This window comes from Planctomycetaceae bacterium (assembly GCA_041398825.1).
Lineage (GTDB): Bacteria > Planctomycetota > Planctomycetia > Planctomycetales > Planctomycetaceae > F1-80-MAGs062.
Window position 1 is genome coordinate 288,356 of the sequence record JAWKTX010000006.1, and the last position, 57,671, is coordinate 346,026.

The 57,671-nt window shown below is 53.5% G+C and carries 47 protein-coding genes and 1 tRNA gene (2 of these 48 running past the window's edge); 28 read left to right on the forward strand and 20 right to left on the reverse strand.

Features of this window, described 5'->3' with window-relative positions:
• Positions 1–849, forward strand: the 3' portion of a protein-coding gene (locus R3C20_13110; GenBank protein MEZ6041439.1) for a sodium:solute symporter. It extends 624 nt beyond the left edge of the window; only the last 849 of its 1,473 coding nucleotides appear in the window; its start codon lies beyond the left edge, outside the window; its stop codon occupies positions 847–849.
• Between the two features lie 55 nt (positions 850–904).
• On the opposite strand, the gene R3C20_13115 is transcribed toward R3C20_13110, so the two are convergent.
• Genes R3C20_13115 through R3C20_13125 form a run of 3 tightly spaced genes read right to left on the reverse strand, consistent with a single transcriptional unit; the run spans position 905 to position 3,600 of the window.
• A complete protein-coding gene (locus R3C20_13115) occupies positions 905–1,951 on the reverse strand; it encodes a BadF/BadG/BcrA/BcrD ATPase family protein (GenBank protein ID MEZ6041440.1) in 1,047 nt (348 codons plus the stop codon).
• On the reverse strand, positions 1,944–2,897 hold the full coding sequence (locus tag R3C20_13120) for an alcohol dehydrogenase catalytic domain-containing protein (protein ID MEZ6041441.1): 954 nt from the start codon (positions 2,895–2,897) through the stop codon (positions 1,944–1,946). The genes R3C20_13115 and R3C20_13120 overlap by 8 nt, the downstream gene beginning before the upstream one ends.
• Before the next feature lies 1 nt (position 2,898).
• The gene (locus tag R3C20_13125) at positions 2,899–3,600 is read right to left on the reverse strand and encodes a hypothetical protein (GenBank protein MEZ6041442.1); all 702 of its coding nucleotides are present in this window, start codon (positions 3,598–3,600) and stop codon (positions 2,899–2,901) included.
• A gap of 268 nt (positions 3,601–3,868) precedes the next feature.
• On the opposite strand from R3C20_13125, the gene hemW reads away from it, so the two are divergent.
• Positions 3,869–5,017: a radical SAM family heme chaperone HemW gene (gene hemW, locus R3C20_13130; protein ID MEZ6041443.1), complete on the forward strand. Its 1,149-nt coding sequence runs from the start codon at positions 3,869–3,871 to the stop codon at positions 5,015–5,017.
• Between the two features lie 98 nt (positions 5,018–5,115).
• Here hemW and R3C20_13135 read toward each other — a convergent pair whose 3' ends face one another.
• From R3C20_13135 to R3C20_13150, 4 genes are all read right to left on the reverse strand, one after another.
• Complete coding sequence (locus tag R3C20_13135) at positions 5,116–5,301, reverse strand: hypothetical protein (GenBank protein MEZ6041444.1); 186 nt, start codon at positions 5,299–5,301, stop codon at positions 5,116–5,118.
• A 1,265-nt stretch (positions 5,302–6,566) separates the two neighbouring features.
• A complete protein-coding gene (locus R3C20_13140; protein ID MEZ6041445.1) occupies positions 6,567–8,765 on the reverse strand; it encodes a biotin/lipoyl-binding protein in 2,199 nt (732 codons plus the stop codon).
• A 3-nt stretch (positions 8,766–8,768) separates the two neighbouring features.
• Positions 8,769–10,673: an efflux RND transporter periplasmic adaptor subunit gene (locus R3C20_13145; GenBank protein ID MEZ6041446.1), complete on the reverse strand. Its 1,905-nt coding sequence runs from the start codon at positions 10,671–10,673 to the stop codon at positions 8,769–8,771.
• Complete coding sequence (locus R3C20_13150) at positions 10,670–11,695, reverse strand: efflux RND transporter periplasmic adaptor subunit (protein ID MEZ6041447.1); 1,026 nt, start codon at positions 11,693–11,695, stop codon at positions 10,670–10,672. Before R3C20_13150 ends, R3C20_13145 begins: the two co-directional genes overlap by 4 nt.
• 417 nt (positions 11,696–12,112) lie before the next feature.
• Between R3C20_13150 and R3C20_13155 the strand changes: the two genes are divergently transcribed.
• The 11 genes from R3C20_13155 (at position 12,113) to mqnE (ending at position 24,112) form a co-directional block, all read left to right on the forward strand.
• Positions 12,113–13,462, forward strand: coding sequence for a hypothetical protein (locus tag R3C20_13155; protein ID MEZ6041448.1), 1,350 nt, complete (start codon positions 12,113–12,115; stop codon positions 13,460–13,462).
• 20 nt (positions 13,463–13,482) lie between these two features.
• Positions 13,483–15,111: an ABC transporter permease gene (locus tag R3C20_13160; protein ID MEZ6041449.1), complete on the forward strand. Its 1,629-nt coding sequence runs from the start codon at positions 13,483–13,485 to the stop codon at positions 15,109–15,111.
• 130 nt (positions 15,112–15,241) lie between these two features.
• Positions 15,242–15,508, forward strand: coding sequence for a hypothetical protein (locus R3C20_13165; GenBank protein MEZ6041450.1), 267 nt, complete (start codon positions 15,242–15,244; stop codon positions 15,506–15,508).
• Positions 15,505–15,756, forward strand: coding sequence for a hypothetical protein (locus R3C20_13170; GenBank protein MEZ6041451.1), 252 nt, complete (start codon positions 15,505–15,507; stop codon positions 15,754–15,756). The genes R3C20_13165 and R3C20_13170 overlap by 4 nt, the downstream gene beginning before the upstream one ends.
• Before the next feature lie 144 nt (positions 15,757–15,900).
• Positions 15,901–15,971, forward strand: a tRNA-Gly gene (locus tag R3C20_13175).
• Between the two features lie 452 nt (positions 15,972–16,423).
• Positions 16,424–17,101: a thermonuclease family protein gene (locus R3C20_13180; GenBank protein ID MEZ6041452.1), complete on the forward strand. Its 678-nt coding sequence runs from the start codon at positions 16,424–16,426 to the stop codon at positions 17,099–17,101.
• Positions 17,102–17,317: 216 nt separating this feature from the next.
• Entirely contained in the window at positions 17,318–17,563 is a 246-nt protein-coding gene (locus R3C20_13185; GenBank protein ID MEZ6041453.1) for a hypothetical protein, read from the forward strand.
• 417 nt (positions 17,564–17,980) lie between these two features.
• Positions 17,981–19,921 carry a prenyltransferase/squalene oxidase repeat-containing protein gene (locus R3C20_13190; protein ID MEZ6041454.1) on the forward strand — a complete coding sequence of 647 codons (1,941 nt, stop codon included), beginning with the start codon at positions 17,981–17,983 and terminating at the stop codon, positions 19,919–19,921.
• Positions 19,922–20,047: 126 nt separating this feature from the next.
• Positions 20,048–22,054 carry a polyprenyl synthetase family protein gene (locus R3C20_13195; GenBank protein ID MEZ6041455.1) on the forward strand — a complete coding sequence of 669 codons (2,007 nt, stop codon included), beginning with the start codon at positions 20,048–20,050 and terminating at the stop codon, positions 22,052–22,054.
• A gap of 45 nt (positions 22,055–22,099) precedes the next feature.
• The gene (locus tag R3C20_13200) at positions 22,100–22,972 is read left to right on the forward strand and encodes a UbiA-like polyprenyltransferase (GenBank protein ID MEZ6041456.1); all 873 of its coding nucleotides are present in this window, start codon (positions 22,100–22,102) and stop codon (positions 22,970–22,972) included.
• A gap of 3 nt (positions 22,973–22,975) precedes the next feature.
• Complete coding sequence (gene mqnE / locus R3C20_13205; protein ID MEZ6041457.1) at positions 22,976–24,112, forward strand: aminofutalosine synthase MqnE; 1,137 nt, start codon at positions 22,976–22,978, stop codon at positions 24,110–24,112.
• 110 nt (positions 24,113–24,222) lie between these two features.
• Here the strand turns inward: mqnE and R3C20_13210 are convergent, their stop codons facing one another.
• The 3 genes from R3C20_13210 to R3C20_13220 form a co-directional block, all read right to left on the reverse strand.
• Complete coding sequence (locus R3C20_13210; GenBank protein MEZ6041458.1) at positions 24,223–25,686, reverse strand: DUF1501 domain-containing protein; 1,464 nt, start codon at positions 25,684–25,686, stop codon at positions 24,223–24,225.
• 61 nt (positions 25,687–25,747) lie between these two features.
• Entirely contained in the window at positions 25,748–27,037 is a 1,290-nt protein-coding gene (locus tag R3C20_13215; protein MEZ6041459.1) for a DUF1501 domain-containing protein, read from the reverse strand.
• 49 nt (positions 27,038–27,086) lie between these two features.
• A complete protein-coding gene (locus R3C20_13220; GenBank protein MEZ6041460.1) occupies positions 27,087–29,018 on the reverse strand; it encodes a DUF1549 and DUF1553 domain-containing protein in 1,932 nt (643 codons plus the stop codon).
• 474 nt (positions 29,019–29,492) lie between these two features.
• Between R3C20_13220 and R3C20_13225 the strand changes: the two genes are divergently transcribed.
• The 3 genes from R3C20_13225 to R3C20_13235 all read left to right on the forward strand — a co-directional run bounded on the left by R3C20_13225 (position 29,493) and on the right by R3C20_13235 (position 32,052).
• A complete protein-coding gene (locus R3C20_13225; protein MEZ6041461.1) occupies positions 29,493–29,939 on the forward strand; it encodes a hypothetical protein in 447 nt (148 codons plus the stop codon).
• Positions 29,940–30,129: 190 nt separating this feature from the next.
• The gene (gene clpX / locus R3C20_13230) at positions 30,130–31,413 is read left to right on the forward strand and encodes an ATP-dependent Clp protease ATP-binding subunit ClpX (protein ID MEZ6041462.1); all 1,284 of its coding nucleotides are present in this window, start codon (positions 30,130–30,132) and stop codon (positions 31,411–31,413) included.
• A gap of 291 nt (positions 31,414–31,704) precedes the next feature.
• On the forward strand, positions 31,705–32,052 hold the full coding sequence (locus tag R3C20_13235) for a hypothetical protein (GenBank protein ID MEZ6041463.1): 348 nt from the start codon (positions 31,705–31,707) through the stop codon (positions 32,050–32,052).
• A 136-nt stretch (positions 32,053–32,188) separates the two neighbouring features.
• Here R3C20_13235 and R3C20_13240 read toward each other — a convergent pair whose 3' ends face one another.
• Positions 32,189–33,022 (reverse strand): small multi-drug export protein, encoded by an 834-nt coding sequence (locus tag R3C20_13240; protein ID MEZ6041464.1) that lies wholly within the window; start codon positions 33,020–33,022, stop codon positions 32,189–32,191.
• A gap of 385 nt (positions 33,023–33,407) precedes the next feature.
• On the opposite strand from R3C20_13240, the gene R3C20_13245 reads away from it, so the two are divergent.
• Complete coding sequence (locus R3C20_13245) at positions 33,408–34,532, forward strand: SMP-30/gluconolactonase/LRE family protein (GenBank protein ID MEZ6041465.1); 1,125 nt, start codon at positions 33,408–33,410, stop codon at positions 34,530–34,532.
• A gap of 158 nt (positions 34,533–34,690) precedes the next feature.
• Positions 34,691–36,541 carry an ATP-binding protein gene (locus R3C20_13250; GenBank protein MEZ6041466.1) on the forward strand — a complete coding sequence of 617 codons (1,851 nt, stop codon included), beginning with the start codon at positions 34,691–34,693 and terminating at the stop codon, positions 36,539–36,541.
• 85 nt (positions 36,542–36,626) lie between these two features.
• Here R3C20_13250 and R3C20_13255 read toward each other — a convergent pair whose 3' ends face one another.
• The 4 genes from R3C20_13255 to R3C20_13270 all read right to left on the reverse strand — a co-directional run bounded on the left by R3C20_13255 (position 36,627) and on the right by R3C20_13270 (position 39,767).
• The gene (locus R3C20_13255; GenBank protein MEZ6041467.1) at positions 36,627–37,565 is read right to left on the reverse strand and encodes a ThuA domain-containing protein; all 939 of its coding nucleotides are present in this window, start codon (positions 37,563–37,565) and stop codon (positions 36,627–36,629) included.
• Between the two features lie 159 nt (positions 37,566–37,724).
• Complete coding sequence (locus tag R3C20_13260; protein ID MEZ6041468.1) at positions 37,725–38,483, reverse strand: aldolase/citrate lyase family protein; 759 nt, start codon at positions 38,481–38,483, stop codon at positions 37,725–37,727.
• Positions 38,484–38,555: 72 nt separating this feature from the next.
• Positions 38,556–38,720: a hypothetical protein gene (locus R3C20_13265; GenBank protein MEZ6041469.1), complete on the reverse strand. Its 165-nt coding sequence runs from the start codon at positions 38,718–38,720 to the stop codon at positions 38,556–38,558.
• Between the two features lie 168 nt (positions 38,721–38,888).
• The gene (locus R3C20_13270) at positions 38,889–39,767 is read right to left on the reverse strand and encodes a DUF6677 family protein (GenBank protein MEZ6041470.1); all 879 of its coding nucleotides are present in this window, start codon (positions 39,765–39,767) and stop codon (positions 38,889–38,891) included.
• A gap of 393 nt (positions 39,768–40,160) precedes the next feature.
• Between R3C20_13270 and R3C20_13275 the strand changes: the two genes are divergently transcribed.
• A complete protein-coding gene (locus R3C20_13275) occupies positions 40,161–40,511 on the forward strand; it encodes a helix-turn-helix transcriptional regulator (GenBank protein MEZ6041471.1) in 351 nt (116 codons plus the stop codon).
• A gap of 65 nt (positions 40,512–40,576) precedes the next feature.
• The gene (locus tag R3C20_13280) at positions 40,577–41,317 is read left to right on the forward strand and encodes a hypothetical protein (protein ID MEZ6041472.1); all 741 of its coding nucleotides are present in this window, start codon (positions 40,577–40,579) and stop codon (positions 41,315–41,317) included.
• 66 nt (positions 41,318–41,383) lie between these two features.
• On the opposite strand, the gene hisN is transcribed toward R3C20_13280, so the two are convergent.
• Entirely contained in the window at positions 41,384–42,181 is a 798-nt protein-coding gene (gene hisN / locus R3C20_13285; GenBank protein MEZ6041473.1) for a histidinol-phosphatase, read from the reverse strand.
• A 117-nt stretch (positions 42,182–42,298) separates the two neighbouring features.
• On the opposite strand from hisN, the gene R3C20_13290 reads away from it, so the two are divergent.
• The 8 genes from R3C20_13290 to R3C20_13325 all read left to right on the forward strand — a co-directional run bounded on the left by R3C20_13290 (position 42,299) and on the right by R3C20_13325 (position 53,444).
• On the forward strand, positions 42,299–43,045 hold the full coding sequence (locus R3C20_13290; GenBank protein MEZ6041474.1) for an SOS response-associated peptidase: 747 nt from the start codon (positions 42,299–42,301) through the stop codon (positions 43,043–43,045).
• Between the two features lie 120 nt (positions 43,046–43,165).
• A complete protein-coding gene (locus R3C20_13295) occupies positions 43,166–43,747 on the forward strand; it encodes an acyltransferase (GenBank protein ID MEZ6041475.1) in 582 nt (193 codons plus the stop codon).
• A gap of 291 nt (positions 43,748–44,038) precedes the next feature.
• Positions 44,039–46,144: a tetratricopeptide repeat protein gene (locus R3C20_13300; GenBank protein ID MEZ6041476.1), complete on the forward strand. Its 2,106-nt coding sequence runs from the start codon at positions 44,039–44,041 to the stop codon at positions 46,142–46,144.
• Between the two features lie 153 nt (positions 46,145–46,297).
• Positions 46,298–47,563, forward strand: coding sequence for a DegT/DnrJ/EryC1/StrS family aminotransferase (locus tag R3C20_13305; protein MEZ6041477.1), 1,266 nt, complete (start codon positions 46,298–46,300; stop codon positions 47,561–47,563).
• Between the two features lie 271 nt (positions 47,564–47,834).
• Complete coding sequence (locus R3C20_13310; protein ID MEZ6041478.1) at positions 47,835–49,349, forward strand: hypothetical protein; 1,515 nt, start codon at positions 47,835–47,837, stop codon at positions 49,347–49,349.
• A gap of 115 nt (positions 49,350–49,464) precedes the next feature.
• Positions 49,465–50,358: an ABC transporter ATP-binding protein gene (locus tag R3C20_13315; protein ID MEZ6041479.1), complete on the forward strand. Its 894-nt coding sequence runs from the start codon at positions 49,465–49,467 to the stop codon at positions 50,356–50,358.
• Positions 50,359–50,427: 69 nt separating this feature from the next.
• Positions 50,428–51,834, forward strand: a complete 1,407-nt coding sequence (locus tag R3C20_13320) for an ABC transporter permease (protein MEZ6041480.1) — start codon at positions 50,428–50,430, stop codon at positions 51,832–51,834.
• 329 nt (positions 51,835–52,163) lie between these two features.
• Entirely contained in the window at positions 52,164–53,444 is a 1,281-nt protein-coding gene (locus R3C20_13325; GenBank protein ID MEZ6041481.1) for a pyruvate carboxyltransferase, read from the forward strand.
• A 50-nt stretch (positions 53,445–53,494) separates the two neighbouring features.
• Here R3C20_13325 and R3C20_13330 read toward each other — a convergent pair whose 3' ends face one another.
• The 4 genes in view from R3C20_13330 to R3C20_13345 are tightly spaced (at most 57 nt apart) and all read right to left on the reverse strand, a layout consistent with a single transcriptional unit that may run on beyond the window.
• A complete protein-coding gene (locus R3C20_13330; protein MEZ6041482.1) occupies positions 53,495–53,965 on the reverse strand; it encodes a universal stress protein in 471 nt (156 codons plus the stop codon).
• Positions 53,966–54,022: 57 nt separating this feature from the next.
• The gene (locus tag R3C20_13335) at positions 54,023–54,637 is read right to left on the reverse strand and encodes a DUF4405 domain-containing protein (GenBank protein MEZ6041483.1); all 615 of its coding nucleotides are present in this window, start codon (positions 54,635–54,637) and stop codon (positions 54,023–54,025) included.
• Positions 54,627–55,397, reverse strand: a complete 771-nt coding sequence (locus R3C20_13340) for a sulfite exporter TauE/SafE family protein (protein MEZ6041484.1) — start codon at positions 55,395–55,397, stop codon at positions 54,627–54,629. The genes R3C20_13335 and R3C20_13340 overlap by 11 nt, the downstream gene beginning before the upstream one ends.
• Positions 55,390–57,671, reverse strand: the 3' portion of a protein-coding gene (locus tag R3C20_13345; GenBank protein MEZ6041485.1) for a cation-translocating P-type ATPase. 4 nt of this gene lie beyond the right edge of the window; 2,282 of the gene's 2,286 nt are visible here — the last part of the coding sequence; its start codon lies off the right edge, out of view; it ends in the stop codon at positions 55,390–55,392. Before R3C20_13345 ends, R3C20_13340 begins: the two co-directional genes overlap by 8 nt.

Here is a 57,671-nt window from a genome sequence, read left to right on the forward strand (position 1 = left end):
GAGATCACCAGCTTCATGACACAGCACGACAAGTTTCAAATGTTCGATTTCCGGATGGATTTCAGCCGAACTTATACGTTTGCGGCCGGACTCGTTGGTGGAGCGATGCTCACTCTTGGCACTCACGGCACTGATCAGATGATGGTACAGCGATACCTCTGCACGTCAGGCCAGCGGGAGGCCGGGCGGGCTGTTATCATGAGCGGTGTTATCGTGTTTCTTCAATTCTCCCTGTTCCTTATGCTCGGGGGATCGCTCGCCTGCTACTACAGTGCGAGGCCAGACTCGCCGGCCTTTTCGAGCAATGACGAGGTGCTAGCAACGTTCATCGTGCGTGAAATGCCAATCGGATTAGTTGGAGTGACTCTTGCTGCCGTGTTCTCTGCCGCGATGTCGACCTTAAGCAGCTCCCTGAATTCATCAGCCGGCGCAGTCGTGAATGACTTTCTGGCGACCTCATTAACTGATGCTCAGCAAGTGAGAGCAAGTCGCGGCCTGACAATTGGTTTTGGTGTGTTGCAGATGGCCATTGCAATTGTTGCGAGCCACTATTCAAGAAGTGTCATTAATGATGTGCTGGCAATTGCCGGTTTCTCTGCAGGTCTCCTTTTGGGTCTGTTCATTCTTGGAACGGCAACTAAACGGGTTGGTCAGACTTGTGCAATGGCGGGGTTACTTTCCGGAACACTTGCCTTGCTCATTCTGAAGTTCGGCCGGTCGATGCATCTTGACGTACCCGTTGAACTGGCCTGGCCCTGGTATCCGGTTGTGGGGGCATTTGTCACCGTTCTTGCCGGGCTGATCTTCGAACAGATTCGCCGATTGTTCCTGCAAAACAAACCTGCGTAGGCAGCTTTCGGATATTGCCCCTGACGTCGCGCGACCTTGCAAGGTGTCAGGTGTTTCAGGAATTCGATCCTGCGGAGGCTGCATTCCGTACTCGGCGGATCGCGGCTGCAAGTCTGATACACCCAATGACAGGCTGACGAATGCAATGGACATCACTGATCTCATACCCACCGCTTCGAACGTCCTGAAGCATTGAATCTCTGTACTCAGAGTTCTCGACCAGCACGCTTCCCGACAACGCGATGGAAATTCCCGATGGGGCATTCAACTGGGCGGCAACGCTGGCCACCAACTGTGCCAATTGTTTCGATGCGTCAGCGAGAATCCGCCGCGCCACGACATCTCCCTGATGCGCTGTTGCAAACACAATGGGAGCGAGGCTTGATATGACAGCCTTCGGCTGGGGGGCAGCATAGACCGCGGGGATCAATTGACGGATATCATCAACAGCCAGTTGAATGCGGATTGCTTCCAGCAACTCGGTTGCCGGGCCTCGCTGGTCGACGCAGGTCGTGATAGCGCGCAACGCTGCCTGACCAATGGCGAACGCACTGCCTTCATCGGAAAAGAGATATCCCCATCCACCGGATCGAATGATGTCTGCCGACGTTGGGATCTGTTGGGACTGAATGTCAAAGGAATTTTTCAGGGCGACTGCGATGCTCCCCGTGCCGCAGATCAGAGCAATCTGGCTGCGCTGTATACTTCCAGTCCACGTTGAGTCCTGCCAGCCGCGCGATTCTTCAGTAGCAAACAGCAGCGGGAGAACGTCGTTGGTAATGGAGAAGTGGTCTGCAACGCCGGTTGAAATCATCCACTTCGACAGTCTTGATTGCTCTTCGACTCGATCCGCGCCTGCCATGCCCAGTACCGCAACGCTTACTGATTGCAATGGCATTGATGCCTGAGCAAACGCTTCAGAAATGCCATTTGACAGACTTTGAAGTGCTGTGGACTCCCCCACTGCGCTCATGTTGGAAGAGCCCGATGTTGCCTGGCCCAGAATTCGACCGGAATTCGTATCACCGAGCCAAACCGTTGTTTTGGTTCCTCCTCCATCGACAGAAAGAACGAGCGGTGAGAGCTGTCTGAATTTATTCACGACCGATATCCAGAATGACTTTCAGTGCGTCTTTCTGTTTCGCGCGATCAAAGGCAGCCATTGCATCTTCGATGGGGTATCGATCCGTAATCAAACATTTCACGTCGACCGAACCTGCTTCGAGCAGTTTGATTGCATCCGCAAAAGGGCCGCATCGGGAACCAACAATTCGAAGTTCATCAATCACTATTCCGGCCAGTTGAACAGAATGCTCTGCTGCGACAGTTGTCTTCAACACAACAACACCTGTGGGACTGACCAGGTTCAATGCTGCTGAGAGTCCCGATTCCGAACCAGTGCAATCCACGACATACTGCGTCCTTGGCAGTGTTCCGATTTGATCGAGGTGGACTGTCCGAATGCCGAGCTGACGAAGGATGCTGAGTTTGAAATCGTGTTTCCCAACGACGGTGACATCGCAGCGATGATGTTTCAATACCTGTGCACAAAGATTTCCAAGGCGACCGTCGCCAATAATCGTGACGGCTTTGTCAGCGATTTCGGGTAGCTGTTGCGGGATACGGCAACCGGCTGCAAGAGGTTCGACAAAAACGGCTTCATCATTGTCCACGCAGTCCGGAATCGCGTGCAGATTTACCTCCGGAACGATTAATGAATCGGCAAATGCCCCGGGATGATCCAGAATGCCAATAACCGTTCGATTCGGGCAATGGTTCTGTTGTCCCCGTTGGCAGAAATCACAGTTCCTGCAAGCGCAGTTGATTTCAGCGACGACGCGTCGTCCTTTGAATTGCCCTGACCGAGCGATGCCAACGAATTCATGTCCGAGGGTGCCTTGAAACCCCATGTAGCCTCGGCAAAGCTGCAGATCGGTCTCGCAAATCCCCGCCTGCAATACATCGACGATCACTTCGCCTTCTCTTGGTTCGCCGGCAGCTGCGTTTGTTGACAGCTGCAGAGAGTCAAAGAACTGAACCGCACGCATTCTAATTCTCCGGCACGTAAACCCGGACATTATCGAAATCACCGATATCGTCGAACGAACCAAACCCCACCTGACCTTCGGTGAACGTCTTATCCGTGGCCGTCATGATGGGAACGTCCATGTTGTCGAAGTAGATTTGAATCGTCCCGTCGTCGACATTTCGGACGACTCGGCCATTGTGCCAATTGTCGTCCCAGTTTGTTCCCGGAGTAGTCTTTGTCGAGATCTTCGTTCGTGGTGCGTCGTTGACGATAAATATCTGATTCGCGTGATCATCAGTCTTCTTGCCAAAATGTACGTAATACAGATGACTGTCATCCCGGTATCCGAAGAACAGGCAAAGCGACCGATGGTTGTAGTCAGGAATGGTGGACTTCATCTGAATGTCCATTACGAAACTTCGGACTTTCAGGTCGTTGATCAGAGTGCGATTGAACGGTGATCGATGCCTTGGTTTGAAATCGCTGTTCTTCTTGTGCAGCGACATAATGGAATCTCCGGAATCACTCTTCTTTAGTGTCCAGGCTGTTCTGTCGGTCGGAGAGTATCGATCAGACTTTCCATCTTCGAAGTCATGTTCATACACCAGTTTCATCCCTGCTGGTGGAGCGGGTTGTTGTGGTCGGTCACTGCAGACACCGACCTTATTCAGCAGGCCAAGTAAACAGGCACAGGCGAACGTTCGCACGAATGCGTGATTCATCAGCGGTCTCCATCGGTTTTCTGCCAACCCGGAAGTTGGGGGCGGTTCGATCCAATTCAGCGTTGCTGAATCCATTTCGTCTTGCTTTACCAGTTGCTCAATAGCAATCAAAACTGCTGCATTACAGGAATCCTGTCATACTGGATGCTATCAGCAATTGGTGCGCGACTGGGGATGCTACAATGCCTCGCCACGAACTCAAAACAAGATTGTCATCAAATGGTGGACGGAAAACTCAATCACATTTTTGTGGGAGGATTTGTCGCGAATGAACGCCGATGTTGAACATCAATCGAGAAAACCACGATCGGCGTATATTCATGTACCATTTTGTCTGCACCGTTGTGGATATTGCGATTTCACGCTGGTGGCCAATCGAGACCATTTGATTCCACAATACCTGCAATCCCTCGAAACTGAACTTAGCCAGCTGGATGGCGGGGTCGAAGTCGACACCCTTTTTGTCGGTGGAGGCACTCCCACACACCTCAGCTCCGACCAGTTGAAGCAGCTTTTTACTTTGCTTCAAAGGTACGTTCGCCTGGCGTCCGGCGGCGAGTTTTCGGTGGAAGCAAATCCCGATGGCCTTGACCAGGGTCGAATGCAGACGCTTGCTGAATTCGGAGTCAATCGGATCAGTCTGGGCGTGCAGTCATTCGACGACCAGTGTCTGAAGTTGCTGGAACGTCAACATCGTCAGGATGATGCGATTTCTGCAGTTCAGCTTGCTTCACGGTATGTTTCCAACGTGTCGCTTGATCTCATCTTTGGTGTTCCCGGGCAAACGGAGGATAGCTGGCAAAAGACATTACGAATCGCGACTTCACTACCCGTGCATCATGTTTCTACATATGGACTGACGTGGGAAAAGGGGACGTCGTTCCATCGTCGATTGTCGAATGGTCAGTTATGCCGCGTTGCGGAGGAGACTGAACGAAATCAATACTTGTTCGCAATTGCGCATCTCAGCAGTTCAGGCTTCCGCCACTACGAGGTCTCCAATTTCGCGAGGCCTCAGTTCGAGTGTCACCACAATCTGGTTTACTGGAAGGGAAACGGGTACTACGCATTCGGTCCCGGGGCGGCCAGATACATTAATGGCCGTCGATCGACAAACATCCGGAGCGTCCCGAAATGGATGCGAGCTGTAAATGCAGGTGAGGCATTTCTGGAAGAGTCTGAATGCCTGACGCCGGAAGAAAAGGCGAGAGAAGCGATTATGCTTGGACTTCGATTGCGTGATGGCATCGAGCTGGAAGAATTTCAGCGGCGGTATGAGCGATCTGTGCAGGAGATCGAGCCAATTGCGCTGCAGCGGTATCTCGATACGGGGCTGCTTGAACAGATCAATGGAAGGCTTCGCTTGACGGTTGACGGTCTCTTGCTTGCCGACACCGTCACCAGCGATTTCCTGTGACAGAAAACGAGCCCGCAGATCAACGTTCAATGCGGCCAAGTGGTCGCATTGAACGCATCTGTCGATGTTCCAACAGTCACCTGTCTTCAGGCTTCACGTCAATCGTCATAGAGGGTGCGGTGCGATTTCGCATGTCCGCGGCGATCCTTTTTCTTTGAGCGGCGATCGTCATCAGCGTCGTCATCGTCGTCGAAACGAGGTTTCGCCTTTTGACGCCGATCTTTGCCGGCTCGTTTTTCAATGAGATTGTTTAATTCATCAGGGAGTGGAAGTTCGTTCGGCATGAGAACGCTCTGAATAGATGCCTTGTTGGAAACCAGAAAATAAAGGCGGCCAGTGTGCCGCTGAAACCCCAATTGAAATGTGTCGTCGTTTGTTCAAACTCGACCAAAGGAGTACGCATTCGTTCTTTGGACGGTCAAAATCATTCGAATCTCGATCTGACTTTGCTGGACCACAAAGAAAGGATGCATCCCGGATCAGCTGTTCCTTTGGCGTGACAATTTCAGATTCTGTCGACTGGCGATGCATTTGAGAAGACGGAAAAACCTTCCGCGTACCCCGCATTTTAGATTTTTCCGGATCTGTTTCCCGCCCGGAGTTCTTTGTTGCATCAGGTCCGTTCTGTTGTATGTACCCATCGGATTGAAAAGACATTGGGAGAACAGGAAACCGGTTTGGCCCGGCCAGTTGCCGCTTGAAGGCTGATAATTCGTAAGATTTCCGGGAATTGTACGCGTTGGAAATGTGACGAAAAGCTGAGGACGCTGCAGGAACGCCTTCTGGCAAGCAGGTGAAACATGGCTGATTCCCGGACCCAACTGGCTTCGATGGCCGGCGGGAACGATACCTTGAGAGTTCCATCAGTGGGACTTGCATTGTGCTGGAGCGGCTAAACTGATGTGCATTTGCCCGGATGTTTTCCCGGCGGTACAGCGACTCCCCAGGGTTTGCCATCCGCAGACCTCCTGCATCATTTCGCCTGAGAAAGAAGGGGGGCGTTTGGGAGCGATCAGACTCGTCCCGGCCGATGAAGCAGACGTCCAATCGGCATTGAAGGCTGGGGCGACCTGCGCCTACGTGGCCGTCGTAAATCGGAATGCCATGAATCTTGTTTCCGGATAACACACCTCGGTTGGATCGATTGCCTCTCCGGTTCGAATGACTCAACAGGGCTGAATTACTGACCGGGAGAACGAAAGATGTACCCCTCCGCCGTCGGTTACCGATCCTGAGTTCGAGAGAGACTCGCGGAGTGATTTCGTTCGTTGGGCTGATTTCTATTTTAGCCATCACTGGCGTATTCCCGAGACACGGACGTCGACGTCGCGAATCCAGCTCTAGACGGATTCGCAATCGCACGGGATGATTTGGCGGATTCCACCTGTCCAGTAGTTCGATATCGACCCACAGGATGAGAAAATCTACGACCGCTTTGATAAAGAGTGTCGGAGATTTGGTGACATCGCCCCATTGATGACTGGTCCGATGTTCGCTGGAACATTTTCGGTAAAACCTGCCGATTACTGTCCGGTGAACTGATCCAATCTTACTCTTGCCGGCGTGTTGCATTGTCGATGGTCGTCTGAAACCATCGTTGCCCGGAGCGATATAAGTGAGATGCAAATGAACCTCGCACAAGTCCCAGTGAGGCGACTCCGCGTTCCCCACATCGCAGGTTGATTGCGTCTGCCGGCGCGATTTGGATGACGGCGTCGAATCTTTGTTCTGTCAGACGAAGGCGTTTACCGTCTTCGGTGTCTCTGGTGGCCGCATGATCTTCACAAACTGCCAGCTGGCCGCCACTGGAAGCAGCCAGAGCAGGATGGGGCAAACGATCTGTAGCCCGTGGGTTGACGCGCTCGAGTTTGCCGTAGATGCGCCCGTGAGTACCAATTCGCAGTGGAACGTTGTTCTCGAGACGTTGTAGTGCTGACGAAATGTCCAACTGGCTGACCGAGCAGATAAGTTCTTTGTTGTCCTCCATTCCGATTGTTATCAACTCCTGACCTGGCTGGACGAAAGTATTCAGCAAAGAAGGCAGCTGTCGACTAAGCACCCGACCGTCCGTCTCCGCTACGATTGTCAAACCATTGACCCGTTTTTGCAGTTGCGACCGTTGACGGTGCATTGAGTCGAGATTTGCGCGAGCGATACTGATGCCGGCCGCATTATGTTCGCGGGTCGCCAGCTGAAACCGAACTTCTTCCTGGGAAATTCGTGCGTTCAGTTCTGCGTATTCTGTTTCCAGTTCATTGTTTCGAAGTTGAAGCAGTCGATCCCCCGCTTTAACCATTTGGCCGTCAGAAACGAAGATCGCATCCACGAATCCGGGTGTGACCGATCGAATGATCTGACCATCTCTGTATTCAATGATTCCCGGAGCTGTCGTCACAAGTGGTGCGGGAACCAGAAGCAGCAATGCGCTGACAGTGCTTCCACCCAGCCCAAGGATCGCTCCGCCCCGGATGAGTCGATCAGGGTTCTGCTGCGCCATTTGCCTGAACGACTGCAGGGATTTCCAGACGGGTTTTGCAAACCAGGCGAGCGCTCCGGCCAGCGCCAGAGCAATGCCGGCACCATGGAACAACACGGAGGCAGCGATCAGCAGTGTGAGGCAAACCGTAAGCCGCCAGATTACGGCTGCAACGGCATAAGTCAAAAGTACGGGGCGACGATACCCAACGACAGCTGGAGCCGTCTGCGATTCGCCAAAGACGTAGTGTCCAAGTGTCTCTTTGAGAACCGTTGATGCTTCGGAATACAAGTTGGGGATATTGAGCGCATCGGATAAAACGAAGTATCCATCGAATCGCATCAGTGGATTGATGTTAAAGACAATCGTCGAGAGACTGGCCATGACCACAATGCTGTGCAAAAGGTGTCCAACAACCCGGGAGTCTGTGCGGCTCCACCAGAGAACGCATATTGCTGCAATCAGCAACTCCACATAGATGCCGGCAAGAGCCGTGTGAATGCGCCGCCACCGGCTTCTGAAACTCCAGCTGGACGATGCATCCACGTAAGCAAGCGGAGCAAGAAAAGCAAGAACGATCCCCATATTGTTCACCGAACCGCCGTACCGAAGGCACACGATCGCGTGGGCAAATTCATGCAGTAACTTCAGTGCAAACCAGGCGATGAACAGCCAAAGCCAGTTGTCAGGAGCAAACACAGCACTGGAGTCGAGCGTGAACTGTTGCCAGTTATTCGTGAGCACGACACCTGCAACCATCATCAACACAATGCCGGAAAACGTGGCTGGGCCACTGAAGATCCAACTGGTCCAGGGCATCAGGATTCGGAGGAGTGGTTCCGGGCGGCCGAGAGGGATCCGCATCCAGAGCGGATTCAGTCGAGACAAGAGTTTCTGATTGTCGGTCTTCTTCTGCTGAGGGCCTCCAGCCGTCGCAGACTCTTCGTCGACCAATCGAGCGATACCCCTGTCCAGCAACCAGGAATAGACGCTTTGCGCCTGAGTCTGGCTCAGAGCTTTGTCTCCCATGTTCTGAGATGCCATAGCCTGCGCGGACATTGCCAGTGCCTGAGCGAAACTGGTGTGGCCATCCAGCAATGAGACAAAACAGTACTCAGCATACCCCAATCGATAGTATTCTGATGTTCCGTGTACTTCGATGTGATACCACGTTTCGAGTCCGTATTGCTGCGGCACAAATGTGATGTCAGAACGAAGTGCAACCCTGGTCCGGGTTAGTTCAACGGTGGAGATATCCGGGCGAGCCTGCATTGATCACCACCCCAGCCAGCCCAGAATGTGAGCGAATGGCTTGTGAAACCAGCTCCAGCCCAGTGGCCGACGGGTCGTGTAAACTCGAGCACGACCTCGCATACCGGGACGCAATTGCCGATCATCATTTTCGAGTTCCGCTTCCGCGATAAAGACATTTTCGTTGTCTCTGAGTTCGGCTCTCGGATGGATTCTGCGAATAACGGCTTCTGTGATCCTTTCGGGAACAGCATCCAGCTGAATCCGAATCTTCATTCCCTGCTGTGCGTGGCGAACATCTTCTTCCGGGATTGCAACCTCAACAACCATGCGATCGAGCGGGGCAACCTCAAACAGCGTTTGCCCCTGTTCCAGAGGCACCCCTTCTGCTTCCCGATGATCCCCCGTGACGACAAGACCGGCAATAGGACTGCGGATTTCAAGACTCGAATCGCGGTGTTCCAGCAACTCGTTGCGTTTTTGAAGTCTTTCGACCTCATGGCGGGCAATGGCGGCATCGCCAAACTCATGGGTTGTGAGATGCGTATTTCGTTCCTTTGTCGCCCTGTTCAGATCGGCCCGAATCCCGGCGAGTTCCCATCGAACTTCCCGAGCGTCCATTCTTGCGAGCAATTCATTCGCTTCAACAATGTCCCCGGGTTCGACCAGGCAGTGCTCAAGCGGTCCGGCAAACGGAGCCGCAACATAACGACGTTCGATTGGTTGAAGTTCACACTCACAATGAATTGCGTACTGAAATGGCAGAAGAAGCACGAGAGCGAAGGTCGTTGCGACAGTGGCCGTCGTCCTTGCTCGTTGTGCATTGAACATCTGCCTTGCCTTCCGCAGCAGCTGAATCATGCGGCTGTCGGCCAGACGCTGGATAACTTCCAGGCAACTTGTGAGCGAACTCATGCCCGCACGCAGAATCGTTTCCGCTCTCGCAGCCAGTGCAGCGGATTCGCTTAAAGTCGGGGCAGCGTTTGTTTCTGATTCTAACGCTGAAACTGAACCCAGCGAGCTAATGGGCCTGGATCGAAACGACGCAAGAATCGCACCCACTCTGCTGCCATCTTCTGAGATTAGGGGCACACTGACAACATGTTGAGCTCCCAGCTTTTCGGTGACCTGCTTGTGAGACAGCAGCGCGTGACGATTTCGGAGATCGTCCGATGGCCAGATGGCAGCGGCAGCCCGGGCGACGGATTCATGCAGGGCCGCTTCCGTCAAACGGACATTCTCTGATAATGCGTCGAACTCGCGTTCACCGGAGATTGCAACCAGCCGCGGCTCAGAACTTCCCGCCCTGCAGAGTCCTACAAATACTGCGTCGGCCTGCAGATACTCCTGCAGTTGATCCGCCAAACGCTGACAAGCAGATTCGGAATCGTGTGCGGAATGCGTGCGGCTTATGATTTCAATGAGTGCTGCGACACAGGCTGCATTTGACTTTGTCGATTCGACCGTCCGTCGAGCCCACCAGTTCTCGCCCAGTGATGCTGCCAGAACCAGTGCCAGACAATCCGCCGAATCGCTTTGCAGCATTTCCGACGTTTGAATCACGGACACCAGAGCTTCGCCAGAAGGGGCCCGCAAAGGAACGACCACACCCTGAAGATCAGTTTTCCCGGGCAGGGGTTTAATCGAAACGGTACCACTCTTCACAGCATCCAGAGCCTGCGCCTTCAGGTGAGACCGCAGTGTTGCATCGATGCCGTCCAAGGGGCACGCGAGACCTTCAAGTCGTCCGTCCCGATCGCCATGGGCCTGCGGCGAACAGTACCAGGCAACCAGTGGGCAATTGACCCGACGGCGCACAAATCCGGCCAACGTTAACTGGACTTGCTTGAAGTCGTGGCAGTTTAAGAGGGATTGTCTGAGAGAGCCGAGCAGATCGCTGCGATGCTCCGTCTGCACCAGAGATTTCATTTTTCATTCTTTGCCAGCGAGGGAAGCTGGTTTGTGTTTGTTGTTTTCGCCTCGAGATCGAGGACCGTACGTTGTCCGGCCTGCCATTCACCATTCGGATTTGGCAAGCGAACTTTCACTCGGATGGATGTATTGGATTCGTCTGCCGTCTTCGAGACGTATTCGACGGTTCCTGTCGTTGAGTTAGAGCCTTCGACGAGTAATGAAACCAGCTGATCAGGCTGAATCTGGTTGCGAAATTCCAGAGGTACGGAAAAGACAATCAGGAGAGGATCGAGTTGCACGACTCGGGCGATGACCGGGTCAGTCGGGGAAACAAATTCCCCGGCGTCTTTCCTGATCTCCGTCACAACTCCGTCAATTGGTGAACGGATTTTCTTCTGGTCCAGTTGCGCCTCAATGCGTTTGTACTCCAGCGATTTAATCTCGGCATCCTCTTTGGCAGCGATCAAGCGTGCTTCGGCCATCTCAAGTTCTGTATCGACACGGTCCACTTCTCGCTGCGTCGCATGGTTGCGTTCCCTCAATTCAAGCAGCTTCTGTCGCTCGGTCTGTCTCATTCTGAGTTCCGCTTCCGCTGACTTCATCTGCCCTGTCGCATTTTTGCCCGCGCGAGCGACTTCCAGAGTTGCGACCAGGACGAGGTCATCCAGTCCAGCGATCTCGTCGCCTGCCTGAACTACGTCGCCTTCTTTGACATTGATCCTCAACACGGTCCCCATTTCTGAGGCGGATACAGCGATGTCACGATACGGCTCCGTGAATGCTTCGATGACATCTCCGTCGTCCGGCCGATCTTCTCCGGAATCAAGGGACGAATTTTGTGCAAAACGTTGAGTCGGCTCTCCCGTCAGTTTTGCGACAGAATCTACAGGGACAGCTGGCATGGTTCTGACATCGTTGCCACGTTCCGGAGCCTCTTGTCCAACCCCGGAAGGTGTGGATATCGAAGACGCAATCCAGACGCAGGCCGCAACAATCAGCAACGTCAGTAATGGCTTAAGTGGTCGAACATGGAACATGAAGTGCTTCCCACCGGAAATTCGGCATTTGCTTTACGGGATTCCACACGAACGGTGGTTGCCAATCCCCGCATCCGGCACGCAGGCGGTGACAATTGGTATGATTTGAGTCAATTCTGCAACGTCCGGAAAAAGCGTAGGCCAGATTCGATGGCAAGGTCGAACGCAGTTGTAAAATCCAGAGGTGTTTCGGCGGAGATTGCGGATTCCCCGGGTTGTCGGGCCACTTTGAGTCAGTTCAGGGAGATAGACGCCCTGTTTTGAGAGTGCAACGTGCTTCAATTGATGAAAAACACAAATCCTGTATTTCGAGACCACAGATCAATCGAAATGAAATGAAAGCGCTCCAGCGACGAATTACGGTTTGAGAAACTGCGAATGAGGACCCGTGAGGCAAACAAAGGGAGACACTTGTTTGTGAAGAAAAGAATTCACATCGTTCTGGGGCTGGCATTATGGATTGCACTTCTTGCTGCGCTCCGGGCGTCGCTGCAGACCTACACGTCCGATTCGAAGAGTGGCGGCGCTGGGGATATCGGGGCCGGGATCGGAGATTGGCTGCTGCATCGCCGCAGTGAGTTTGATGCCAAATCCGGAGTGCCGCTGGAAATGGCAATTGGTACGCCAGTTCTCGTGATGGACGACTCTGACAATTTCCGTCAGGTCGGAGTCGTCCGTAATAATTTTGTTCCTCCTCCCGCAGTTGGCACGGCCACGGTTGCAAAAACAAATCACGCAAGGGTTGTGATTTACGATAGTGGTCTGGACACAGTAGGACAGAGATTTGTGCTGACCTACCATCGAGCTCCCTCTTCACTGGCTTCCGTGGCCGAGTCGCTGCTGCCAGAAGAACGAAAACAGCAGATTGCTCAGCTGATCACTGAAGAATGGACTCTGCATCAGGAACAAACGCTGCGTACGCTGCAGCCAATCATGCAGGAAAGTGTCCAGCGAGCGATCAAGGCCATTCAGGCGGAACTGCCCGATTCCATTCGCAGGCATCGATCGCAGTTCACGGGTCTGGGAGAGAAGTATAAGGCGGAGATTTTCCGGAAAGAGCTGGCACCGTTGGTTCAGACGCATATTCTGCCAATCGTTGAACGGGAGGCAAAGCCGCTGGTCAGTGAAATCGGGCGCACGTTGTGGAACAAAGTATCACTTTGGTCTTTCGCCTGGCGTTACGCGTACGATGTGTCTCCGCTTCCCCGGAAGAATGCTGTGCAGGAAGAATTCGAACGATTTGTTGAGGCAGAAGCCCTGCCGGAACTGCGATCACGTTCTGACCAGTTTGTTGCCCTCATTGAATCAGTGGTGCAACAGGTTTCAAAGGATCCCGTCGTCAGCCGCACGATCAGGAAGAACTTGTCTGCTGTTGCTTCCGATTCGGAACTGCATGGGCTGGTCTGGGAAGTGGTGCGTGAGAGTGTGCTGCATAATCAGGCACTCAGGGATTCGCTGAATGAATACTGGAACAGCCCGGAGACGCGAGCAGCATTGCAGCAAACCTCATCTGCATTTGAACCTGTTGCTCGCAGAATTGGTGATATGATTATTGGTTCGCGGGAAGAAGGGATCACTCCGGAGATGTCACGCATTCTGCGACTTCAGATTCTGATGAAGGATCGTCACTGGCTTGTGATTACTCCCGTCACGGATCCGGCCGATTCCGATGAGGCCACTGGATCCAAAGACACAGTCATCCCCATTGTTGTGTCCACTGATTTGTCGCCTTATCCGATCACCTTCGACGATTCCTCCAGTTTCTGATCTCTCCACGAAGATGGCGAGTGGCTGAAGTTTTTCTCAGGAAGGTCATGCTGTTCATGGCGACACAGATTCAGATCAGCCAGCTTAACGTGAGTGCCGGTGGGCGTCGGCTGCTTCAAAATGCATCGGTGGCCTTCCGCCCCGGCGAACTGACGTTGTTACTGGGATGCAGCGGAGTTGGAAAATCCGTCCTGCTGAGAATTCTCGCCGGATTAATCGAGAGCGGACCAGCGTCACCGATTCAGTATACGGGCGATATCCAGTTCTGCATCAGGTCGGGCGATTCGGCTGACTTCAAGGCCGTTGAGGAACGCCCATTGATTGCAGTGGTGTTCCAGAATTTTGCGCTGCTGGATGAACTGACGCCATTGCAGAATGTACGGATCGCGATGGACCATGTTCTGTCTTCACCTGGCTCTGATCGTAGTGCACTTGCCACATCTCTGTTGAATGACTTGTCTGTTCCAACGGACCGAAGTACCGGGGTTCTCAGCGGTGGTCAACGGCAGAGGCTCGCTATCGCTCGAGCCGTAGGAATGCAGACGGATGTCATTCTGTATGACGAGCCCACCTCCGGTCTGGACGTCAACACAGGAGCACAGGTCGCGAATCTGATTCGCGAAACCCATGATCGCTACGGGCGAACTTCGATCATTGTGACGCACGACTACGAATCACTGTCGCAGATTGCGGATCGGATTGTCCTGCTGGACCATCATCACCAATGTCTGGTTGAGCTCCCTCGCGAAGACTGGGGCAAAGTTTCGGAAATCCTGGGAAAGCCTCCATCGCTGGGAGGCGAGAAATCCCTGGAAATGACCGGCCCGGGTACCGCTATTCTGAACAGGTTAACTCGAAGCCTTGAAATGACTGGAGAGGCTGTTGGAGAAGTTCTTTTGCTCCCCTGGTCTCTACTGCCCATCTGGCGAAGTATCGTCTGGGGAGCCCGCTCAACGGTTCACTATCTTCGGTTGGTCGCGGGACCGTCCGCGTGTGTCTACATTGCCGCTGCCGGGATGATCATTGGTTACGTGGCACAGGATTTCATCTTCCGTTACCTGCCGTTTCGAAAGATTACAGAGCCGCTGTTAACTGAGAATCTGCTCAATGCAACCGGCTTCTCCCTGTATCGATTCCTGGTCCCTATTCTGTCGACGATCCTCATTGCAGCCCGATCAGGAGCTGCTGTGGCGGCCGATGTCGGAAGCAAAGTCTACGGCTCACAGATCGACGCGATGAAGACGATCGGAATGAATCCGGAACGTACACTTCGTACTCCAATACTGTATGCGTTCCTTGTTGGTACTCCGTTCCTGACGTTCTTTAGTTATGCCGTTGCAAGCGTAACGGCCGCCTTTGCTTTTTCGTCAACTCACGGTGACCTTGGGATCGCTTTTTGGGATCTTCATTTCCATCAGGCGCTGCGCACACCTGACGGAATTTGGTACAAGGGGTCCGGGTGGCTCTTCGCGAAATTGCTCACCTGCGGAATTGGTATTGGAATGATTTCATGGCGCTGCGGAATCAGCCCGAAGGAATCCGGTCCGGAAATCAGTCATGGCGTGACTCGGACAATCTTGTGGTCTACACTCTATGTTCTTCTGGTACATTTCGTCTACTCATTATTTGAATTCAAAGCGACGATTTAGCTGTCCAATGAAATACCGGGACGGGCACGCAGGACGACTGGAAACCATCATGTTTTAAGGTCTCCTGCTTGAGCCAGTCCCGGTTTTCAACAGACTGCCAGGATTGAATTTGCCAGGAGGCGAAGTACGAATGCATCGCATAGACAAGAGTATGGCCAGAATTCCGATGCTCGTCGCGACTGCATCTCTTTTCCATCTGGCAACGGTATTACCGCAACGCGGAATGCTGACATTGCCGCCTCCGTCTCAACTCTCTGACGAGATTGACTATCCGTTTGGCCCCAGGTTCATGTTGCCGCTCGACGGATACCATCAGAACGACACTGGAATTCCGGAAGACACGAGGCTACCGCAGGTCCAGCATCAAACGACGATTCAGGATGACAAGGAACAATGAACCGAGAACAACTGGTCGTGCTCAAACAGAACGCCGAATCGACCCTCAGCGAGCTGGTTGACATCCTGAATCATTCCCCGCATCTATCGGGACTTGTCAAACCATTAATTCATTCAACGGAGATTCTGAGCGATTTTCAGACGCTGGCGAATGACAACCCTGAAACCGCAGAACAATTACTCCGAATCGCAATGGCATTTATGGTGAACCACCACACTGTTGCGGAGATCAGTTCGAAGCTCAAATAACGCCAACGCCTCCATTGAACGATTGCATGAACGGAGGGCTGGCGGGTGAATCAGATCAGCAATTCTGTGTTGAACTGATTCCGGGGTCTTATTCAAATCGTTGAATTGCAAACCAACATTCCGGCAAATAGAATCCGGCGCCACGCGGCTGTGGTGTAGTGGTAGCACAGTAGCTTCCCAAGCTCCTGGTGAGGGTTCGATTCCCTTCAGCCGCTTTTGGATCTAAATCGTTTCCTTTCCGTGAGTTACGGAAGCCTGCTCTTTTCGGGCAGTGAGGATAATCAGCAATCACTCCCCGCTTCGGTCTTCCAGAACGGGTGCGTGGAATTCTGAAAAGCCTGCAATCGGTTCGATAGTTCTGAATTCAGTTGACGAATTGTAACTGTTCAGGCTCGCCCACCGGTTGACGGAAAACGTGGGTTGCCGGGACAGCATCGCTTGCCCGAACTCAGGGCTGGCATCCGACAGATTTCGCTGGAGTGGAAAACTGGCCAGGCTGATTGTTCGGTGCCAGCCTGTTCTAAGTGCGATGCGAGCGTATGGCATCCAAAACAGAACGGCTGATAGTCGCCGAATGAAACCGGGGCTACACGCTGATCACGATCGGAATCGCTCGGTTAACAGTCCGACCGAAGTGTGACAAATTATTTCCGACTATGGTGCTCCGATGCTGACGCTGGCAGTTCGTCTTCAATTACTCACCAGTGTTCTGTTGTTTGCCGGATGCGCAGAACCGCAGCCAATTTCAAGCAGTGAAGATACAGCGGCCGCACGCGACGAAGCCAACGTAACAGAGGACGCCGAGGAGAAAACGAAGCACCCCAAACAGACGGACGCGTCACCGAGCGACGACAAACCAGAAGAGACTCCCAATGAGTTCATGGGCAAAGTTATTCGCGTTTTCGACGGAGATATGATCGATATCCTGAAGGATGATATGACGACCGTTCGGATACTCTTGCACGGTATCGACGCTCCAGAGATTGAGCAGCCGTTTGGTAACGAGGCACGTGAGTATCTGAGCCGAGTGATTGGGGGCAAAGTTGTTCGAGTGGTTCAGAAGGACAGAGACAGTTCCGGGGGGATGATCGGGGATGTTTACATCGAAGCGACAGCGGTCTATTCAAATCCCGCAAACGTCATTCTTCCCGACGTCTTTCTGAATCGAGCCCTGGTGCAGAATGGTCTCGCCTGGCATCAAAAACAAAATAACGCAGACGAGCGGCTTGCCTTCGATGAGGTGAAAGCCCGAAAAGAGGAACTTGGATTGTGGTCAGATCCCACACCGATTCCGCCATGGGACTGGCGGAAGCTGTCGCAGGAAGAAAGAGAGGAACGGCAGTGATTTTTGCTATCCGTTGAAAAACCGGGACATGCACGCAGGACGACTGGAAGCCATCGTGCCTATAGGTCTCCTGCTCGAGCCAGTCCCGTTCTTCAACAGGCTGTTCGGTTAGGTTATCGCATCAAGGTCCGCGAGACTATTGAGGAGTTCGATGCGGGTTTGGCAACGTTCAGCTGCTTATAAATTCCCGTTGAGTCGTGCTCTTCTGCGTCAACCTTGGCTGCGTCAACCCTGGCTGCGTTTCCTGCGGCGGCATTCTGTTTGGGAGGACAGGAAGAGTTTCATGTAGTCTGCTACACGGATACGCTCGTCTGGACTCTGTCCGCCAACGAACTGGATTCCCACGACGCCATCGACTTGACGGACGACAGTGGCGTCAAGTCGGGATTCCAATTGCGTGGGAAGCAGCTCGAGACGGAATGTCACGTTGAGATTCTGCCCTTTTTTCAGGGAACCTTGTGAAAGTTTCACTGCCGCGCCAGTTTGGCTGAGATCGACCACTGTGGCGAAGATGATGCACGATGGGGTGCTGAGCTCACATCTGAGCGGAAAGCCGCTCGGCAGTCTCAGGCGAAATGTCGATCGGCGACTGGAGATAAGTCGTTCGTCGTTCTGCATGTTCTGTTCTTGATATGAGCGTGAGATTGCTGGTCAGGGTGCGGGTAACTCCACCATCGAATCAACACGTTTGGAGTTGCGGAAGTTCTCTCATTTTTCCCGATCTATGCGTCGTTCAGTGACAGGAATGCTGCCCTTTGAGCGGCTGACATCGCGCAATACAGGTCGAAAGAAATTCCTGGACGGGCTATTCTGATTCTGCCGTTGAGTTATCCTTTGTGAGTTCCAGCGACGATTGGCTGGTCGCGTTCCTTTCGTTCGATGGCTGGATATTCAATTGTGGCAGAACCTGTGAATCATTCGGCGGCTCTTTTCAATTTGACCCGCCTGCTACTGGATGAACGCAACGAACAAGGCTGGTGGACCGGAGAACTTTCGACGTCCGCCTTGTCGACGGCAACAGCCTGCATGGCTCTGAATCTCGCGATCAGATCGTCCGAAGGGGGGGCGGCAGAATGGAAACAGTTGCTTGAGAATGGTCTTCAGTGGCTGGCAGACAATCAGAACGCTGACGGAGGCTGGGGCGACACCGTTCTAAGCATCAGCAATATTTCCACAACGATGCTCGCGAATGCAGTTCTCGTCGCTGCTTGTCCGATTCTTGCCCCGCAACTCGCAAATGCCTTTGACGAGGCAATCTCACGATCCCGGAATTGGATCACAGATGCCGGAGGTGTTGCGGCCGTGTTGCGGCGATACGGCACTGACCACACCTTCTCCGTGCCCATTCTGACTCACTGTGCGCTGGCAGGAATTGTCGACTGGAAGCAGGTGATCCCGTTGCCGTTCGAGTTGGCTTGTGTTCCTGCGAGGTTTTACGCGGCCGTTCGAATGCCTGTTGTTAGCTATGCACTCCCGGCATTAATTGCAATTGGTCAGGTGATCTTTCGGCACAGAGGGCACTGGAATCCTTTGATGTCAGCGATTCGACGCATCTCCATCAGACCGACGCTGAAGGTACTGGAATCTATCCAGCCAAGTCACGGGGGTTTTCTTGAAGCAACACCACTGACCAGTTTTGTGTGTATGAGCCTCCTTGGATGCGGGCTGCATGATCACCCCGTCACTCAGCGATGTCTTGAATTCATCGAACGATCTGTTCGACCTGACGGAAGCTGGCCAATTGATACAAATTTGTCGACGTGGGTAACGACGCTGAGTTTGAATGCACTGTCGTCTTTGCCTGACTGGGATGACCAACTTTCAGGAGACGCTGTTGATGAATCCGTGCCAAAGACCACTGACATTGAACCAATTCGTCAGTGGTTATTGAATCAGCAATACAAGTCTGTCCATCCTTATACAAATGCAGATCCCGGTGGTTGGTCATGGACAGATTTGCCCGGAGGCGTTCCTGATGCCGATGATACTCCCGGGGCTATGCTCGCGATCATGAATCTGCGTCGGTCTCATGAGTCTCTTTCGGCCGATGAACGCAAGGCGCTCCGGAATGCAGCGGTCTGGCTGCTGGACCTTCAGAATCGGGACGGCGGATGGCCCACGTTCTGCCGGGGTTGGGGGAAGCTGCCATTTGATCGGAGCTCCTGCGACATCACTGCCCATGTGGTCCGCGCACTGTTCAAATGGCAGAATCGATGTCCTGAGGATGCGTCTGCAGTGAAATTAACGGAAAGAAGCTATCGGGCGATTTCGGCAGGGTTGGGTTTTCTGAAAAGCCAGCAAAGCCCCGATGGGACCTGGTTGCCCCTTTGGTTTGGTCATCAGTTCAACGCCAATGACGAAAACCCGTTGTACGGGACAGCGAAAATCGTCACCGCGCTGGGTGATCTGGCAGTTGGGTCCGGCAGGTTTGCTGAAGAGGCAATGGCCCTGGCACGGCCAGCTGTCTTGTGGCTTCTGCAGAACCAGAATGTGGATGGAGGATGGTCAGCAAGGCGAGGCCTGGAAAGTTCCGTCGAAGAAACGGGAATTGCTCTTGAAGCTCTGGTGTGCGACCCGTTGCTCGATGATTCAGGAATGTCGACCGACAAAATTCGATGCGTCCTGGATGCGGGAGCGAACTGGCTCGCCTGTCGGGTGAATGAAGGCACAGTGCAGTCGGCTTCGCCGATAGGATTCTATTTTGCAAAACTCTGGTACTTTGAACGGCTGTACCCAACCATTTTTGCACTCGGCGGTCTCGCCAAATGGCAAAACTGGGCAAAAAGAAAAGCCGCAACCGGCGGAAATGCACCAGGTTAGAGGTTTGCGCCAGAAAGATCGACCGGAAACTCGACGCAAGGGGTTCATCCGGTGATGATACGTCTATGATCCGTAGTGTGCGAATTGGATCACCGGCTCCATGACTTTCAATCACGGGAGTAGTTTGTGTCTATTGTTCCTGCCACTCAGAATGTGCTCGACGATTCAACCGAGAAACGCGACGACAATGCGCCGTCAACTCGCCTGCCTGCGAAGAATGAGCACCCCGCCACGTCGAGCGACCGCAGTCACGTTTCTGACTCACCAGTTTCTGTCTACGATGAAATGGAAGAGGATGCTCCTGCACCGGTGAGAAAGAAAGGGCGGCGGAGAAGTACAACTCATCTGAAAGCAGTCCCTGAAACTCTTGAGCTGCGAGAGAAGGTAAAGCTGGCGGCCGAGCAATACGCCCGCGAACTGGACCGCGCCAGGGCTTTCACTCGAGACGAGCTGGAACATCACGGACGCACCTTACTCGAGCAGCTGAACCTGCCCGAAAAGTACCTTGGCTTTTCAATGGTGATGGTTGGCAATTTCTTCTGGAAACAGCAGTTTCTTGCGATTCCGTTCAATCGCCGAATGCTGTTATTGCCCCACTGCCTGAAACATGCGGAGGGTTGTCCGGCCGAGTACACCCAATTCGGGCTGGATTGCGAACGTTGTGGGGCGTGTTCGATCGCCGACTACAAGGTGCGTGCGGAGCAACTCGGATACAAGGTGCTGGTGGCAGAAGGTTCGCCCGTCGTTCTGAAAATTATTGTGTCCGGTTACATTGACGGGATCCTTGGTGTCGCATGCCTGAATGTGCTCGAGAAAGCGATCGATAAGGTCCTGATCGCGGGAGTACCTTCATACGCTGTCCCACTGCATTCCGGCGATTGTCTGAATACGACGCTCGACGAATCGTGGGTTTGGGATGTGCTGGACAAGTACGAGCCACTTCCTGACAAAACGACCGTCAGCTATGTGCCGTTGATGCGGGCGTCCTCCCGAATGTTCGAAGGCGACTTTGAACGTCTGATTCCTCGGATACGGACAAAGGATGCTTCTCGGCGGGACACGCCGGTTGCCTTCACTGAATCGATTGCTTACGAATGGCTGTCAAAGGGGGGAAAGCGATTTCGTCCTTTCATAACGCTCGCGGCCTGGTATTCCGCGTCAAATTCCGAAACGCTGACCATTGGTTCCGAAACGCCCGCGATTCCCGATGCTGTATGTCGGGTGGCAATGGCCATCGAAGCTTTTCATAAGGCATCCCTGGTTCATGACGACATCCAGGATGACGATGCGTTCCGCTACGGTCGCGAAACGCTTCATCGTAAACATGGCGATGGTCAGGCGATCAACATCGGTGACTATCTCATTGGTATGGGTTACCGGTTGATTTACGCGGCACGAGAATTGAGCTCGGACGTGGCGGCCGACATTCTGGACAGCATGTCCACCGCACATATTCGACTTTGTGACGGGCAGGGAGCGGAAATGCGTTTTCAGCAGTCTCCAAACTGGGACATTACTCCGCTGGACGCACTACAGATTTATGCATTAAAGACTTCGCCTGCTTTTGAGGCAGCGCTTTACGCAGGACTGAGGCTGGCAAACCACCCGCTGGCCAACTCCGAAATCGTACCGCAGTTCTGTCGTCACGTGGGCGTTGCATTTCAGGTGCTGAATGACCTGAAAGACTGGTCCGGGGACGCTGATAACAAGATGCTGGCAGGACAGGATGCCTTAGCACTCCGGCCGACCGTCCTTCTGGCTCTGGCGTTGAAGGACGCGACGGATGAACAGCGTGAAACTCTGCGGAAGGTTCTTGTCGATGCCGAGGACGCGGGTTCAGAGATTACTCGCATTCACAGAATCAGAACAGTATTCGAGGAATGCGATGTTTTTGAAAAAGCAGAAGTCATTGTCGATTGCTCACGCGAGAAAGCAGAAGCGTTGATTGAGCGTGTTGAGGATGAACGGATTCGCGATCTGCTGAATTTCTTTCTCGAAACCGTACTTGCACGGGAAGGGTCTCCGAGTGCTCTGCCTCAAACGCAGGAATCATCGACCCCGGTTTTTGCCAGTCCTGGGGTACCGAGCCCCGCCGTGTCCCTGGTTCCTTTAAGAATTCCGAATTCGGTCTAGACTGGGCCATCGATTCCAATATTCCACGATGGTTCGGCCTGCACATTGTCTTCAACCGTTCGACATTTTCTGGAACTCATTCGTTTCAGCCACACTGTTTTCGCATTGCCGTTCGCATTACTGGCGGCTGTGATGGCGTGGTTTGAGCCCGGTACCGTTTTTCGAGTTCGGGATCTCGTCGGAATTCTTCTTTGTATGGTATTTGCTCGGTCCGCAGCGATGGCCTTCAACAGGCTGGTGGATCGCCGGATCGATGCCGCGAATCCCCGAACGTCCGGACGCCATATTCCAGCCGGACTGCTTTCTGTCAAGGCCGTGGTGGCGTTTACCATTATCACCAGTCTGGCGTTTCTGGCTGCCACACTGGTGTTTCTCCCTAAGCTATGGCCCCTTCGGCTTTCGATTCCAGTACTCCTGTTCCTGCTTGGCTATTCGTATTCGAAACGCTGGACTAGCTTGTGCCACTACTGGCTGTCAGCTGCATTGATGATGTCCCCAATCGCCGCCTGGATAGCCGTGCGTGATGAAATCGCGCTGCCGCCGCTGCTGCTTGCCGGCGTTGTGTTTTTCTGGGTGGGTGGATTCGACATTCTGTATGCATGTCAGGATGCTGAGTTCGACCAGACATCCAGATTGCACAGTATTCCAGCCAGATTTGGTATACCGCGGGCGTTGCAGATCGCATTCGTCAGTCACGTAATGACCATCGCGATGTTGTTTCTCTTGTGGTGGTACGCAAGCATGGGCAAGATTTTCCTAACGGGCAGTATCGCAATTACCGGTCTGTTGTTCTATGAACATTCTCTGGTTAAGCCCGGCGATTTGAAGCGGGTAAACATGGCGTTCTTCAACGTGAATGCAGCCATCAGCTTCGGTGTTTTTGTCGTGGGTACTCTCGACCTGTGGCTCAAAGGATAAACAATGAACTTGTCACCCGAACCAACACTCGCGTCAATTGCTGATAAAGTGATGGCTGGTGAACGACTGACTTTTGATGAAGGCGTGTGGCTTGATGAGACAGCTGACCTTCATTCGCTGGGACAGCTTGCGAATATTGTGCGAGAACGGCGGAATGGAAACATCGCATACTACAACACCAACATCCATCTGAACCCTACAAACGTCTGCGTTTATCGATGTCGGTTCTGTGCGTTCCGAGCAGACCTGAAAGACGAAAAGGCGTACACATTCACGGATGAGATGCTGCGTGAACGAGTCCTCGAAGGTCGTGCATCGGGGGCCACTGAAATTCACGTTGTTGGTGGCCTGCATCATAAGAAGAGCTTCGACTGGTACCTGAATGTGATTCGGGTGATTCACGAAACGTGCCCGGAGATCCACGTGAAAGCATGGACGCCCGTCGAAATCAGTTGGTTTAGCTTTATCACGAAAAAACCTGTCGAATGGGTCCTGAAACAAATGATGGATGCGGGACTTGGCAGCATGCCTGGTGGTGGCGCGGAGATCTTTGATCCGGAAGTACGAGGGCAAATCTGTGAGCACAAAGCTGATGCGAACGTTTGGTTTGACGTGCATCGCGCGGCTCATCAACTGGGGCTGCGTTCAAATGCAACCATGCTTTATGGTCACATCGAGAAAGCTCGCCATCGAATCGATCACCTCATTCAGCTGCGAAATCTTCAGGACGAGACGGGAGGATTCCAGACATTCATCCCACTGGCTTTCCACCCCGAGAATACCGAACTTGCTCACCTGAATAAGCCGGACGGATTGTTCGATCTTCGAATGGTCGCCTTGTCGCGACTTATGCTCGACAATTTCGATCATATCAAAGCGTACTGGATCATGCTCGGTGAGCAAACAGCTCAACTTGCGCTGTCCTATGGTGCAGACGACATGGATGGTACGGTTGTCCATGAACTGATCTACCACGACGCCGGAGCGAAGACACCGGAAGGACTGACTGTGGAATCATTGCATCAATTGATTCGTGAAGCGGGCCGGGAACCCGTCGAACGTGACACGCTTTACCGGAGGGTGATTCGGAATGGGGCCGAATGGTCGGTTGGGGAGAATGCAGCTGTGCAGGGATCCTGATGGACGCATCCTGAAATTGTTGTTTTTCCGGGCCTGAACGGCGGGATCTGTTCGAAGAATTCTCCGCCTGCTCGACTGGCGAATCATTTTCGGCCGCCGGGGCTAACACATCAGAATAAATCTGAGATGACATCGCCTTCTGAAAGCAAATTGAACGGTCGACCTTCGGCGTCCACTGCCTGAAGGTCCTGAATTCCCATGGCATGGTAGACGGTGCGTGTGACGTCGGCTGGGGTCAACGGCTTTTCTGCCGGGTATTCGGCGAGTCGGTCGCTGCTTCCATACGTTTGTCCTCCCTTGATGCCGCCTCCCGCCATGACATCTGTCAGGCAGTGTGTCCAGTGATCTCGACCAGCACCGGCAGCTCCTCCGGAACGACGATCCCCGATTTTTGGCGTCCGGCCCATTTCGCTGGTGACCAGGACAAGGGTTTGTTCAAGCAATCCGCGATCAGCAAGATCTTCGATGAGCGCGGAATAGCACCGGTCGAATTCAGGCAGAAGGTAGTTCTTCAGGCAATTAAAATTGTCACCATGGGTATCCCATCCACCCGCGCTTTTGCAAGCTTTGGCGAGCTTCTCGTTTTCCTTCCAGAATACCGTGATGAAAGGAACCTCAGCCTCAACAAGTCGCCGCGCCATCAGAAGACTCATGCCGTTCACCGTTTCGCCGTAGCGTTGTCGAAGCGATTCCGGCTCTGACGAAACATCGAATGCCTCAGCAGTCTGCGACGATGTGAGCAGTGAAAACGCGCGGTCCTGCTGTCTCGACCAGGTGCCGGCCGGGGCGATTCCGTCAAGAAGTTGTCGTGAGCGGTCCACGGCAGAGAGCAGTTCTCGTCGGGAAGTCATTCTTCCGGGATCATTGCCCGACATAAGTTCCAGTGAAGGTGCGTGGAACCTGAGTGGCTCGACTGCATTCCCCTGCAGGTATAAAGGGTCATGTTCCACGCCAAGCTTTGCGGAAAACTGACCTGGCCGTGTGTAGGGGGCTTTGCTGGGTTTGTGGGGTAATGTGATGGCGTTCGGCAGCCATGGATGTCGGGGCCGCCGCGAGGCGACGACGGAACCCATGAATGGCCAGTCATCAGCCATCGGCGTGCGATTATTTCCCAGCGACAGAAACGTAGGGTCCGGCTCATGACCGGTCAGGTTGTAATAATAGCCCGCGTGATGATCATTAGTATTCACCTTTGCGCCAACCGAATTCAGCAGCGCAAGGTGATGTGCCTGTCGTGATAAGAGGGGAAGGTGTTCTGAAAGCAGAACTCCGGGAGCCGACGTCGAAACAGGATTGAATGGCCCCCGATACTCAATCGGTGCTTTCGGCTTCAGGTCCCACATATCGATATGTGAGGCTCCGCCGCAAAGAAAAAACAGGATTGTCGACCGCGCAGGCCCCCTTCGCACAAGCCCACCGTCGCTTGTCTCGCCCTGAACGCGTGACGTATTGCCGAAAACGGGGCTACCAAATGCAAACCCAGCCCCGCCAACTGTAGACGCGACAAGCATTCCCCGACGTCTGATGGCTGGTGAGGTGGTTACAGGCGAAGCTGAAGCCGAGCGATTCGTCATTATTCGTCATCTCCTGTCGACATTACCGGCACGCAGCGACGAGGCGTGGGGGAAATCAGAGTCAGGTCAGTATCTTTGAAATGGGTTCGCCTTCGTGAGCAATCCTGAATGGCCGACCCGACCCGGAAAAGAATTCTTCCTTCAGAGGCAAGCCGCAGGCAGCCGCAATTGTTGCATTCAGATCCTGTGGGTAACAGTGCCCGTCTTCTACTGAACGACCTTCTTTATCGGTTTGTCCAATGACCTGTCCGCCTTTGATCCCGGCTCCGGCAAGCATGCAACAGAACGCTGCCGGATGGTGATCTCGACCGGCATTCTGGTTAATCGTCGGCGTTCGGCCGAATTCTGTCCCCAGAACTACCAGTGTCTTTTCCAGCAGTCCTCGCTGCTTCAGGTCGTCCAGTAATGTCGTCACTGCCTGATCCATTTCGGCAGTCTTCTGGATGAGATTTGTTGATGAATAGATATCGTTGTGATTGTCCCAGCCGCCGTATTCGACTTCAACGAAGCGAACTTTTTTCTCAACCAGTCGTCGTGCAAGAAGACAACCCTGCCCGATCCTGTTTTCACCATATTGTTCTCGGACTTCCGCAGTTTCTTTGCTGATATCGAATGCTTCAAGATCCGGGCTCTGCAGCAGCCTGACAGCTTCGCGGTAATAGTCAAGATAAGCATTGACTTCAGTCGTCGGATACCGCGATCGGAATCCACTCTCAAACTTACCAATCAGCCGCTGTCGAGCCTTGAAATTCTTTTCGTCCAGGTACTTCGGAGATCGTGTGTTCTGCAATCCAAGTTTGGGGTCTGCGACGGGTGCCGGCGAAAATTCTGCATCCAGATATCCCTGTCCCGGGTGTCGGTTCGCTCCACCAATCACCACGCTCCCCGGCAAATCCTTGTTTAATTTGCCTTGAACATGTGCCAGCCACGCGCCGAGAAATGGGTGGCGAATCGAACCGATCATCTTGTAACTGGTTCGCATCAGGTAGACGGCCTGTTCGTGGGCGCCCGTTTCAGTTGTCATTGAACGAATCAGTGCGAGCTGGTGCATCTGTTTCGCAAGCAATGGCAGATGATTTCCCAGACTGATACCCGGCACAGACGACTGAATTGCTTTCGTCTCCCCACCCGCATCGGTGCCCGGCTTGGGATCGAACGTATCGATGTGGCTCATCGCTCCGTTCATGAACAGGTAAATAACATGTTCGGCCCTGCGGGCAGCCGTGGGCGAACTTGCTGCAAACAGCGCGTCGGCATAATTCAGAATACTGACACCCATGGCGGATCGAGCCAGTTGTTCAATGAATGTGCGTCTGCCGGGCAGATCTGTTTTTTGCATTGTCGTCAGCATCGATGATTCCTTCAGGCAAACTGCTCAGGAAGCCGTCCGCTCAAGAGTCCTACTGAATAAAAAGAAACTCTTTCGTGTTGATAAGTGCCCAGATCACATTGCCGAAACCAGCTGCACCTGCCGTTCGGATTTCATTTCTGGCGACATCCTCTTCGCTGCTTTTGGGGGCGCGGGTAAGGATGCTGTAGAAGATGACATTGATGCGATCGCTCACCGGGCCGACCCGAAGGACGTTGTCGTAGATGACGGATCCCTTCTCCAGCATCATATGGGTGATTTCTCCGTTAAACATGGTGAGGATCTGACCCACACTACCGTCCGTATTGGCAGCATCAATCAATTCGCGATCCCCTTGCCCAAACTGCCGAAGAAAGTGGTCCGGCGGCAAAGGCAGGGGCAGTTCAGAGGCACGTTCAAGCGTAATCTGGCCCTTGTACGTATTGCGTTGACGGGTCAGTTTTCGCTGGGCAGCAGCACTGAACGTCGCGTCGTATTGCTCTGCTGCTTTCTTGACATCCTCCGGAGTGGCTTTGTCAAGATCCAGGTCAACAGCGTCCGCGAGCTTTCCTGTGGAAGGGCGCGTAAATGACTCGAAATCGTAGACAGCCAGTGTCAGCAACGAATCCCAGATTTGTTCAGCGGTCATCCGGCGGAGGACAGGGCCCGGAAAGTAGTATGGTTCTGTAAAATCGATATCCGTGCCCGTGGCTTCCCGCTGCCAGGTCCGCGTGTTGTAGATAATGCGTTGAAGCTCCCGTGTGTCGAAACTGAGTCGGATGAGTTCCGCTGTGAGAAAGTCAAGCAGTTCGGGATTTGAGCAAAGACTGTCGTCCTTGATATCACTGACGGGTTCAATCAGTCCAATCCCAAAAGCATGTTTCCATAGTCTGTTGGCAATGTTCTTTGCGAAGCGAGGGTTCTCAGGAGATGTCATCCAGCGCGCCATTAGTTCTCGCTGCGACTCCCCCGGCCTGGCTTCAGGAATGGAACCAAATATTGGTTTCGGTTTCACGAGATCGTTCGGCTTGCCATTGTCGTAGGCGTAGTCGTGTGGCAGTTTGAGTTTCCTGCCCGGATTCTCCCAGACCTCAAACAGGTTCGCGTTAATCATTCGGCTGTACGAACCATTCGTATTGAACGAAGGGTCCTTCTTCTTCATTTCGTCACGGAGTCGGGTCAGCGGATTGCCCTGAGTGAATTTCTTCTTGTCTCCAACTCCGGCTCTGGTCAGCGTGCCGTATGTGAACGAAGCCATCTCATAGTATTCATGCTGGGTCCACCGATCAAATGGATGATCATGGCATTGCGCGCATCCGATCTGAGTCCCCAGAAAGACCTGAACCGTGTTATCCACGTAGTCCAGGTCCATTCCGGAATCACGCATGACATAACCGACGGCGGGGTTCTCCCAAATCCTGCCTTCGGCAGTCAGCATTTCGTACACCCATTTATCATAGGGTGTGTTTTTAGCGATCGATTCCTTGATCCATTCGTGGTAGGGCTGAGCAATCTGATTATTGTTGGTGGGGTGGTCCTTGAGTCGAAGAGTGTTGCCCCAGTAGTTGAACATGTGGCTGACGTGGTCCTGAGATCCCAACAACTCATCCACCAATTGTGCCCGACGGTCCGCGTCGCCAGACTGGACAAACGCACCGACTTCCTCCAGCTTCGGAATTCGCCCGGCGATCTGCAGGTAGGCTCGGCGACAGAAAAGTGAATCCGGAAGCGTGGAGTTCGGCGTCACGCCGTGCCTGGAATACTGGGACTCAACCAGCTTATCGATTCGGGAAGCTGCTTCGAGTACGGCGGAACGTCGCCCCGAATCGAGCGGCTTCACAGGCGGTCCCTCGACTTTTCCGGAACCACGGGGGATGCGACTTGCTGGTGGTGCCTTTTGGGCAGGCGCCGAATCAAATGGAATACAGAGGATGAGTCCAAAGATGAAAGCAGACGACTTCAGGAAGCGGAAACCCACGCGCATAAGACTGGTCTCACGTTCAGGTTGCTCTGGGCGGACGATAGCGTCTTGATTCGATGCAAAGATGTCTGGGAGCCGTCAAGGACGACGGGCAGGAATTCTGTCAGGGCGAAGGCACGTTGACAAGCTCCGTATTTTGTCCTGGGGTGTAAAAGTTGCATTGAAGCATCGGGGGGTCAGGCAGGTCTTGTAGAAGTTACAGCCGGCCTCTGGAGTGCGCTTCTTCCAATATCTTCTGTCGCCATGAATTTGACGCGAGCAGAAATTGCGATTTTGGGCCGCTCATCGCCTTTCGCCGGAAGCTGCGGCGATTTCTGCCCGGTGGATCTGATTGAAATGGTCGATATGTTATTGCTTTGCGATTCAACGGGAAACTCGTCAGAATCTGGACCTGTCTGGCACAGGGATTGCCTGTTGGAAGGGGTACTTGTGCAGAAATCCAGGGGTTCTCAATCGAACTGAGGGAAGTCTGAACCAGTGTGGCTGATCCAAACCAAAAGTCTGTACGACGCGCTGAATTGGCCGCTGCGCAGCTGGATTCATTTCGCCATCGCGCTACTTGGACTGGTCGTGCTGATTTGGGCGATTGTTCGATTGGTTGCGCGAGTGAACGAAGATACTGATCCTGCCGAAGCAGAACACGATATGCTGCTGGTGCTTGCTGAATTACGTCGTGAGGGTGACCTCACACAGGAAGAATTCCGATCCATCAAAAGTCGTTTAGATCAGAAGAAAGACGGATCTGTCCAGTCAAAAACCAGGACCGCATCTGCCGCAGAAACTGCCGATGATGCGGGTGGTCAAGATCAGGGCACTGTGAATCGAAAAGTCAGGCCTCTTCAGTCTGATGAGGTCCCTGAATCAGGAACAGGAACGGCTGCAGATTCAACGGGTGAACCGTCACCCGGGGATGAGCAGGATTAATAAATCACCCATTTACAAACAGGCCGCCTCCACAAGAGGCTGTCGTCGAATTCGGTTGGCAGGGATGCCGACGGTTTTGGAGTAGCCATCACCTGCAACCCATTCGTCCAGTGAAGTTTGTTCTACGGACTCTCTCCTCCGGAGCCAGGAAGGACAAACGAGCGGATGACTGACCACCAAAGGGATAACAATGCCATCAGGTAAGGAATTTGGAACAGGTAAGTCTTCACAAAGCGGCAAACGAAACGCGAATTGTTCTTTCTGCCGAAAGAGCTACCGCGAAGTTGGTCCGCTTGTAGAAGGCCCGGAGGATGTCTATATCTGCGGGGAGTGTATCGAGCTTTGTCAATCGATACTCGACCAGGAACGTCGTCGCCGTGGGTCAACGAAAAAGATGTTCAACCGCGTGCCAACGCCGCGGGAGATCGTTTCAGAACTCGACCAGTACGTGATTGGGCAGGATCGATCCAAGAAGCTTCTGTCGGTTGCCGTCCACACGCACTACAAGCGTTTGATGCACAACCTTGAGGTTGGCAAGGAGGATGTCGAAATCGAAAAATCGAACATCCTGCTGATCGGACCTACGGGAAGCGGAAAAACACTGCTCGCCAAGACACTGGCCAAGTCGCTGCAAGTGCCCTTCGCAATCGGGGATGCCACGACGCTGACAGAGGCCGGTTATGTGGGCGAAGACGTAGAGAACCTGCTTCTCAAGCTGCTTCATGCAGCCGATTTCGATATCGAAGCCGCTCAGCGCGGTATCATCTTCATCGATGAGATCGACAAGATTGGCAAGACAAGCCAGAATGTCAGTATCACTCGGGATGTCTCAGGCGAAGGCGTACAGCAGGCGTTGCTGAAGATGCTTGAAGGTACGGTTGCGAATGTTCCGCCACAGGGCGGTCGTAAGCATCCGGAGCAGCAGTATATCCAGATCGATACCACCAACATTCTGTTCATCTGTGGCGGGACGTTCGTCGGTCTGGAAGACATTATTGCTCGCCGAATGGGCAAGAAGGTCATTGGATTCGGCAATAAGTCCGACACTGCAGAAGAGCGGCTCCGCGAAGAACTGCTTAGCCAGGCCAATGTGGAAGATGTCATGGAATTCGGTTTGATACCGGAGCTTCTCGGGCGCCTTCCAGTCCTGGGATCGCTGGCTCCGCTTAACGAAGATGCTTTGATGCGTGTGCTGACCGAGCCGAGGAACGCGTTGACTCGACAGTACAAGAAGATGTTCGAGATGGAAGAGTGCGAGCTCGATTTCAGTGAGGGGGCCCTCCGGGAAATTGCACGTCTGGCCCGAACACGCGAAACCGGTGCCCGCGGGCTCCGTAGCATCGTCGAAAGCGTGATGTTCGATTTGATGTTCGAACTGCCTGAACTGGAACGCGGCCAGAAATTCCTGATCACTGAAGAGATGGTTCGTGGCGAACGAAACGTCATTCAGAAGCCTGATTCTGCCGCAGCATAGGGGTCATTTGAAATCGCGTTCTCAACTCATGAACCGACGGACGGCCTGCTGAAATCTCAGCAGGTCGTTTTTTCTTTTGCGGCATGATCATTAGCTGATGTTCAGGTCAGCTCTCGCGTCACGCGCATTCAGCAAATGTGTGTTCCAGTCTCCGGCCAGATAGAGAGAACCTGCCTTCGAAAATGCCGCAATAGGTGGCTCGTACATTAGCACACCAGAGCCTGTGTCTTCGATGAGTCAACTCGGCAATGGGTTCGGAAAGGCATTGTTCTGCAGGACGGTTTCTGGCCCATGGAGGAACCAAAGAGAATGGGCGATGGCAACTGGATCATGGCTGGTCTGCAGGTGATCGATGGAATCGGGAAGGCAAACAATCCTGCCGCTGTGGCGATCAGTCATGGAGACAACCTACTCGCCCGGGATCTTCTGACGATTCCCAGAGCCAATGATGTTGCGTTGTGGGGCGAGTCAGCCGTGGTTGTCCATGGACATCGTGTGACGTGTATTTCCCGCTATGGTCGCCCCATTGAACGCGACGAGAAACTCGACATCGCCTGTTCAAACAACGAGGGGCGTGGTGCCAATCGAAATTCGGCTGAACTTGCGATTTCTGGATTGGTATCCCCAACGCAGCATTAGGATGGCCAGCCGAGGAAGTCCTTGATGCAGGCAATGCCTTCAACTGCTCTCAGGGACTGTTCGCGTGTGTTTGAAGAGAACACTTCGCGTAGCATCTGGCTGCTCTCAATGAGCGTTTCGTTGCCGTCAGACAGCTCTAATGTTGTTGTAGTTCGCCGGATTGGTATTTCGCTCGCAGAGTGCGGTAGCGGCGTTCCAGGATCACTGTGATCAACGCGATCAGCACAAATCCTCCGTACTTGATGACGGGGTGGTCCCGATCAGCCACCTTTGCAATCTGTTCGGCAAAAAAGTACATGATGCCGTTGCCCAGAAAGCTTCCGAGTACGATACCGGTAAAAGTAGCGAACCTGCTCATCCCAAGAAGGCGGCCAAAAACGGACCCACCGACGGCTCCTGTTGCGGTGAGTGGGAACATCACGAAACCGGTCAATCCAACAAATGTCGCTCGACGCATCCATGGATGGGCATCCAGAATAAAATGCCCGTCCGTCACGAGTGCCAGAACGCGAGTACCGATCAGGGGGATTCTGAAGAGGAATCCGATATGAAATGCCAGGACAAGCGCTGTCATGACATCCATCCACATGACCAGCAGGAACAGGTGCTCAGCAGAAAGTGGGCCGCTGAAGTCCAGGAATGCGGCTTCAGAGCCTGTCAGAATAATGAATCGTCCCATGACCCACGCCGACAATGCGGCCGCTCCGACAATTCTCCCCGCAAACTTCGTCCCCGCAAGCACCGCCAGCAATGCTGTGGCAACAATGGAGACTGCGAAGGGCCCATAGAGGGTCAATCGCCAAAGCAATGGTGAACGTCGTCGGAAATCGTCTTCCGTCGAGTGCAGTTCTTCCATGTCGACGGCGTCCGCGTTCGCAGGCTGCTGGGCCTGCAACTTTGGGATCTTTTCCGCTGCGGAATCCGTGTCGATGCCAGTTGGGGGCTGAAATGCGTTTGATGGAAGATTCATTGAGATACGTCAGCAACTTGAATCGCTGAATGCTGGACCAATCGTATCAGGCCGACAAATGGGATGCCCCGAGTAAGAATGCCGAACCAATCGGGATGTTGCCAAACTTACCTGCCCGTGTCGACAGTCACTCCGCTGCAGTCGACATCATTCCAGATGAACAGAAAATGACGCCCCCGATAGAACGGTAGATCGTGCAGAATGCGACTTTTCCAGCGGTCGACTTCTTCAGTGTGCGCTTCCGTACGGGCTGAGGCTCCACTAGTATCCTTCCGAAGGAACCCGCTGGAAATCCCGTATTGCCGCACGGAGCCATTGGGAACCGGTTTCCGTTTATCTGTCCACCATGATTTTGTGACCACCTGAAAAATCGAGCCCAACCGACATGACACAACCGAATGCCTGCCTCGATCGTCGTCAATTTCTCTCATCGACACTTGCGGTTACCGGGATGGCGGCAACCGCGGCCGGAGTTCGTTCAGCAAATGCCGACGAATACGCAGCAGATGCACCGCCGGTCCGATATCCGGATCCGCGTCTCATCAAATTGGATGATCGTTTCAGCAAGCTCATTCTCGGGAACACGCCTGTTCAGCGGATTTACCACAGCAAGAACATGCTTTGGGCAGAAGGTCCGGCATGGAACGCTGTTGGGCGATATCTCTTGTGGAGCGATATCCCCAATAATGTTCAACATCGCTGGCTGGAAGAGGATGGTCACGTCAGTGTCATGCGGAATCCCGCGAACAACAGCAATGGGAATACGTTTGACTTTCAGGGACGCCAGATTTCCTTTGAGCACCTGACCCGCAGTGTTGTTCGGTACGAACATGATGGGACGCGGCAAGTCCTGGCGAATTCGTTCGAAGGGAAATCATTAAATGCGCCGAATGACGGTGCTGTGCATCCCAACGGCGACATCTGGTTTACCGATCCGGGCTATGGTGGTCTGATGGACTACGAAGGTGCCCTGGCCGATACCGGGTCGGTGCAGCCTTACCAGAAGGAGGCGGTTTATCGAATCGATGCCAGCACCGGCAAACTGCACCAGATGACAGTGGACATCAATAAACCAAACGGACTTTGCTTTTCGCCGGACTACAGGAAACTGTATGTCGCTGACACCGGAGCATCGCATTATCCGAACGCCCGAAAGGAGATCAAAGTCTGGGATATTGTCGGAGAAAAGAGCCTGGCAAACGGGCGCACCTTCGCGTCAATGATGATGGAAGGATCAGGAAGTGAACCAGGGCCAGTCGGTGGTTTTGCCGATGGGATTCGTGCTGATATTCACGGCAATATCTGGGCAAGTGCTGGGTGGGTGGGTGCCGGGTACGACGGCGTTCATGTGTTTGCTGCCGAAGACGGCGTTCGCATCGGACAGATTCTGCTGCCGGAAATCTGTAGCAACGTTTGTTTTGGTGGCACGAAAAGGAATCGATTATTCATGACCGCCAGTCAGTCAGTCTATGCCGTTTACGTAAACACGCGAGGTGCCCACCTCACGTAAAGGCAAGCCCGACGTTACTGCTTTTGAGCGGTAGCAATTGGCCCCTGGCCGCAAGATGTCTGTGAGTCTGCTGCAGTGTTTATTTTCTGCGTGATGGCCTCGCGTTCCGTCTGTTTCCAGTCTTTCACGCTGAAATTCTTCAGGGAGATTCTGCCAACGTGTGGAGTCGAGAAATACCGTTCAAAGTTGATATCGCCGGTGTCATCGAGATCATGGGGTCGTCGCTGTACAGTCGACTGGACACTCCTGTCAGAGAACTCATTCAGAATGCGCACGACGCCGTCATGCGCAGAAGGCGGCGGGATCTGGATTTTCGAGGACGAATTGACATCCAGCAGGATGCCATCGCCAACACGCTGACGTTTAACGACGATGGGATCGGCTTAAGTGTCGAGGAGGCTGAACAGTTTCTTGGCACACTGGGGATTGGGATCACGGGTTTGCTGAAGGGCCGTGGAAGTGACGAACAGAGGCAGAGCGTCTCTGGTGATGGTTCTCACTTGATCGGTCAATTTGGAATTGGACTGTTCAGCGGGTTTCTTCTGGCTGATCGGATCCGTGTCGAGAGCCGATGCGAGGATACTGAGGAAGCCGTTTGCTGGGAAGCCGGCGCGGGGACCAGCATAAAGTTGTCTGAAGGCAGCCGGGATCAGGTTGGCACCACGGTGACCCTGTTCTTAAAACCTCAGTTCCACGGGCTCGCGGAAGACGCCGATCTGCTGGAATCCACAATCAAGGAATACGCGGACTTTCTAACGGTTCCGATTTACCTGAACGATAATACGGCTCGCGTTAACATCATCAACGCGTCGTGGTTTCAACCCACTCCTGATCCCGAAGAAGTAGAACTCGAATTGGCGAGTTACTTCAGTGAATCGCCTCTGGATGTGATACCAATCCGGATTGAAAAGCCCGTTGGAATTGCCGGCGCGCTGTATATCTCACCTCAGCGAACGCCTGGATTTGCAGATGAAGCTACGGTAGCCGTCACGGTGCGACGGATGGTGATTTCGCGAAGAATTCGGGAACTGATCCCACAGTGGGCCAGTTTTGTTCGCGGGGTGCTGGAACTGGAAGGCTGTTCGCCCACAGCAAGTCGCGAAGACCTCGTACGGGACGATGCTTTTCGTCGCGTCCAGTCAGCGATCAGTGAATTCATCTACGAACACCTGGAACGAATTGCTGTTGAACAGCCTTCGCGACTGGAAGCCATCGTTAACTGGCATCGCTACACGCTGACCGGAGCATCTTTGGGTGAACCACGCCTGAGAGCCATTCTGCGGACTGTCTACCGCTGGCAGACATCTCAGGGGCAGATGACATTCGATGAAGTAATCAAAGCCAGCCAGGCAGACCCACTTTTCGAATCGGATGCAGACTGCGTCGTTTGGTATAACGCAGATCGCCGACAGGAACGCTACATCGACGATGTATTTTCCACCGTTCCATCACCGTGTGTGCATACATTGCGTAGTTTCGAGGAATCGTTGCTGGCAGCGATGATCGCAGATACCTACGAGAAACATATTGACCTTCGATCAGCAAGTCCTTCGTCTGCCAATTTCGCAGAGTCGGTTCTTGGGATATCCGAGATGCAGGACGCTTCTGCAGAATGGTTGGAATTCATGAATTCGACCGGGGCGTCAATTCTTGTCGCGTCATACAACGCTTCACAACCGGTTGTCGCGTTTCTTAACGAGCGTTACGAGCTGGCTCAGACCTTCGAAGATCTTCGGAAGGGCGGTGATATACCGCAGGGATTTCAACGGCTGATAGATGCCCACTTCCAACAGGCGCCGACTGGCCGCAATGAAGTCATTCTGAACCGCGAACATCGGCTCGTTCAGAGGGCGTTGAAGCAGGGAACTTCAAGCCCGCTTGCCAGTGTCCTTCGACTTCTGGTCAATAATGCGCTGACCGCAGCTGGTGCAGGCAGAAGTCGTGATGCATCGAAGGCCCAGATTGAGGACCTGGACTGGATTGCCGAAGCACTTTGGGGGCGGGACTGAATGAGCCAGAGCAGAACGATAGCAGCGTCCCTGCAACAGGAACCGTAGTCACCGAAAACAAAGCATCGGGAGATGCATTGAAGGCTTATCGGCGTTTTGGCTTCGGATCCAGATTGAGATCAATCTGACCAGGCTCCAGCGTCGATTCCACCCCGTCTGCAGGTATCTCTGTTCCCGAGATCCAAAGCATCGCATTCAGAACGACTTTCCTGAAATTATCGTTGCTCCAGTTGTCGTGAAAATGTCCACCGGTGAATCCGAATCCGCGGCCACCATCCGGACGTTCTACGGCCCACATCATCGCCTCAGCTCTTCCGCTGTTTGCTTCGATGTGTGCGTAGGGGCCTTTGGGATAGACATAGGGGCCGTCCCGAACGTCATCCGATGCGACCGCAACAAGCAGAGGGAAGAACTTCACTCCATCCACCTCAGCCGGCTCGTTGCCAGACAGGTCCGCAATAAACCTTATGTTAAAGTACCATTCATCACTGATCCTGAAAGGCTGGACGCCACGAGTCACAGGATGATCAGGAAGAACTGAAAAGTTAGGCTCCCAAATTGGATTGCAGGAAAACATGTTTTCGTAGTGCCCGCCAATCCATCGTTTCATTTCCTGCCCGGCCTGATCGGGAACCACCTCCACTCCGTAGTGCATACAGCCAATTCCGACACCTCTTTTTACCCATTCGTCGATCAATTTCAGACGGCGACCGTTCTCCTGAACGACTTCATGCTTACCTCCGCCGTCCATGTAAAAGACCACCGCGTCGGCGTCGGCAAAGATAGACTCGTCTCTGGGCCATCCATTCAGGACGAATTCAACCCTGAGTCCAGGAACGTTCTTCAGGCACGAAGTCAGCAATTGTACGCCTGCGTTGAATTCATGCATCCGCGGCGGGTGCGATGGCTTTCCAGCGATAATGACCAGCTTCTGATCCGCAGGTGCGGACGATGCGGCGATCGCCAAAAAGCAGGCCGTCATCAGAAACGGACGCAGTCGGGTCAACAGGATTTGGACGATCATCAGATTCAATTCCCCAATACATGTCAGTGGGTTTCATGAAGCCCGACCAATTTACAGCAATGTCCTTTGAATGGAAGGATGGAAGTTCAATCGAAGTCCCGGGGCCCCGGAAAGGCAAAGTCCGATCTACCTCATACCGGGCTTTATCGTCCCCCCACCCTAGTCGTCAAAGTCCCTGACCGAATTCTCCAGCGTCTTCATGATCGCCATGAAATCACCGCTATTCGAGAGGATCTGTGCGCCCTGCTGCCGGCGAATCTGCAGATCCGCTTTGGAGCTGACAGGCATTCCCCATGCCTTGTTATGTTTTTTGCAGGCTGCTGCGGTCGCTGCAATGCCTGCCTCGAGCGTCAGATTTGTGGGGACCCGCTTGAGTCTCAAACCCAGGTCACCAGGCCCGACAAACAAACCATCCACTCCGTTGGTCGCGGCAATGGCATCCACGTTCTCGACGGCCTGAGGAGTCTCGATCTGTACAACCAGGAATGTTTCTGCGTTGACTTTCTCAGGATAGTCGGCGGGGAAGTCGACGTGGTAATCGGCATCCAGTCCGGCTCCATCCTGACCGCGGTCACCAATCGGTGGGAATTTGACCGCATCAACCAGAGCCCTGGCTTTTTCAGGGCAGCTGACATGAGGGATCATCAAGCCTGCAGCACCGTCCTCAAGGTAGCGGTAGAGTCGGGATTTCTCCAGCGTTGATGGTCGCACCATGATATCGATATTGTGAAGATGCGAATGAACCAGCAATGTCGCGACCTGTGAGTCACTCAGTCCACGATGCTCCAGATCCAGCCAAATGCAGTCATACCCAAAATGAGCAGCATGCTTAACGAATGCAGGAATGAAATGCCCCAGACAACACATCCGTACCGTCTGCCCGGCTCGAATTCGGGCAAGAGTCTTGCTGCTTCGCATGAACGATAAGTCTTAATAGGTGAAGAAAATGGGCAGGTAACCACACACAAACGGCTCTGTGTACAGAGTTTGTCAGCGGGAAACGTACCACAGTACTGCGTACAAGGCGGACAAACCGGCAACAATCTTGACGAACATCAAAATGCTGGTGGCGAGGATGCGCTGTGGCATTTCATATCGAGTCGCGCAGTAGACCAGGCTGATACAGGCTGAAAGCGGGATACCGTACAGCAGCATAATGTCATGCTTTCCAATCGATTTTCAAAAACAGCGGATAGTTCTGGCAAGAACTTGACGCCGCACAAAGTCACCCCATGAATTCCAGATCCAATTGCTGCAGGGAGTGGTCCCCGCCGTGACAGTCCTTCCACGTCGATTCTCGGGCGTGTTCGGTGGAGCTGAGTTTCATTCTGGTGGTGCAGGAGCCTTGCCAGCTTCGCCTTCTTCAGTTTTCTCGTCGCCATACCCGTAGGCTGGACCTTCAATCGCATCCCAGATGACCAGCAGATTCAATAGTCCTGCGATCCAGGTGAATACTGTGGCGATATCAAAACGACGGCCCAGCTTCCCATGCAGTCGGTCCAGTTCATTACTGTCCCGAGGTGCCTGAAACCAGTTCACCATGCTGCGATGGATGCTCCCCTCAAGCGATCCGACAGCCGCACCCGATCCGGCAGGATCCATGACGGAGCAAATCAGTTCACGATTCGGTGACCCGTACACTTCCCGACCAAGTCGAATCTCTCCTCCCAGCGGCAGTTCAACATCAGTGCCGTCGTCGAACTGGCCTTTCAGGGTTCCCGTCACGACTCGACTTCCGTCGGGATTCGCTGGCTCAATAAGAACCTGACCTCTGACCGTGCGGGCAACCGAGCTCAACCCATCGCCTCGTTCACGTACAACGCCTACAAAGTCACTTTGAATGGATGAGGTCAGAAATTCCACAACTCCAGCGTCTGACTTGAATCGTAGCTGCTGGAGGAAGGCCGGTAGTGCCGGAATCCCAACAAGTGCCTGCGCGCCGTAGGCGAAGGTCATTTTTGCTGCCGGCGGCCCCTTTTCCAGCTGAATCGAGGTGCCGCGACCTTTGGGATGGGCAATCTGACTGTACACGGGTTGAAGATTACCGATCAAAAGTCCCCAGAAATACAAGAGAAGAATGCAACTGGAGAACAACGTGGCCTTAAACCGGCGACCCTGGTACCAGTGGCCAGCGCCGGGCATCGCCAGCGCAAGGACGCCTGCAGCCAGAGGAGATTTGAAAGAGATTCGAGGATCTCGCATAGATCGACTTTCGTCCCGGTTTCTCTGTGACGGGGGCTTCGTGACTGAGTGCTTTGACTGGCCGACGATGTTAGCAGGAATCTGAAAACCTGTCAGGTCTGTTTAGAGGTTGCATCAGGAAAGAGAGATTCGACAACTAACACAGATGCTTTATCAAAGCTTCAGCTTTGATGCCAAAATTGGCAGAATTCTTTACGACCGCATTTGTCCACGTTTCGCAGGCTTCCTGGGTTCAGCACGAGAACTCACGTCTCTGAACCAGGCGGTGCAGGTTGACAGTCGGAAACAACTGAATATCCTTCGCGGCAGTGAATCGAGCAACGAGTGCTTCTACGCCGGACGTGAACAAACGAAGCGTGATGGCACTTCTGTCCGTACGAGGGAGCCGAACAGATGCCAACAATTGGCGAGCGGATTCGACAGATCCGTAAGGATCGCAATCTCACTCAACGTGAGCTTGCTGACTTGGTGGGGATCAATTTTACCTACCTGAGCCGGGTCGAAAACGATCGACTGGATGACGATCAGACACCGCGAGAAGAAACGATTCTTCGCATCGCGAACGCGCTGAACGCTGATCCCGATGAACTACTGCTGCTTGCTCGCCGCATTCCAAACGGCTATCGCGAGAGGATTCTCAGCCAGCCAAATGTCTTTCGGAAGTTGCTGAACCTGTCGGACGACGACCTGGAAGAACTATTGAAGTCTGTCGAAGATCGACAGACGACGCCCCAGGATTGCTGACTGTTTTCGTGTCGTTGTTCCTAACGTAAGCATGAAGTCCACCGAGCGTTGGAGGCTGATTTGCGATGAGACGACATGATCTTACGAACATGCGGACACGGACAATCGATGCCGTCACCGCCATGCGAATTCGGCAGTACGAACAGCTTTCCGGAACGCCTGTAACTTTCCCGGTCCCCATCGAGAAGATCGTCGAACGAGTTCTTGGCCTACATCTTGACTGGGTCGAGATTGAGGAGGGGCCCGGTGAGCAGATCCTTGCAGGACTGATCCCTGAAGAAAAGCGGATTGTCCTGAATACAAGGCACCTCAGTCTGTTTGAAAGTAAACCGGGGCTTGAACGCAGCACGATCGGACATGAAGCCGGACACTGGGATATCGACATTGATCGGACCAGTCTGCATCATCCAAGGCTGCCTGGGTTTGAAATTCAGCGGGCGGTCGTTCGACGTCATGCTGCGAACACCAGGATGCTGGTTGAAGTTCTCAATCGGGCGGAGACAGACCATCGCTATTTTGAGATCTATCGCCAACTGACTGCTGGCCAGGATCCTCCCGAGGTTCGCAGTGCTGTCGATCGTTACCAATCTTCGCTACTGATGCCGGATTGGCTGATTCGCAGCGCGGTCAAATCCATTGACGTCACCTCGTGGCAGGATCTTTACGATCTCGCAACCGCTGCGCAGGTGAATATCTCAAATCTGATCAATCGGCTCCGACGCCTCGACATCATCTATCTGCCGGAAGGTTCCAAACAATTGTATGCCGGCCGCGATGAATTCCTTGGGCAAAAACACTTGTTCTGAACGAGCCGGCTTGACCAGTCAGAATCGATCGCAAGGGGGTGTCGTCATTTCGCCGCAGCGATGTCCTCACAGTCGGGGGACTTCGCGAAGAAGTGGGATGATGTCATCCTTCAGAGCTGCGTTCACCGAAACACCATCGCCGCCGAAGATGTCTTCATTGCCTCTCCAGTCGACGCATGCACCACCAGCCTCGCGTAAAATTGGTATGAGAGCAGCGATATCCCAGGCCGACATGATCGGGTCGATTGCCATCTCGGCTCTCCCGGTTGCGACCATCGCGTGTCCATAGCAGTCACCCCATCCCCGAGCAACTCGCACGCCTCGTATGATCTTCGAAAGAATGTCAAATCGGCCAACTGGATCCCACGACGACGGCTCAGTGAACATCACACGCGACTGGTCCAGTCGATCTTCAGTCGTGACCCGGGTACGGACCGGAGGGTTGCTGCCGATACGCCACCAGGTGCCGCTTCCTTCCGCGGCATAAACGACTTCATCCAGCGCTGGAAACGCACAAACACCAGCCACCATTCTCCCGTTCAGTTCCACACCGATGAGCGTCCCGAACAGTGGTACACCGTGAATGAACGGCTTGGTTCCATCAATAGGATCGAGGATCCAGCGAAATCCGTTGTTCGATGGTTTGTCATCGAACTCTTCGCCGAGGACTCCGTCGTCAGGAAACTGTGAGAGGAGCATTTCTCGCATGCACTGCTCCGCACCTTTGTCCGCAACAGTTACCGGAGAATCATCTGCCTTGGCTTGAACGTTCAGGTTACCCGTCTGATAGTATTTCAGGATGATTTCAGATGCTGCGCTGGCCATGTTCAGGGCGAAGTCGAGTCGGTCTTGATACGGCGACATGAATAATCACTTATTGAAGTGTCCTGCGGATGTTAGATTCTCCGCATTGTGTGAAGTCAGAGAAAAACAACAAGCCATTGTCGGCAGATTAGATTGTTGGCAGATTAGGATCACATCATGTGCGGTCGTTACACCCTGAAGACGCCTGCCCCGAAATTGATCGAATTGTTTCACACCCCTCAGTTCCCTGATCTGACCCCGCGTTACAATATCGCTCCGACGCAGCGCGTGCTTGTCATTCGGATCGATCCGGAAAATAAGCGACAGGCACTCTTGGCACGCTGGGGACTGATTCCATTCTGGGCAAAAGATGTTTCCATCGGAGCACGCATGATCAATGCCCGATCGGAAACGGTGTCTGAAAAACCGGCTTTCAGACAAGCGTGGAAAAAACGCCGCTGTCTCATTCCGGCCGATGGCTTTTTCGAATGGGAAACAGTAGCCCCGCGCCAAAAACAACCCTGGCTTATCCATATGAATGACGAATTGCCTTTTGCGATGGCGGGTTTGTGGGAATGCTGGCGGATTCCGACAGATCAGAATGGAACCCTGTCAGGCTCTCCGCCTGTTCCGTCGTCTCATGGTATGTCGTCCACGGGAGGAAATAATCCCAACGGAGAGACGGATTCGATGCTCATTTCATGCACGATTCTTACGACTCAGGCGAATGACGACGTTCGTCCATTGCATGACCGAATGCCTGTCATCCTGCAACCGCATCAATATGAATGCTGGCTGAATGAAGACAGCAGCAATCAACAGCGGCTTGATTTGCTGCAACCTTTGCCAAACGGGTCGATGTCCCGGCGTGCAGTGTCCACTGCGATCAACAAGGTTGGTAATGAAGTCGATTTCGATGCCTGAAAAGTTGACTGGCGAGGGAAAGTGTCGCGCGCGATCAACGTCCCGGTAATGGTCCTGTGTACGTAAGAATTCAAATTCAAATGCGCGCAACAGATTTCAATTCTTAATTGAGGTGTCTGCATGACGTCCGACTCGTTGTTCAACCCCGGTTACTACACAGAAAGTGAGTTGAAAAGTGCCGGGTTCAGATCGGTAGGAAGCAACGTGCGCATTGCAAAAAACAATACGATCGTAGGACTGAACAATATCTCTGTTGGTAACAATGTCCGAATTGACGGATACTGCGGAATCATCGCGAATGGGCCAGGCGTTCTTATGATCGGCTCTAATGTGCACATCGGTGGTTGGTGTTTCCTGGCAGCTGCCGAGGGCATCACAATCTCAGATTTTGCCGGGTTGTCACAGGGCGTGAAAATTTACAGTCGCAGCGATGACTATACCGGCGACTACCTGACCAATCCGACGGTTCCGGAGATCCTGCGTGGTGGAAAACGCGGCTCCGTTTTCCTGGGGAAACATGTCATTGTTGGAGCCGGAACTGTCATTCTGCCGGATCTGGTTATACCAGAAGGCTGCGCAGTGGGAGCACAGTCGCTTGTCACGAAGAACCTCAAGCCCTGGGGGATCTACTTTGGTTCGCCCGTGCGTCGCCTGAGAAACCGCTCCACTCGTTTGCTGCAACTTGAGGGGCAATTGCCGTAGGTTCCGCTGTGGTGTTGGCCGCACGAAGGCCGCTCGGATCAACGTCGAAGCGGTCGCTTTTCACGACTATCGATCGCCAAAGCACCGGCGTCCCGAACACCAGTGGGGAAGATTGCCCACTTCCTTAACTGTTAAGATCGATTCGAATGGGTGGTTTCCCCTAATCGATTGAAAAGGAAAAGACTCGCCGGTCGATCTCGTCGATTTCTTCGATAGTGGTCGACAGAGTTCGTCTTTCTTAAGGATGCAACTCAGGCATTCGTTGGCCGCGGTCATACATCGAGGTTTGCCATGACGACACGAAGTTTGCTGAACAAATTGAAGTCTGGTCAAGCTCGCCACGTGGCAGGGGATCTTCCCGGTGCCATGGCGATCTACGGCGAAGTTCTTCGGAAAGATCGCTCTCTTGTGCAAGCCTGGTTGCTGCTCGGGATTTGCTATGTCCAGAAACGACAGCTTGAAGAAGCGGAGTCCCATTTCCGTCAGGCTCTTGTACTGGCTCCGGGTGATGAAGTTGCCCGCACCCAATTGGCAAACGTGCTCATTCAAATGGGCCGCGGTGAGGAAAGCGAACAGCTGTGCCGCGAATTGCTCGACACCGATCCATTCCACTGCGAAGCATCTCGTTTGCTTGCCTCCGCCTTAAAGCTGCAGGGAGAACTGGAGGCGGCTCTGCACGCGTCGTCTGGACATTCAGCAAGAAATCCGAACGATGTCGCCGGTCTTATCCAGCATGCAGAAATGCTGATGTCCGCCGGACGGTTTTCTGATGCACTTGACGTACTGACGAAGGCGCGGTCGATTGACGGCAGAAACGCTCAGGTCTATGCGCACCTGTGTTCGGTACAGAGCCAGCTGAAACAGCATGATGAAGCGCTGGCATCACTGGAGTGTTTGTGCCAACTGGACTCTTCACTGATCAACGTTCTCAGCACGCGAGGCAATGTTCTGCTGGAGGCCGGTCGGCCGGATCAGGCAATGCACCAGTTTCAGCGGCTCATTGCGCAGGATCCACAATCATCGCTCGCGCTCAATGGGCTTGGACGTTCGCTCCTGGCGCTTGGATACTGGTCAGAAGCGATGGACTCGTTTCGACTCGCCGCCAATCTCGACATGCAGGATCGCGGCTACGACAGCAATTTCCTGTACTGTGCAACCCTGAATCCCTCCCTGAATCGCGAGCAGATTGCTGCAATGCATCTCGACTGGGGACAGCAAATTGCCGGTGTCATTGAACCAATTCAGCACGCTCCTGGTACCGACTCTGAGAGGGTTCTGCGAATTGGCTACGTTTCGGGTGACTTCCGACAGCATGCCGCAATGCGTTTTTTCCTCCCGCTTCTTCGTCACCATCGACGAGACCAGTTTGAGATCTTCCTGTATTCGACATCACGGGGCGAAGACCACGTGACGAGCGAATTGCGAAACCTGTCCCAGCACTGGCGTCGATGCTGTTCGATGACACGTGATGAGCTGGCAAGGAAAATCCAGGACGACTCGATTGATATCCTTGTTGATCTTTCAGGCCATACAAACGGTAATCGCCTTCGCGTTTTCGCGATTCGTCCTGCTCCACTTCAGGTTTCGTTGATGGGATATCCGCAGACCACTGGTTTGCAGACCATGGATTACCGGATTACAGATAGAATTCGGGACAACGGTTCTTCGGCAAACTATTTTTCCGAAACTCTGGTTGCGTTACCAAACGGAGCCGCGTGTATTGAGTTGCCCGCAGACTCACCGAAGGTTTCGGATCCCCCCGTTTTGTCCAATGGCTTCACTACTCTTGGGGCCACCCACCGGATTGAGAAAATCTCGTCCGACAGTTTACAGCTGTGGTCTGCCATCATGCATTTAGTGCCCAGTGCCCGACTTCTCATCATTCGCGACGCACTGGCCAACGAACAGATACGCAACCGACTCGTTCGGGCTCTGACTGATGCAGGCATTCCCATGGATCGAGTCACATTGGAGTGGCATGTTGGTCGTGAACACCTGAATGTGTATTCGAAGATAGATATATTGCTGGACGTCTTTCCCTGGGGCGCGTCAACGACGGCATTCGAAGCCATGTGGATGGGTGTGCCTGTCCCAACGATCCGATGGCCGGAGAAACTGACGTCGGACGCAGCGTCCTTATTACATTTCAGCGGTTGCGACGACATGATTGCTTCGGACGCAGAATCGTATGTCGAAATCACGTCGCGTCTCGCCGGAGATATCAATCGATTGGCCAGCATTCGGCGGACGCTCCGACAAACGATGGCTCGATCCGCCTGCAACGGCTCACAGTTCGCAGTCGACGTAGAAACAGCCTATCGAAGAATGTGGAAGCGTCACTGTGGAATGCCAAACGAACTTGAAATCGTTGAACGTGAGTCAGCTCCTTTGGTCTGATGAGACTCTCTTTCAGGACGCCGAGAATCCAGACTGCCAGCCCATGATTGACTTTTGATGGTTCGCTTCTGCCAGATCGCTTTTTGTTTGAATTGGGAGCAAGGCAAAACGGCGATGAAAAACATTCCGTCTCAAGCACTGAAGGCTGCGTGAATGAAGTCTGCAGTCCGTCATTTTGCGGCCTTCGGTGGAAGACCGATCTTCGAAAGACCGTTACACGTTGGTGCCCCGAACGTGATCGATACGGAATCGCTTGTGACCGAACTGCGGTCAGTGCTGATGTCCGGCACACTGACAAACAACGGTCCACGCGTGCGGGAATTTGAAACTGTCGTCGCCGCGATGACGAATTCGCGGAATTGTGTGGCGACGTGCAATGCCACTGTGGCGCTGCAGATCGTCGCCAGAGCGATGGATCTGACCGGCGAAGTCATTCTGCCTTCGTTCACCTTCATTGCAACGGCGCACGCAATGCAGTGGGTAGGACTGACGCCTGTTTTTGCCGATGTCGATCCGGTCTCCCATACGCTCTGCCCGGTCTCTGCAGCACAGTGTATTTCTGCCCGTACGTCTGCATTGCTGCCGGTGCATCTCTGGGGGAACTCGTGTGACGTCGAGTCTTTGTCAGAACTTGCCGAGCGGCACAACCTTAAGTTGTTTTTTGATGCAAGCCATGCGTTCAACTGCCGTCGGAACCAACGTCCAATCGGAACTTTTGGTCAGGCTGAAGTGTTCAGTTTTCATGCGACCAAGTTTGTTCACGCTGTCGAAGGAGGAGCCATCGTTACGAATAACGATGAATTGGCGGAACGTTGCCGAATGCTGCGCAGTTTTGGGTTCTCCTGCATGTCTGAAGTCAGTGATGTCGGAACAAATGCAAAAATGAATGAACTCTGTGCCGCAGTTGGGCTCAAGTCGCTGGATTTGATTGATCTGCTTCAATCGATCAATCGCCGGAATCAGCAGTCGTATCGACGACACTTATCCGGAGTCTCCGGTGTCCGGCTGATCGACCGGAACGCGAATGATTTCACGAATGGCCAATACGTTGTATTGATGATCGACGAGCATGCATTTGGGTTGAGTCGCGATCAGGTCATCAGATTTCTCCGGGCTGAAGGCATCTTTGCCAGAGCATACTTCTCGCCGGGATGCCATCGGGCTGAGCCGTACTGCAGGTCTGCACTTCATACTCCTGTTCCATTGCCGATTACGGAACAACTTGCGGCAAACATCATGCAACTGCCAACAGGAAGTGCTTTGGGCAATGAGCAGATTCAGGCGGTGTGTCACCTTCTGCAACGGCTCCATCGTCAACGCCGTGAGGTTTCCCGCGAAATTGAACGGAGGGGCGGCCAACTCGCGTCGCACCCGCACGATCCATTGATTTCTGCGCCCCTGTTGCGCGAAGCGGCATGAGACCCAAGATCTCGCCTGTCTCCGGTTGAGTCATCCAGCCGCAACTGCACCGCGCATGCCGTGTTGCTGCGAGCAGGTACCACCGAAGTCGTCAGCCAGCGGATGTCTTTGTATTTCGCATATCAGAGCGATTCGATGGTGGTGGCGAAACGGCGCGAGGGCTATCCTGAGGCTGGACGAGTGTTTTGGCCATTTCAGACGCATCGACGTCCACACAGACCGCCTGTTCTCATGAGCATTGCAGTGGTCGCAATTTTTCGGGATCGTTGAAATGACAGAGAAGAAACCTGATTCCCTGCTTCCAAAGGACTGGCGTGGTCGGATGAATGTTTCGTCCGTACCCACAGGCCAGAATACCCGTCACGGTACGTCTGATACAACACCAGCGACACAAATGCAGACAACGCAATCCGGAAAGCCATCGCGCCTTGTGTCACTGGATGCCTACCGCGGTTTTATCATGACAATGCTTGCTGCAAACGGCTTTGGGATTCTGGCATTCTCGCGCATTGACGCTTCGTCTCCAGTCTGGCAGCACCACGACTACGACTGGTGGCAGAGACTTGCAGAAAATTTTGAACATCCACTCTGGGTGAGTTTGAAGGGCAGTTATGGCGTCGCATTCTGGGATTTAATTCAACCCGCTTTCATGTTCATGGTTGGCGTCTCTATGCCCTTTTCATACGGACGCCGCTCAATGATGGGACAATCCGATTCCTCTCGAATGCTTCACGCGATTTTGCGTTCGGTTGTGCTCATTCTGATGGGGGTATTTCTGAATTCCATCCGTGATGAACGTACTGATTGGGCATTCCCGAATGTGCTGTGCCAGATCGGACTCGGCTATTTCTTCGCATGGCTGTTACTGAATCGATCGTATTCCGTTCAGGTCATTTCTCTGTTGATGATTCTCGGCGTGAACTGGCTGATGTTTTATGTCAATACGCCGCCGAAAGATTTCGATTACAGCGCTGTGGAAGCCCATGAGGAAGACGGCGAAGTATTTACAGATCGCTTCGCGCAATGGTCCAAGAATTCCAACACGGCATATCAATTTGACGCGTGGCTGCTGCCGAAACTGCGATCTGCCGACAGTGATGCGGAGACCTCGAACGCCACGGATGATTCCGCAGCAGCCTCAACGGCCGACAAAGATGGCAGTGAGAAACTTGCTCAGGACTCCAATCCGAAGAAACCTGCACTCTTGCGGAGACTCCTTTTTTCGAACCCTGAGCCCTATCGACCAAATCGTGGTGGCTACACGACATTGAACTTCGTGCCGTCGATTGGCACCACGCTGATCGGCATCATGTGCGGGCAATTGTTGTTGTCGGGTGCGGTCCCCCCATGGCGAAAACTTTGGATGCTCGTGGGTGCAGCCGCCCTTTGTTATGGAGTTGGGCTTCTGATGCATCACACGATGTGCCCCATCGTGAAGCGAATCTGGACGCCTTCCTGGGTGTTTTTCAGCGGAGGGTTTATTATCGGAATGCTGGCCCTGTTTTATCTGGCGTTTGACCTGCTTCCTTTCCGAAGAATTGCATTTCCGCTGGTGGTGGTTGGGATGAATTCCATTCTGATCTACATGATGGGACAGCTGATCCGGGGATGGACCGCAAGCCAGATACTTCGAGTTCACTTCACCGGGCTTATCGAAGCCATCTTTGGCTCCACAGCGCTGGACCCGGAGTGGTATGCTCCGATCGTCGAGTCAACCGGGGTGTTCCTGCTTTTCTGGCTGTTCCTGTTCTGGCTTTATCGGCAGCGCATCTTCCTGCGCATCTGATGTGCATGCGAGGGCAGGCAGTTTGATGGTCAAATTGGTTTACCGTGGCTCGAAAGACAAACGAGTTTGCGGAAGTTGTGGAAAACGGAAACTGTCATCAGGATGCTTCAGGTCAATGATTCACGTATCTTCTCTGGTCAGAACCTTTGGAGTGCACCGGGCGGTGGATTCCATCACATTTCAGATAGCCCGCGGCGAATGTTTCGGACTTCTGGGAACCAATGGCGCAGGGAAGACCACGACAATCAGTATGATGACCGGGCTCTTGTCTCCCGACAGCGGACATGTGACCATTGACGGGCTCCAGCCAACAAGTGCACAGTGTCGACAAAAGATTGGGATCGCCCCCCAGACATTGTCCCTTTACGATGAATTCACTGCCGTTGAAAACCTCCGATTTTTCGGTCAGCTGTATGAACTGCAGGGGGCACGACTGGACGACCGGATCCGATGGTCGCTGGATTTCAGCGGACTGCAGGATCGTTGCAACGATCGAGTCGGTACATTTTCGGGCGGTATGAAGCGACGGCTGAACATTGCCTGCGCATTGATTCATGACCCGGAAATCGTGATGCTGGATGAGCCAACCGTGGGTGTGGATCCGCAATCCCGCAATCATATTTACGACGGCATCGCTCATCTGAAACAACAGGGACGCACAGTCATCCTGACCACCCATTATCTGGAAGAAGCAGAGCGAGTCTGCGATCGAATCGCCATCATGGACAACGGCCATATTCTCGCTCTGGATACCCTGAAAAACCTTATTGATCAGCATGGGGGCGAAACCGTTGTTGAAATTGAATTCGCGACAGAGCCCCCTGACCCATCTGTTCTGCCCGGCAGAATTCGTGAAGATGGACGCCTGATCTTTGGCTGCTCTGAGCCCATGAAGGAAGTCCTGAACCTGTCCAGATCAGGCGTCGAAGTTGCCAGTCTTCAGATTCGCCAGCCCAACCTCGAATGTGTCTTTCTGAACCTGACCGGCCGACAACTTCGTGACGAGTGAACGTTTTCGCATTCTGCACCTCTTCGATTTCTGTGGCCCCTCGCAACGAGTCTTTCAAAGGTGGAATGAATGAAACGCATCCTGTTGATGGCGATCAAAGATCTGAAACTGCTCAGCCGTGATCGTGTTGGAATGTTCTTTATCGTGGCCTTTCCGATTCTGATGGGTGTCTTTTTCGGGTTCGTTATGGGGAGAGTCGGCCAGAAGGGCTCGACCAAAGTGTCTCTGGCCGTCGTGGATCAGGATCGTTCACCAATGTCGCTGCGATTTCTGAAATCGCTTCAGAGTGATCCTCAAGTGAATGTCCAGACGTTGCCTCGCGACGAGGCCATGGATGCTGTTCGACGCGGCAAGCTTGTGGGAATGATCGTTCTGCCCGAGCGCTTCGGCGAATCGGCCGGCATTCTTTGGGCGAAGCAATCTGAAATCGAAGTGGGACTCGATCCCTCCCGCACTGCCGAATCGGCAATGCTGGAAGGTATGATCATGCGGTCTATGGGGGAGCTGATCAATGCTCGCTTTCAGGACCCTCAATCAATGCGTTCCGCGATTGCCGATTTCCGCACGCAGGTTTCGAAAGACCAGTCGATACCGATTGCCAGCCGCACTGTCATCGCGGGATTTCTGGGGACTGTCGATGCATTTCTGAAGTCGCTGGCGGAAGCCAATGATCAGGTAAACTCGTCGGACGACGATCCAGGCGTTGCAGCTACGGATGCCGACAGGATCACCACAAACTCAGAGAATGTTGCAGTCGTCGGGAACGGGACAACAACCACAAGCGGTAATTCCACCGGGCTTCGGCTGGCGAATATCAAACGCATCGATGTAACGCGAGACGTCGAACCGGGCAGTCAGGCAGCACTGATGCAGAATATTCGTTCGCGATGGGATATCAGTTTTCCTCAGTCTGTTGTATGGGGAATTCTTGGCTGTGTGGCGGGATTTGCGACGTTGATGGTTCGGGAACAGTCTATCGGCACGCTGACTCGACTGCAGGTCGCCCCGTTTCCCCAGTGGCATATTCTGGCGGCCAAAGGTGTTGGCTGTTTTATCGCCGTATCCGGTGTAGTGATGCTCATGATGCTTGTCGGTACGTTTCTCGGGATGAGGCCCGGCAACTGGCTGCACCTGGTCATGGCAGCCATCTCAACCGCCATTTGTTTTGTGGGAATTATGATGCTGCTCTCTTTGCTCGGCCGAACTGAGCAGGCAGTCAGTGGTGCTGCGTGGGGAGCATGCGTGATTATGGCCATGTTTGGGGGAGGTATGATCCCTGTCGCGTTTATGCCCGATTTTATGAAGTCATTAAGCAACCTGGATCCTGTTAAATGGGCTGTGATCAGCATCGAAGGTGCCGTCTGGCGCGGATTCAGCCTGACTGAAATGCTGGTCCCGTGTGGTATCCTCATGGGCACAGGGGTTGTTTCGACACTCCTTGGATCGGTGCTGATTACACAACGAAGCCGCAGATGAATTGTTGAGATCCTCCGCCAGTTTGAACGCCTCCGCGGTCACAGGAAGAGTCGTGGCATCTTCAACTCCGGGACATCACCGGCGGAACTAGATTTCACCGATGTTCGCTTCGTGATGCTCTCGCTTCACGCGGGTTGCATCATCCGGGCAGGGACGGAGTTCTTCTGTTGGATTTTCGGGGCACCGCGAACTATCCTGCCGAACTCCGAGGGCCGGATCTTCGTCCGCAGATCGGAAATGGACCGTTGTGAATGCGTTTACAGAATCAATTCTCGCCGTGAACTCTTCATGTTTTCCTGGCTGCAGCCAGTCAAAATGATCGCTTTGCTATGACAACACCTTCACTTGGTAAGAAACTGTCGAGCCAGATTGTCGGTACGATTCGGCATGCCATCATTTCGCATCACAAACGTTCGGGCACGATTCTATTCAGTGACACAACTCTCCGTGATGGCGAACAAATGCCCGGGGCAACCCTGGAGCCCCATGAAAAGCTCCAGATCGCTAAAGCGCTGCAGGATGCGGGTGTTCATTCACTGGATGCAGGCTTTCCGGCGTCGTCGGAAGCAGATGTTGAAGCCATTCGCATGATGATTGGCGTAATCCGAAAGCCCGTTCTGACCGCCCTGTGTCGTACCTTACGATCCGATATCGATGCAGCGGATCGAGCATTGGACGGCAATCCACCGCATAAACGCGGCGTCAGTTTGTTTTGTGGCACAAGCCCATTGCACCGGGAGCACAAGCTCAACAAGACGAAGTCGCAGGTCCTGGACATTATTGGAGACACGGTAACATACGCGGCATCAAAGTTTCGCATCGTGGCTTTCAGCCCGGAAGACGCGAGCCGCACAGAAACGGATTTTCTTTGTGAATGCTATAGGCTTGCGATCGAATGCGGAGCATCGACAATTGGATTTCCGGACACGGTTGGTCTTTTGACGCCGGAGAAGTCCCGCCGATTCATGCGTGCGATTCACGAAAATGTCCCAAATCTTGACCGAGCACTGCTGGCCGTTCATTTTCATAACGACCTTGGCCTCGCAGTTGCCAACACGCTTGCCTGCATCGAAGAAGGAGCGAATGTGGTCCAGTGTACGGTAAACGGCATTGGAGAACGCGCGGGAAATGCTTCGCTGGAGGAGGTTGTCATGGCGCTGGCACTGCACCAGGATCAGTACAAACGTCGGTTTCGCATTGATACTTCCAGACTCGCTCCACTCTGCCAGATGGTGGCTGAATTAACCGGGGTAGCCATCTCCCGAATGAAACCGGTTGGCGGAGCGAATATATTCGCCACCGAAGCCGGAATTCATCAGGATGGCCTGCTCAAGAATCCGGATACCTATTTGCCGTATCGCCCGGAGCGCGTGGGCGCAGAAGGGATTCAACTTGTACTCGGTCGACACAGTGGTCGCCGCGCGGTGGCACACCGGCTGGGCGAACTGAACCTGCCGACAGACGAGTCGCTGGTGGCCAGAATTGTGGACCAGATCAAGCTGTTGCCGAAGGGATCCGTCGTTGACGATAACCGGCTTCGATCACTTGCCGAATCGAACGGCGTGGTTCCGGGCAGCAACAGCCATTCATCCGCTTCGACGATGGTCTGATCAGCAATTCACTCGGGATACCAGGCGTTCGCCGTCGGCACTGGACCAGTTTACGGCATCACAAACTGGTGACCTTCCGGTTTAACCGTCAGCACCGGGCACGGGGCTTTTCGCACGATTTTTTCGGCGACGCTTCCCATCAGAACATGCATGAGTCCTGTTCGTCCGTGCGTCCCAATGACGACCAGGTCAATATCGTTCTCGCGCGTGTAGTCGATTGTTTCCATAAACACGATACCTGTCCGCACTTCACGAATAACAGGCTTGCCATCTTCCCATCCATTGGATGGCATTCCCTGAAGCCGTTCTTTCGCATCATCGATGAGACTCGCAGTCTGGGACTGCATGGCTTCGACGGAAAATGCATGCGCTTCCGGCACCAGCATGGCCGGATCCGGCACAACATGAAGCAAATGCAACTGAGCTCCAAACCGTGCTGCGATCGCACACCCGTAATTCACTGCGGGTTGACTGAATTCACTAAAGTCTGTCGGGACCAGTACCTTTTCGAGTCGAATCATTTCAAACGCTCCCTGTTTCCAGCAAAGACTGAACGAACACTGGCTGTCCGCTCGCTACTAAAGAGTTGGTGGCTCCTGGATGGTGAGCATGGCAACGCCAATACACAACGCTGATGTCACCAGGATGCCGATTAACAATCCTACACCGATTACTGTCCGAATGCCGTCGTCAGGCACTTCCGCTTTCCGAAGTAATCTCTTCGCCACAACGCTGCAGACCCAAGTCCAGTGGAGCATGATATGAACAAGCACGCCAACTGCCAGCATAGCAACCATCGCAAACTGAGTTGAACACCATTGTCCGTACGACATTCCCCACAGCAGCCATCCTCGAGCAGCAATACCGGGGGGGAAAACGAACTGGACAATGACCGCAGAAACTCCCAGGAGAACGAAGTTCACCAGCAGCCACGCATCCAGCCAGAAATTGATGATAGCACGCGGTATGCGGCCATTGTCTTTGTGACCGTCATCGTGTTCGTGATCATGCTCAGTCGCAGCACCGGCCGGGAATGCTTTCCGGAGTGCATCGGGCTCCGGCTTTGAAGTTGCATTCCGGCCATTCGACTGCATGAGATTCAGTGGCGCCGTCGCTACGTCAAGGCTGTTCGCCGTCCGCTGCGGACTGATTCCATCGTAAAAGCCGGATTTGTAAGGGTCTTCAGCGATCATTGTTTCTGCTCGAATTATCTGCAGTGCAAAGTGGACACAGTTTTTCGGCGGATTCATCAGGCTGCGAATTCGCTGCCCCCGAGGCGAAAGTAATGCCCCTGCCAACTGTCATTATACCGGTGATCAACACGCAAATGGCGGCGACGCGCATTAGCTTTTGCCTCAGCTGAAGTGTTGCCAGAGAGAACCCGGTGCCGGTCAGGATCATGACGGGAAATGTCCCCAGACCGAAGGCCAGCATAATTCCGATCCCCAGTGGGAGGCTGGCAGAGCTCGCTGCGAGCGCCAGAAAGGAATAGACCAGACCACAGGGAAGAAAGCCGGTCATGATTCCTGCCAGCATGACACCCCACGTTGAGCCGCCCTTCAGCAATTGAGCAAACAAGGTGGTGGTCAAACAGGGTGAATTCTTCCCGGAGAGTTTCCCAAATGAGAGCCAACCAGCAGAATGCATGCCCTGCAGGATCAGCAGCACACCAGCCAGTATTGCAAAACTCGCCTGCAGCAGAATGGTTTGGCTACCGGCTCTCATCACACGAACGCCTACAGTCGATGCGATCATTCCAAGGAACACATACGTGAATGTCCGTCCAATGCTCCACAGGATCTGACGTAAGAGCGCGGAATGCATTGACCGGGCTCCCAGACTCATCGTGGCCGCGATGCCTCCGCACATTCCAATGCAGTGGGCAGAGCCCAGCACTCCACTGATAAAAACCAGAGGCAGGGTCAGGGTTTCAATTGTGATCGGACTAGGCATGGTGAATGCTCCCAGATCCGTCGAACGCCATCAGTCGCAGGGAATTGGAAATGACGAGCAAGCTGCTGATGATCATTAGCGCGGCAGCGAATGCCGGGTTCAGCAGCCCGAATACTGCCAGTACAACGCCAACCGCATTGTAGCCAAAAGCCCAGAAAAGATTCTGCCGAATAATACGGCGAGTCAATCGAGCCAACTGGATGGCCCATGCAATCCGACGCAGGTCGTTACTCAGCAAGCAGACCTGTGCCGATTCTCGCGAAACATCAGCGCCGCAACCCATGGCAATTCCAACATCGGCAACCGCCAGCGCAGGAGCATCATTGATTCCGTCACCGATCATCACGGTCGAACCCTGGGACTGGCGATCTGACTGAATGGCGGCGACTTTGTCCTGCGGTCGTAATTCAGAAAGAATACTGACGGCATTCTTCTTCCCCAGGTGACCAGCCAGTTCTTGCGCCAATGCATCCGCTCGCGTTTTTCGATCTCCGGTCAAGACTGTCACAGGCAGTCCCATCGTGTACAGACTGGAGAGCCCCTCGACAGCTTCTTCACGAATCGATTCATTGATCAGGAACACTCGCAACAGCTCATCATCGACTGAAAATGCCACGACGGAAGCCGCCAGTTGGTCAGCATTCCGGCTTGCCAGAGCTGACAACGGGCTTTCAGTCCCCGATGTTGCGAATGACAGGCTACCAAGCCGAAGTCTGTGACCATGCTGATCAAGAGCCTCAACGCCCCTGCCTGAGAATGTGCGGACAGAATGAATCACGTCGGTGATTCCGTCCTGTGAACTTTCTGCAGCGGTACCACACGCAGATAATGCGAAACGCGGCGTCATGGAATGAGATGCAAGATACTGTGTGACAGCTTTCGAAAATGGATGCATCGAACGCGCTGACAGGAGAGCACAGATGAAATCTGTTTCAGCAGGATCCGGATTTGTGAAGAGTGGCTGGTTGATTGTCTCACGATTCAGGACGTGAACAACTCGGGGCTGCCCGGTCGTCAATGTGCCCGTCTTATCCAGAAATACCGAGCCCGCGGTCGCTAATCGCTCAATGGATTCGCCACTCCTGAACAACACCTGGTTCCTGATTGCAGTGCTTAAAGAGGTCCATACAGCTAGCGGAGTAGCCAACCCCAGAGCACAGGGGCATGCAATGAGCAGAACGCTCAGACTGTGCTGAACAGCCTGACCAACGTCTGTTTTCCAATGCAGAATCAGCGTGACCAGGGACAAAAGGCTGATGGCCGGAAAGAACCACATGGACGCTCGATCCGCCAGTTTCTGGTACGGTCCCCGCGCCGCGCGGGCCTCCTGCATCAATTTCAGCAGGCGGCCGAATGACCCCTCTCGAAATGCGCAACTGCATTCAACAATAACGTCGCCTTCAAGATTGACAGTGCCTGCGAGCACGGAGTCTCCAGGCTCTCGTCCTACGGGTCGACTTTCGCCTGTAAAAATCTGTTCATCAACGGTCGTATGTCCCGAAACAACCCTTCCATCGGCAGGAAACCGGTCCCCTGCGGCCACTCGGATGTGATGACCGACCTGAAGACTCGCAGAATCGACTTCCTCTTCCCGGCCGGACTCCCTGCTTCGATCTGAAGTCAAAAGCCGTGCTTTGGCTGGCAACATCGCTGAAAGCTGATCCAGAACTTCAGTTGCTTTCTGCTTCCCGGTCGCTTCAAGCCATCTTCCAAGTGTCACGGCGACCAGAACCATTGCGCCGACTTCAAAATACACATTTGGACGACCGGTCAGCACATTGAATACGGAAATACCAAAGGCTGAAGCGACCCCTGTGGCGACGAGAAGATCTGTGGAATAAATCTTCTGTTTCCAGCTGGCTAAGGCCCCCTGCAGAAGAGGCCAGCCAAGCAGCATCAACACGGGCAGACCAAACAGCATACTCAGCCATCGAAAAACTTCGAAAAGCTTCTGCTGGAAAGGGTCAACCTTCACATCGTAAACGTCCAGTGACCACATGGTCATCGTGAACGCCATCAAATTCATCGTGAAGAAAACAGCGATTCCCAGCCGGACAACCGTCCAGCGTATCGCCCCTTCATCCCCTTTTTCCTCGGTCACTGCGTGGGCAAATCGGCATCCATAGCAGCAGTAGATTGATTCATTGGAAGACGGATCTGAAGGTGCGACGCCAGCAACGGGCAAAGAACACCAGGCACATTCGGCCTGAACAGATTCCTGGCAGTTCCGTTGGTCGCCGGAATTTGTTCCGTGAATGTTGCCTTCAATCATGA

Excerpts from the sequence above, each read along its gene's own strand:
- R3C20_13245 (MEZ6041465.1), top strand. The coding sequence starts at position 33,408 with ATGACACAACCGAATGCCTGCCTCGATCGTCGTCAATTTCTCTCATCG.
- R3C20_13220 (MEZ6041460.1), bottom strand. The coding sequence starts at position 29,018 with ATGCGCGTGGGTTTCCGCTTCCTGAAGTCGTCTGCTTTCATCTTTGGA.
- R3C20_13235 (MEZ6041463.1), top strand. The coding sequence starts at position 31,705 with ATGGAGGAACCAAAGAGAATGGGCGATGGCAACTGGATCATGGCTGGT.
- R3C20_13290 (MEZ6041474.1), top strand. The coding sequence starts at position 42,299 with ATGTGCGGTCGTTACACCCTGAAGACGCCTGCCCCGAAATTGATCGAA.
- R3C20_13300 (MEZ6041476.1), top strand. The coding sequence starts at position 44,039 with ATGACGACACGAAGTTTGCTGAACAAATTGAAGTCTGGTCAAGCTCGC.
- R3C20_13165 (MEZ6041450.1), top strand. The coding sequence starts at position 15,242 with ATGCATCGCATAGACAAGAGTATGGCCAGAATTCCGATGCTCGTCGCG.
- R3C20_13135 (MEZ6041444.1), bottom strand. The coding sequence starts at position 5,301 with ATGCCGAACGAACTTCCACTCCCTGATGAATTAAACAATCTCATTGAA.
- R3C20_13335 (MEZ6041483.1), bottom strand. The coding sequence starts at position 54,637 with ATGATCGCTGAAGACCCTTACAAATCCGGCTTTTACGATGGAATCAGT.
- R3C20_13190 (MEZ6041454.1), top strand. The coding sequence starts at position 17,981 with ATGGCTGGATATTCAATTGTGGCAGAACCTGTGAATCATTCGGCGGCT.
- R3C20_13305 (MEZ6041477.1), top strand. The coding sequence starts at position 46,298 with ATGAAGTCTGCAGTCCGTCATTTTGCGGCCTTCGGTGGAAGACCGATC.
- R3C20_13320 (MEZ6041480.1), top strand. The coding sequence starts at position 50,428 with ATGAAACGCATCCTGTTGATGGCGATCAAAGATCTGAAACTGCTCAGC.
- R3C20_13330 (MEZ6041482.1), bottom strand. The coding sequence starts at position 53,965 with ATGATTCGACTCGAAAAGGTACTGGTCCCGACAGACTTTAGTGAATTC.
- R3C20_13260 (MEZ6041468.1), bottom strand. The coding sequence starts at position 38,483 with ATGCGAAGCAGCAAGACTCTTGCCCGAATTCGAGCCGGGCAGACGGTA.
- R3C20_13270 (MEZ6041470.1), bottom strand. The coding sequence starts at position 39,767 with ATGCGAGATCCTCGAATCTCTTTCAAATCTCCTCTGGCTGCAGGCGTC.
- R3C20_13215 (MEZ6041459.1), bottom strand. The coding sequence starts at position 27,037 with ATGCTGACGACAATGCAAAAAACAGATCTGCCCGGCAGACGCACATTC.
- R3C20_13170 (MEZ6041451.1), top strand. The coding sequence starts at position 15,505 with ATGAACCGAGAACAACTGGTCGTGCTCAAACAGAACGCCGAATCGACC.
- mqnE (MEZ6041457.1), top strand. The coding sequence starts at position 22,976 with ATGAACTTGTCACCCGAACCAACACTCGCGTCAATTGCTGATAAAGTG.
- R3C20_13265 (MEZ6041469.1), bottom strand. The coding sequence starts at position 38,720 with ATGCTGCTGTACGGTATCCCGCTTTCAGCCTGTATCAGCCTGGTCTAC.
- R3C20_13295 (MEZ6041475.1), top strand. The coding sequence starts at position 43,166 with ATGACGTCCGACTCGTTGTTCAACCCCGGTTACTACACAGAAAGTGAG.
- clpX (MEZ6041462.1), top strand. The coding sequence starts at position 30,130 with ATGCCATCAGGTAAGGAATTTGGAACAGGTAAGTCTTCACAAAGCGGC.
- R3C20_13255 (MEZ6041467.1), bottom strand. The coding sequence starts at position 37,565 with ATGATCGTCCAAATCCTGTTGACCCGACTGCGTCCGTTTCTGATGACG.
- R3C20_13280 (MEZ6041472.1), top strand. The coding sequence starts at position 40,577 with ATGAGACGACATGATCTTACGAACATGCGGACACGGACAATCGATGCC.
- R3C20_13150 (MEZ6041447.1), bottom strand. The coding sequence starts at position 11,695 with ATGTTCCATGTTCGACCACTTAAGCCATTACTGACGTTGCTGATTGTT.
- R3C20_13340 (MEZ6041484.1), bottom strand. The coding sequence starts at position 55,397 with ATGCCTAGTCCGATCACAATTGAAACCCTGACCCTGCCTCTGGTTTTT.
- R3C20_13210 (MEZ6041458.1), bottom strand. The coding sequence starts at position 25,686 with ATGACGAATCGCTCGGCTTCAGCTTCGCCTGTAACCACCTCACCAGCC.
- R3C20_13325 (MEZ6041481.1), top strand. The coding sequence starts at position 52,164 with ATGACAACACCTTCACTTGGTAAGAAACTGTCGAGCCAGATTGTCGGT.
- hemW (MEZ6041443.1), top strand. The coding sequence starts at position 3,869 with ATGAACGCCGATGTTGAACATCAATCGAGAAAACCACGATCGGCGTAT.
- R3C20_13180 (MEZ6041452.1), top strand. The coding sequence starts at position 16,424 with ATGCTGACGCTGGCAGTTCGTCTTCAATTACTCACCAGTGTTCTGTTG.
- R3C20_13315 (MEZ6041479.1), top strand. The coding sequence starts at position 49,465 with ATGATTCACGTATCTTCTCTGGTCAGAACCTTTGGAGTGCACCGGGCG.
- R3C20_13145 (MEZ6041446.1), bottom strand. The coding sequence starts at position 10,673 with ATGAAATCTCTGGTGCAGACGGAGCATCGCAGCGATCTGCTCGGCTCT.
- hisN (MEZ6041473.1), bottom strand. The coding sequence starts at position 42,181 with ATGTCGCCGTATCAAGACCGACTCGACTTCGCCCTGAACATGGCCAGC.
- R3C20_13240 (MEZ6041464.1), bottom strand. The coding sequence starts at position 33,022 with ATGAATCTTCCATCAAACGCATTTCAGCCCCCAACTGGCATCGACACG.
- R3C20_13140 (MEZ6041445.1), bottom strand. The coding sequence starts at position 8,765 with ATGCAGGCTCGCCCGGATATCTCCACCGTTGAACTAACCCGGACCAGG.
- R3C20_13120 (MEZ6041441.1), bottom strand. The coding sequence starts at position 2,897 with ATGCGTGCGGTTCAGTTCTTTGACTCTCTGCAGCTGTCAACAAACGCA.
- R3C20_13310 (MEZ6041478.1), top strand. The coding sequence starts at position 47,835 with ATGACAGAGAAGAAACCTGATTCCCTGCTTCCAAAGGACTGGCGTGGT.
- R3C20_13125 (MEZ6041442.1), bottom strand. The coding sequence starts at position 3,600 with ATGAATCACGCATTCGTGCGAACGTTCGCCTGTGCCTGTTTACTTGGC.
- R3C20_13275 (MEZ6041471.1), top strand. The coding sequence starts at position 40,161 with ATGCCAACAATTGGCGAGCGGATTCGACAGATCCGTAAGGATCGCAAT.